Annotated in this window: 60 protein-coding genes (1 of these 60 only partly in view); 39 read left to right on the top strand and 21 right to left on the bottom strand. The window is 55.0% G+C overall.

Annotated features, from left to right (window positions below; genetic code table 11):
• The 3 genes from PT964_RS13525 to PT964_RS13515 form a co-directional block, all read left to right on the top strand.
• A protein-coding gene (locus tag PT964_RS13525; RefSeq protein ID WP_274363887.1) for a DMT family transporter crosses the window boundary here: on the top strand, positions 1-133 show its end. It extends 794 nt beyond the left edge of the window; 133 of the gene's 927 nt are visible here — the last part of the coding sequence; its start codon lies beyond the left edge, outside the window; it ends in the stop codon at positions 131-133.
• A 17-nt stretch (positions 134-150) separates the two neighbouring features.
• Entirely contained in the window at positions 151-843 is a 693-nt protein-coding gene (locus PT964_RS13520; protein ID WP_274363886.1) for a Cthe_2314 family HEPN domain-containing protein, read from the top strand.
• 66 nt (positions 844-909) lie between these two features.
• Positions 910-1,716: an SDR family oxidoreductase gene (locus PT964_RS13515; RefSeq protein WP_274363885.1), complete on the top strand. Its 807-nt coding sequence runs from the start codon at positions 910-912 to the stop codon at positions 1,714-1,716.
• A 40-nt stretch (positions 1,717-1,756) separates the two neighbouring features.
• Here PT964_RS13515 and PT964_RS13510 read toward each other — a convergent pair whose 3' ends face one another.
• Complete coding sequence (locus PT964_RS13510) at positions 1,757-2,002, bottom strand: NifU family protein (RefSeq protein WP_199620522.1); 246 nt, start codon at positions 2,000-2,002, stop codon at positions 1,757-1,759.
• A 99-nt stretch (positions 2,003-2,101) separates the two neighbouring features.
• Between PT964_RS13510 and PT964_RS13505 the strand changes: the two genes are divergently transcribed.
• A complete protein-coding gene (locus PT964_RS13505; RefSeq protein WP_274363884.1) occupies positions 2,102-2,359 on the top strand; it encodes a YuzB family protein in 258 nt (85 codons plus the stop codon).
• A gap of 6 nt (positions 2,360-2,365) precedes the next feature.
• Here the strand turns inward: PT964_RS13505 and PT964_RS13500 are convergent, their stop codons facing one another.
• Together PT964_RS13500 and mqnE are read right to left on the bottom strand one after the other, a co-directional pair.
• Complete coding sequence (locus tag PT964_RS13500; protein ID WP_274363883.1) at positions 2,366-3,427, bottom strand: NAD(P)/FAD-dependent oxidoreductase; 1,062 nt, start codon at positions 3,425-3,427, stop codon at positions 2,366-2,368.
• 135 nt (positions 3,428-3,562) lie between these two features.
• Positions 3,563-4,666 (bottom strand): aminofutalosine synthase MqnE, encoded by a 1,104-nt coding sequence (mqnE, locus tag PT964_RS13495; RefSeq protein WP_274363882.1) that lies wholly within the window; start codon positions 4,664-4,666, stop codon positions 3,563-3,565.
• 239 nt (positions 4,667-4,905) lie between these two features.
• Here mqnE and PT964_RS13490 point away from each other — a divergent pair, with 239 nt between their 5' ends.
• Complete coding sequence (locus PT964_RS13490; RefSeq protein ID WP_274363881.1) at positions 4,906-5,265, top strand: HesB/IscA family protein; 360 nt, start codon at positions 4,906-4,908, stop codon at positions 5,263-5,265.
• Between the two features lie 68 nt (positions 5,266-5,333).
• Here PT964_RS13490 and PT964_RS13485 read toward each other — a convergent pair whose 3' ends face one another.
• Positions 5,334-5,750: an HXXEE domain-containing protein gene (locus tag PT964_RS13485; protein ID WP_274363880.1), complete on the bottom strand. Its 417-nt coding sequence runs from the start codon at positions 5,748-5,750 to the stop codon at positions 5,334-5,336.
• Between the two features lie 309 nt (positions 5,751-6,059).
• Here PT964_RS13485 and PT964_RS13480 point away from each other — a divergent pair, with 309 nt between their 5' ends.
• Complete coding sequence (locus PT964_RS13480; RefSeq protein WP_274363879.1) at positions 6,060-6,815, top strand: N-acetylmuramoyl-L-alanine amidase; 756 nt, start codon at positions 6,060-6,062, stop codon at positions 6,813-6,815.
• Between the two features lie 50 nt (positions 6,816-6,865).
• Here the strand turns inward: PT964_RS13480 and PT964_RS13475 are convergent, their stop codons facing one another.
• Positions 6,866-7,126 (bottom strand): hypothetical protein, encoded by a 261-nt coding sequence (locus tag PT964_RS13475; protein ID WP_274363878.1) that lies wholly within the window; start codon positions 7,124-7,126, stop codon positions 6,866-6,868.
• A gap of 358 nt (positions 7,127-7,484) precedes the next feature.
• Between PT964_RS13475 and sda the strand changes: the two genes are divergently transcribed.
• Positions 7,485-7,643: a sporulation histidine kinase inhibitor Sda gene (gene sda / locus PT964_RS13470; RefSeq protein ID WP_274363877.1), complete on the top strand. Its 159-nt coding sequence runs from the start codon at positions 7,485-7,487 to the stop codon at positions 7,641-7,643.
• Here the strand turns inward: sda and PT964_RS13465 are convergent.
• Together PT964_RS13465 and PT964_RS13460 are read right to left on the bottom strand one after the other, a co-directional pair.
• Entirely contained in the window at positions 7,630-7,878 is a 249-nt protein-coding gene (locus tag PT964_RS13465) for a hypothetical protein (protein ID WP_274363876.1), read from the bottom strand. The two genes, sda and PT964_RS13465, sit on opposite strands and share 14 nt — an antisense overlap.
• 59 nt (positions 7,879-7,937) lie before the next feature.
• A complete protein-coding gene (locus tag PT964_RS13460; RefSeq protein WP_274363936.1) occupies positions 7,938-8,912 on the bottom strand; it encodes an NAD(P)/FAD-dependent oxidoreductase in 975 nt (324 codons plus the stop codon).
• A gap of 308 nt (positions 8,913-9,220) precedes the next feature.
• Here PT964_RS13460 and PT964_RS13455 point away from each other — a divergent pair, with 308 nt between their 5' ends.
• Together PT964_RS13455 and PT964_RS13450 are read left to right on the top strand one after the other, a co-directional pair.
• Positions 9,221-10,411: an NAD(P)/FAD-dependent oxidoreductase gene (locus PT964_RS13455; protein ID WP_274363875.1), complete on the top strand. Its 1,191-nt coding sequence runs from the start codon at positions 9,221-9,223 to the stop codon at positions 10,409-10,411.
• Positions 10,412-10,417: 6 nt separating this feature from the next.
• Positions 10,418-10,675, top strand: a complete 258-nt coding sequence (locus PT964_RS13450) for a hypothetical protein (protein ID WP_274363874.1) — start codon at positions 10,418-10,420, stop codon at positions 10,673-10,675.
• A gap of 339 nt (positions 10,676-11,014) precedes the next feature.
• Here PT964_RS13450 and hemQ read toward each other — a convergent pair whose 3' ends face one another.
• Positions 11,015-11,764: a hydrogen peroxide-dependent heme synthase gene (gene hemQ / locus PT964_RS13445; protein WP_274363873.1), complete on the bottom strand. Its 750-nt coding sequence runs from the start codon at positions 11,762-11,764 to the stop codon at positions 11,015-11,017.
• A gap of 154 nt (positions 11,765-11,918) precedes the next feature.
• Between hemQ and PT964_RS13440 the strand changes: the two genes are divergently transcribed.
• The 4 genes from PT964_RS13440 (at position 11,919) to zapE (ending at position 15,817) form a co-directional block, all read left to right on the top strand.
• Positions 11,919-12,215 carry a YuiB family protein gene (locus PT964_RS13440; RefSeq protein ID WP_274363872.1) on the top strand — a complete coding sequence of 99 codons (297 nt, stop codon included), beginning with the start codon at positions 11,919-11,921 and terminating at the stop codon, positions 12,213-12,215.
• A 102-nt stretch (positions 12,216-12,317) separates the two neighbouring features.
• Positions 12,318-13,202: an alpha/beta fold hydrolase gene (locus PT964_RS13435; RefSeq protein WP_274363871.1), complete on the top strand. Its 885-nt coding sequence runs from the start codon at positions 12,318-12,320 to the stop codon at positions 13,200-13,202.
• Between the two features lie 106 nt (positions 13,203-13,308).
• Positions 13,309-14,841, top strand: a complete 1,533-nt coding sequence (locus PT964_RS13430) for a replication initiation and membrane attachment family protein (protein ID WP_274363870.1) — start codon at positions 13,309-13,311, stop codon at positions 14,839-14,841.
• 28 nt (positions 14,842-14,869) lie between these two features.
• Entirely contained in the window at positions 14,870-15,817 is a 948-nt protein-coding gene (zapE, locus tag PT964_RS13425) for an AFG1/ZapE family ATPase (RefSeq protein ID WP_274363869.1), read from the top strand.
• 64 nt (positions 15,818-15,881) lie between these two features.
• Here zapE and PT964_RS13420 read toward each other — a convergent pair whose 3' ends face one another.
• Positions 15,882-16,019, bottom strand: coding sequence for a YqzM family protein (locus PT964_RS13420; protein ID WP_274363868.1), 138 nt, complete (start codon positions 16,017-16,019; stop codon positions 15,882-15,884).
• A gap of 182 nt (positions 16,020-16,201) precedes the next feature.
• On the opposite strand from PT964_RS13420, the gene trxA reads away from it, so the two are divergent.
• Positions 16,202-16,519 (top strand): thioredoxin, encoded by a 318-nt coding sequence (gene trxA / locus PT964_RS13415; RefSeq protein WP_274363867.1) that lies wholly within the window; start codon positions 16,202-16,204, stop codon positions 16,517-16,519.
• Positions 16,520-16,671: 152 nt separating this feature from the next.
• Positions 16,672-18,702: an excinuclease ABC subunit UvrC gene (gene uvrC, locus PT964_RS13410; protein ID WP_425262721.1), complete on the top strand. Its 2,031-nt coding sequence runs from the start codon at positions 16,672-16,674 to the stop codon at positions 18,700-18,702.
• Between the two features lie 418 nt (positions 18,703-19,120).
• On the opposite strand, the gene PT964_RS13405 is transcribed toward uvrC, so the two are convergent.
• On the bottom strand, positions 19,121-19,789 hold the full coding sequence (locus PT964_RS13405) for a DNA-binding response regulator (RefSeq protein ID WP_274363865.1): 669 nt from the start codon (positions 19,787-19,789) through the stop codon (positions 19,121-19,123).
• 221 nt (positions 19,790-20,010) lie between these two features.
• On the opposite strand from PT964_RS13405, the gene PT964_RS13400 reads away from it, so the two are divergent.
• Complete coding sequence (locus PT964_RS13400; RefSeq protein ID WP_274363864.1) at positions 20,011-20,685, top strand: HAD family hydrolase; 675 nt, start codon at positions 20,011-20,013, stop codon at positions 20,683-20,685.
• Between the two features lie 24 nt (positions 20,686-20,709).
• Entirely contained in the window at positions 20,710-21,498 is a 789-nt protein-coding gene (locus PT964_RS13395) for an endonuclease/exonuclease/phosphatase family protein (RefSeq protein ID WP_274363863.1), read from the top strand.
• Here PT964_RS13395 and PT964_RS13390 read toward each other — a convergent pair.
• Positions 21,490-23,154, bottom strand: coding sequence for a CPBP family intramembrane glutamic endopeptidase (locus PT964_RS13390; protein ID WP_274363862.1), 1,665 nt, complete (start codon positions 23,152-23,154; stop codon positions 21,490-21,492). The genes PT964_RS13395 and PT964_RS13390 overlap by 9 nt on opposite strands.
• Before the next feature lie 62 nt (positions 23,155-23,216).
• A complete protein-coding gene (locus tag PT964_RS13385; protein WP_337995030.1) occupies positions 23,217-24,107 on the bottom strand; it encodes a LysR family transcriptional regulator in 891 nt (296 codons plus the stop codon).
• 198 nt (positions 24,108-24,305) lie between these two features.
• On the opposite strand from PT964_RS13385, the gene PT964_RS13380 reads away from it, so the two are divergent.
• From PT964_RS13380 to sdhB, 3 genes are read left to right on the top strand one after another with little or no spacing between them, the layout of a single operon-like run.
• On the top strand, positions 24,306-24,986 hold the full coding sequence (locus PT964_RS13380) for a succinate dehydrogenase cytochrome b558 subunit (RefSeq protein ID WP_274363861.1): 681 nt from the start codon (positions 24,306-24,308) through the stop codon (positions 24,984-24,986).
• Between the two features lie 25 nt (positions 24,987-25,011).
• Entirely contained in the window at positions 25,012-26,763 is a 1,752-nt protein-coding gene (gene sdhA, locus PT964_RS13375; protein ID WP_274363860.1) for a succinate dehydrogenase flavoprotein subunit, read from the top strand.
• A 14-nt stretch (positions 26,764-26,777) separates the two neighbouring features.
• Entirely contained in the window at positions 26,778-27,545 is a 768-nt protein-coding gene (sdhB, locus tag PT964_RS13370; protein ID WP_274363859.1) for a succinate dehydrogenase iron-sulfur subunit, read from the top strand.
• Between the two features lie 105 nt (positions 27,546-27,650).
• Here sdhB and PT964_RS13365 read toward each other — a convergent pair whose 3' ends face one another.
• A complete protein-coding gene (locus PT964_RS13365; protein ID WP_274363858.1) occupies positions 27,651-28,604 on the bottom strand; it encodes a cation diffusion facilitator family transporter in 954 nt (317 codons plus the stop codon).
• Between the two features lie 121 nt (positions 28,605-28,725).
• Between PT964_RS13365 and PT964_RS13360 the strand changes: the two genes are divergently transcribed.
• Positions 28,726-29,832 carry a GGDEF domain-containing protein gene (locus PT964_RS13360; RefSeq protein WP_274363857.1) on the top strand — a complete coding sequence of 369 codons (1,107 nt, stop codon included), beginning with the start codon at positions 28,726-28,728 and terminating at the stop codon, positions 29,830-29,832.
• Between the two features lie 245 nt (positions 29,833-30,077).
• On the opposite strand, the gene PT964_RS13355 is transcribed toward PT964_RS13360, so the two are convergent.
• Entirely contained in the window at positions 30,078-30,884 is an 807-nt protein-coding gene (locus PT964_RS13355) for a histidinol-phosphatase (RefSeq protein WP_274363856.1), read from the bottom strand.
• A 127-nt stretch (positions 30,885-31,011) separates the two neighbouring features.
• A complete protein-coding gene (locus tag PT964_RS13350; protein ID WP_274363855.1) occupies positions 31,012-31,914 on the bottom strand; it encodes a LysR family transcriptional regulator in 903 nt (300 codons plus the stop codon).
• Positions 31,915-32,055: 141 nt separating this feature from the next.
• Between PT964_RS13350 and PT964_RS13345 the strand changes: the two genes are divergently transcribed.
• Entirely contained in the window at positions 32,056-33,357 is a 1,302-nt protein-coding gene (locus tag PT964_RS13345; protein ID WP_274363854.1) for an MFS transporter, read from the top strand.
• Here PT964_RS13345 and PT964_RS13340 read toward each other — a convergent pair.
• On the bottom strand, positions 33,354-34,280 hold the full coding sequence (locus PT964_RS13340) for a zinc dependent phospholipase C family protein (RefSeq protein WP_274363853.1): 927 nt from the start codon (positions 34,278-34,280) through the stop codon (positions 33,354-33,356). The two genes, PT964_RS13345 and PT964_RS13340, sit on opposite strands and share 4 nt — an antisense overlap.
• Before the next feature lie 111 nt (positions 34,281-34,391).
• Here PT964_RS13340 and PT964_RS13335 point away from each other — a divergent pair, with 111 nt between their 5' ends.
• Together PT964_RS13335 and PT964_RS13330 are read left to right on the top strand one after the other, a co-directional pair.
• A complete protein-coding gene (locus PT964_RS13335) occupies positions 34,392-34,850 on the top strand; it encodes a chemotaxis protein CheX (RefSeq protein WP_274363852.1) in 459 nt (152 codons plus the stop codon).
• 91 nt (positions 34,851-34,941) lie between these two features.
• Entirely contained in the window at positions 34,942-35,724 is a 783-nt protein-coding gene (locus PT964_RS13330; RefSeq protein ID WP_274363851.1) for an SDR family NAD(P)-dependent oxidoreductase, read from the top strand.
• Here the strand turns inward: PT964_RS13330 and PT964_RS13325 are convergent.
• A complete protein-coding gene (locus tag PT964_RS13325) occupies positions 35,687-35,986 on the bottom strand; it encodes a DUF2573 family protein (protein WP_274363850.1) in 300 nt (99 codons plus the stop codon). The genes PT964_RS13330 and PT964_RS13325 overlap by 38 nt on opposite strands.
• A gap of 130 nt (positions 35,987-36,116) precedes the next feature.
• Between PT964_RS13325 and PT964_RS13320 the strand changes: the two genes are divergently transcribed.
• The 6 genes from PT964_RS13320 (at position 36,117) to PT964_RS13295 (ending at position 42,583) form a co-directional block, all read left to right on the top strand.
• Positions 36,117-37,529 carry a DEAD/DEAH box helicase gene (locus tag PT964_RS13320; RefSeq protein ID WP_274363849.1) on the top strand — a complete coding sequence of 471 codons (1,413 nt, stop codon included), beginning with the start codon at positions 36,117-36,119 and terminating at the stop codon, positions 37,527-37,529.
• On the top strand, positions 37,495-38,094 hold the full coding sequence (locus tag PT964_RS13315) for a hypothetical protein (RefSeq protein ID WP_274363848.1): 600 nt from the start codon (positions 37,495-37,497) through the stop codon (positions 38,092-38,094). The genes PT964_RS13320 and PT964_RS13315 overlap by 35 nt, the downstream gene beginning before the upstream one ends.
• Before the next feature lie 128 nt (positions 38,095-38,222).
• A complete protein-coding gene (locus tag PT964_RS13310) occupies positions 38,223-39,428 on the top strand; it encodes an S-layer homology domain-containing protein (RefSeq protein ID WP_274363847.1) in 1,206 nt (401 codons plus the stop codon).
• A gap of 98 nt (positions 39,429-39,526) precedes the next feature.
• Entirely contained in the window at positions 39,527-40,273 is a 747-nt protein-coding gene (locus PT964_RS13305; protein ID WP_425262720.1) for an ABC transporter ATP-binding protein, read from the top strand.
• Positions 40,270-41,466 (top strand): ABC transporter permease, encoded by a 1,197-nt coding sequence (locus PT964_RS13300; protein WP_274363845.1) that lies wholly within the window; start codon positions 40,270-40,272, stop codon positions 41,464-41,466. The genes PT964_RS13305 and PT964_RS13300 overlap by 4 nt, the downstream gene beginning before the upstream one ends.
• Positions 41,467-41,509: 43 nt before the next feature.
• Positions 41,510-42,583, top strand: a complete 1,074-nt coding sequence (locus tag PT964_RS13295; protein WP_274363844.1) for an aminopeptidase — start codon at positions 41,510-41,512, stop codon at positions 42,581-42,583.
• A 677-nt stretch (positions 42,584-43,260) separates the two neighbouring features.
• Here the strand turns inward: PT964_RS13295 and PT964_RS13290 are convergent.
• The 3 genes from PT964_RS13290 to PT964_RS13280 all read right to left on the bottom strand — a co-directional run bounded on the left by PT964_RS13290 (position 43,261) and on the right by PT964_RS13280 (position 46,960).
• Positions 43,261-44,568: an aminotransferase class I/II-fold pyridoxal phosphate-dependent enzyme gene (locus PT964_RS13290; RefSeq protein ID WP_274363843.1), complete on the bottom strand. Its 1,308-nt coding sequence runs from the start codon at positions 44,566-44,568 to the stop codon at positions 43,261-43,263.
• A 66-nt stretch (positions 44,569-44,634) separates the two neighbouring features.
• Positions 44,635-45,435, bottom strand: a complete 801-nt coding sequence (asd, locus tag PT964_RS13285) for an archaetidylserine decarboxylase (protein WP_274363842.1) — start codon at positions 45,433-45,435, stop codon at positions 44,635-44,637.
• Positions 45,436-45,805: 370 nt separating this feature from the next.
• On the bottom strand, positions 45,806-46,960 hold the full coding sequence (locus tag PT964_RS13280; RefSeq protein ID WP_274363841.1) for a YheC/YheD family endospore coat-associated protein: 1,155 nt from the start codon (positions 46,958-46,960) through the stop codon (positions 45,806-45,808).
• A gap of 175 nt (positions 46,961-47,135) precedes the next feature.
• On the opposite strand from PT964_RS13280, the gene PT964_RS13275 reads away from it, so the two are divergent.
• The 6 genes from PT964_RS13275 to PT964_RS13250 all read left to right on the top strand — a co-directional run bounded on the left by PT964_RS13275 (position 47,136) and on the right by PT964_RS13250 (position 53,442).
• Positions 47,136-48,317, top strand: coding sequence for a glycosyltransferase family 4 protein (locus tag PT964_RS13275; protein ID WP_274363840.1), 1,182 nt, complete (start codon positions 47,136-47,138; stop codon positions 48,315-48,317).
• Positions 48,318-48,332: 15 nt separating this feature from the next.
• Positions 48,333-49,883, top strand: coding sequence for a glycosyltransferase family 2 protein (locus PT964_RS13270; RefSeq protein ID WP_274363934.1), 1,551 nt, complete (start codon positions 48,333-48,335; stop codon positions 49,881-49,883).
• A gap of 117 nt (positions 49,884-50,000) precedes the next feature.
• Positions 50,001-50,774 carry a CAP domain-containing protein gene (locus tag PT964_RS13265; RefSeq protein WP_274363839.1) on the top strand — a complete coding sequence of 258 codons (774 nt, stop codon included), beginning with the start codon at positions 50,001-50,003 and terminating at the stop codon, positions 50,772-50,774.
• A gap of 124 nt (positions 50,775-50,898) precedes the next feature.
• A complete protein-coding gene (locus tag PT964_RS13260) occupies positions 50,899-51,978 on the top strand; it encodes a YhcN/YlaJ family sporulation lipoprotein (protein WP_274363838.1) in 1,080 nt (359 codons plus the stop codon).
• A 157-nt stretch (positions 51,979-52,135) separates the two neighbouring features.
• Positions 52,136-52,360 carry a helix-turn-helix domain-containing protein gene (locus PT964_RS13255; RefSeq protein WP_138192801.1) on the top strand — a complete coding sequence of 75 codons (225 nt, stop codon included), beginning with the start codon at positions 52,136-52,138 and terminating at the stop codon, positions 52,358-52,360.
• A 158-nt stretch (positions 52,361-52,518) separates the two neighbouring features.
• Positions 52,519-53,442 (top strand): MBL fold metallo-hydrolase, encoded by a 924-nt coding sequence (locus tag PT964_RS13250; protein ID WP_274363837.1) that lies wholly within the window; start codon positions 52,519-52,521, stop codon positions 53,440-53,442.
• A 3-nt stretch (positions 53,443-53,445) separates the two neighbouring features.
• Here PT964_RS13250 and PT964_RS13245 read toward each other — a convergent pair whose 3' ends face one another.
• On the bottom strand, positions 53,446-53,976 hold the full coding sequence (locus PT964_RS13245) for a phosphatidylglycerophosphatase A family protein (RefSeq protein WP_274363836.1): 531 nt from the start codon (positions 53,974-53,976) through the stop codon (positions 53,446-53,448).
• Between the two features lie 132 nt (positions 53,977-54,108).
• Between PT964_RS13245 and PT964_RS13240 the strand changes: the two genes are divergently transcribed.
• From PT964_RS13240 to rdgB, 3 genes are all read left to right on the top strand, one after another.
• Positions 54,109-55,140: a GerMN domain-containing protein gene (locus tag PT964_RS13240; RefSeq protein ID WP_274363835.1), complete on the top strand. Its 1,032-nt coding sequence runs from the start codon at positions 54,109-54,111 to the stop codon at positions 55,138-55,140.
• Positions 55,141-55,311: 171 nt separating this feature from the next.
• Positions 55,312-56,082, top strand: coding sequence for a ribonuclease PH (gene rph, locus PT964_RS13235; protein WP_274363834.1), 771 nt, complete (start codon positions 55,312-55,314; stop codon positions 56,080-56,082).
• Complete coding sequence (gene rdgB, locus PT964_RS13230) at positions 56,072-56,752, top strand: RdgB/HAM1 family non-canonical purine NTP pyrophosphatase (protein ID WP_274363833.1); 681 nt, start codon at positions 56,072-56,074, stop codon at positions 56,750-56,752. Before rph ends, rdgB begins: the two co-directional genes overlap by 11 nt.
• Positions 56,753-56,835: the final 83 nt, after the last annotated feature.

Raw genomic sequence — 56,835 nt, 5'->3', positions numbered from 1 at the left:
GTCCGCCGCGCTCGCCGGGTACGTTACGTTCGGCGAGCAGCTGAGATGGTATCAGCTTGCGGGCGGCGCGGCCGTTTTAATCGCCATGTATTTGATCCAAAGCGATCGTATGAAGGAAGCGAAACCGGGTTAGAAGGGGGTATCGCGCGTTTGCTGCGTTTTATGTTCGGCGAGCAGGAGAGGCGGGACGACCGGGCTTTCCGGCAAGTCATGGAACTTATTCATCGTTATCGCAACGCGTTATTACATAAGAACGGTCCGGGGAGCGAGCGGCGGCTGCGTCTGTCCATGTGGCTCAGCAGCATCGCCGGCACGTTGGACGAGCTGGAGGAAAGCGTTTACTGCTCGGAACGATTCGCGGCATTGATCGCCCAACCGTTCGTCAGCCAAATGACGCCGGAAGAAACGCTCGATTACCGCAGGCACTTGTATTTTTTCGAGAACGGCTGCGTGCGCGTCTTCTCTGTGCTGGACAAGCTCGGTTCGTTCTTGAACGAGCTGTATGAATTGCGTACCGAGGAAATCAAAAGCCGATTTTCCTACTTCACGGTCATTCGCCGGATGCGGGAGCGGGGCGTTCATGCGGAGCTTCAGCGCGAGCTGCATAAGATTAAGGATAAGTACAAGCATCCGATGAGCGATTTGCGCTTGATCCGAAATCACGAAATCCACGGTATGAATGCGGAATTGCTCGACGAGAACGGCCGCATTCGCCGGTTCGCAGGCGAAAAGCACGAGAGAATCGAGGATTTGGCCGAAAACAACCGCAAGCTTCGGGAAGGGTATGCGATGGTTTGCGAATCGCTGCAGCAAGTGTTTCGCTTCGGCAGTCGCGCAATATGACGATTTGCGGTTATATGGACAAATGGGCACATAAACCGGTAAACCGGTCTACGGAGGGATGCAACGGTGCTGCGAAGGCAGGAGCTTCCCGGTCGGACCGCTCTCATTACGGGCAGTGCGAAGGGGCTTGGAAAAATTACGGCGCTCACCTTGGCGGAAATGGGATGCAATATTGCCGTTAATTATGTAAACAGCAAGACGGAAGCCGATCAGCTGGTCGAAGAAATTCGCCGGGCGAATGTGAATGCGACGGCTGTGCGCGGAGACGTATCTTCCAGCGGCGACGTTCGGCGGATGATCGAAGAGGTTCGGGAACGGTTAGGCGAAATCGATATTTTGATAAACAATGCAGGGCCGTTCGTCAGGGAGCGGAGAGAGTTCGCGGAATATGATGAGGACGAGATCGAATCGCTCATTCAAGGAAACTTGACCGGAGTGCTGCGGCTGGACCGCCATGTCATCCCCGGAATGAGAAGCCGCGGCTGGGGGCGCATCATTCACTTCGGCTTCGGCAGAGCGGCAGAGGCGCGCGGTTGGCCGCATCGGGCCGTTTACGCGGCGGCGAAGGTCGGGCTCGTTTCCTTCACGAAGTCGCTTGCCGTGGAGGAAGCCTCCTTCGGCATCACGGTCAATATGGTTTGCCCCGGCGATATTCGAGGGAGCCATAAAGAGCGGAAAATCAGCGAGGTCGAGGGTCTGCGCGACGAAGAATCGCCGCGCGGCCGGCCGGGGACGGGCGAAGATGTGGCGCGGGTCATATCGTTCCTTTGCCTGCCCGAATCGGATTATGTAACGGGCAATATCATTGAAATATCGGGCGGGCTTGATCCGATCCGGAACTATGTAGTCCGTGGAACGCAAGAAAAAACCTGACAGACTTGTCGTCTGTCAGGCTTCTTTCTAAAGAAGTACATTAAAATACCTGCATAACCTCTTGAACGCCCTCGATTTCCTCCATCAGCGCGCGCTCGATGCCGGCTTTCAGCGTAATCGTCGAGCTCGGGCAGCTGCCGCATGCGCCGACCAGCTTCAGCTTAACGATACCGTCTTCCACATCGACAAGCTCGACGTCGCCTCCGTCGCGCTGGAGGAAAGGACGCAATTTATCCAACACCTCAAGCACTTCGTCGTACATTTTGTTATCGGTGTTCGTTGTCATTAGAAATCAACTCCCTTCCTCAACTATTATAGTACAAATTTGCGGAAAGTTAAACGCACGATATGAAGACATTTGGTGCATAAAAAGGAGGCGGCGCGGATGAGGTCGATCGTGGAGTTTTGCGCGGGCAATATGCACAACGGGACGGACCGGGTCATGAAGCGGATGAAGCAAACCCCCGGCGTCGACGTCATTGAATACGGCTGCCTCGGAAATTGCGGGCAATGCTATTTGGATCCGTACGCGCTGGTAAACGGGGAAATCGTATCCGCCGAGACGGCGGATGAGCTGTACGAGGCCATTATGGCGAAAATAAAAGAAGCGGAGACCGGTCCGTCCGGCCTTCCGCTTGAGTAACGCGTTTTATCCCAAGTGATACTTCGACATCCAAAGCACGCCGCTCTTCAGCAGCCGCGGTACGCGTCCCATCAGCGTCGTCTTGCCCATAATGCCGAAGCCGGCTTTCTTGCCGAGCGAGCCGAGCGTCCCCTTCAGCTTGATCTGCTTCAGGTGAGGAGTTTCCCCTTTGAACATCGCATGGATGACTTCCGCAATTTGGGCGCCTTGCGCTTCCGCAGCTTGTCCGCTCGGCGCGAACGGGATGCTGGCGCAGTCCCCGACAACGAACACTTCCGGATGCGAGGGCAATTGGTGGTACGGATTGAGCAGCAGCCGTCCGATGTTGTCCTTCGGAACGTCCAGCGCTTGCACGATCGGGCTCGGCTGGATTCCGGCGGTCCAAACCGTGACGTCGGTTTCGATGGTCGGACCGTTGTGATACAGCAAGCCGCCTTCCAACCGCGTCAACGAAATATGTCCGCACATCTCCACATCGTGTTCCAAAAACCAGGACCGGACATAATCCTGTGCCTTTCCCGGGAACGCCGACAAGATGCTCGGTCCTCGGTCAAGGATGCGGATATTGAGGTCCGGACGGCTTTCCCGAAGCTCCGCAGCCATCTCTACGCCGCTCAAACCGCCGCCGACGATGGTAACCTGCCCGTACGGCTTCACGTCGTTTACTTGCTGGTACGCTTTGCGGCTGGAGGAGAACGTCTGGATCGACGCGGCAAATTCCTCTGCGCCGGGAATGCCGTGATACCGGTCCACACAGCCTAAGCCGATGACGAGCAGGTCGTAAGGCAACGGGTCGCTGCCGGCCATCAGCACCAGCTTACGCTCCAAGTCGATGCCGCCCACTTCGCCGTATTTCAGGATCAGTCTCGGATCGACCGGAAATTTGACGCGAATATCGACATCGGACACGGTCCCTGCCGCGAGCGCGTAATACTCTGTTTTGAGCCCTTGAAACGGCATACGGTCCACCAACGTGATGGAGCAGTCGTCGGGGAAACGTTCCTCGAGCAGCTTGGTCGCGACGGTCAAACCGCCGTATCCGCCGCCGAGAATCACTATTTTGCGCATGATGATAATCCTTTCCGTGATGCGGTTAATTTCCCGGTTTTTAACGATTCAGAAAGTATATCCTGCGGAATATAACACCTGAAGTCGCTTCGGTAAACGGGTTTCGTCCTGAAAGGACGGCAAAGCCGCTTATCCTTACTCGTACACTTTGATTTCGTTATAGAAAGTGTCTCGTTCGATGGCCGTTCTTCCGGCTCCCTTAATGAGCCAAACGAGCTCGTCGCGCGTCAGACCTTCCTCGGTGGTCGCGCCGGCGGCATGCGAAATGCGTTCCTTCACGAGCGTGCCGTGAACGTCGGAAGCTCCGAACGTCAGCGCCATCTGAGTCAGTTGCGTTCCTATATTAATGAAATATGCCTTGATATGAGGGAAGTTATCCAGCATTAAGCGAGAAATGGCAATCGTCCGCATATCCTCGAATGCGGAGGTGCGCCGTTTGATGCTCGCGGATTTGACCAATGGTTGAACGGCGAGCGGGATAAACACCATAAATCCGTTCGTTTCATCCTGCAGCTCGCGCAATTGGATCATATGCTCCAAACGTTCCTCCAACGTCTCAATCGAGCCGTATAGCATCGTCGCGTGCGTTTTCATGCCGAGCTGATGCGCCGTGCGGTGCACTTGCAGCCACTGCTCGCTGGTCGCTTTGTCGACGGACATCTTTTTGCGGTAGCGCTCGGACAATATTTCGGCGCCTCCGCCGGTGAGCGAGCCGAGCCCTGCATCCTTGAGCGCGGCAAGCACTTCCCGAATGCTCAAGCCGCTCAGCCGCGAGAAAAATTCGATTTCCGCACCGGTATACGCTTTGATCGTTACGTCCGGGAACCGCTGCTTCAGTGCGCGAATCGAGTTGACATAATATTCGAACGGTACGGTATTGTTATGGCCCCCCGTAATATGGAACTCTCTTACGCCGGGATGGTAATGCTTTTCCGCGAATGCGATCACCTCGTCCGGAGTGTACGTGAACGCTCCTTCCTGGCCGGGGTCGCGGCGGTAGCCGCAGAAGGCGCAGTGCGCTTCGCAAACATTGGTAAAATATAGCGTCATGTTTTCGATAAAATACACTTTGCCGGCATTTTTTTTCCGGTTTACTTCATCCGCCAGCTGCCCGACGGTCAGCAAATCGTTCGTCCGGTATAAGTATAAGCCGTCCTCGAGCGTCAGCCGCTCGCCGCTTCTCACTTTATCGGCTATTTCAGCCAACTGCCTGTCCTGACTCGTCACAATCGTCGCCAAAATATTTCCTCCTTCAACGCTTTCGTCGGTTCGACCCCAAGAAAGCACATGTGGGAATAATAAGTGCAAAAAAAAAGAAAGCCGATATTCTGCGTCTCGCTTCAATATTGTATTATAAACTTGTTAGTTAGGGCGGGCAATGGGGAAAGCAAGGCGAAATGTTGTCGCTTTTGGCCGTTTCCCTTCTTGAGTCGCAGGGAGAAGCGGATGTATAATGAAAAGTAAGGAGGTGCTTTTTCATGATCGAAATTTCCGATGTAGCCGCGGAGAAAATTAAGGAATTGATGTCCGCGGATGAAGACACGTCGAACGCATACCTCCGCCTAGGAGTAAAAACCGGCGGTTGCAGCGGGTTTACGTATGGAATGGGGCTGGACGACGAGGTGACCGAGGCGGACGACTTGCTCGAGACCAAAGGTCTGAAGGTCGTCATGGAAAGAGACAGCTTGAAATATTTGCGCGGTTTGCAAATCGATTATAAAGAATCCGCCATGGGCGGCGGGTTTACGATCAACAATCCGAACGCCATCGCTACGTGCGGCTGCGGCTCTTCGTTCCGTACGCGGGAAGAAGCGGGCGTGCCGGATAAAGAGTGCTGAGACGAAATCCTTATACAATACAAACTCCCGAGTTTCCAACGGAAACAAGGGAGTTTCGTCTTTTATGTTCACGCTAATCGATAGAACAAATAAATGGAGTACGGTGTAACTGTCAAAATCGCTGTGTATAATCCAGGAGTATATTTTCGCAAGATGAGTGTTTGAACCATATGAACGGCATTATGGATCAAAACGAATGCTAAAAAACAAATAAACAAGATGGCGCTCCAGTTACTCTCTACAAATTGTACTTTGAGAAAGATGATTGCCGACATGATCGAAAAGATCATGACATCCCTTTTCGCGAAAGTATTAGAATTAACATTCCAAAAATTCCATATCTTCTTTGCCAGTTTGCCGCCGTCCGATTTTATTGAACTCTCAGTTTTCTTGGCCCAATGTTCAACGGAAATAATCTCCTCAAAGTCATGAAGCATAAAAATGACGACAAATAGCCAGATTGCATTATGTATTTCCAGCATCATTTGGTTTTCTCCACCTTTCCATTTCCTAACCGCATACGAATCACTACCCTATGATCTTATCCTGCGATGGGAGCGCCCAACGCGCAAAAAATGAGCAGGATCACGCAAAAATGTTCGACAAGCGCCGCCATGGAACTATTCCCTTGCGGCGTTTGCTTTTTCAAAAGACCCACTAGACCCGACGAAACCTTTTCATCGAATGCTCCCGGTTGCTTGCGCGCACCATAGGCTCCGCGTTCGAATAAAAATGTAAGGGATAACGCTGCAAAATAAAGAGTGAAAACTCACGATGTTAGGACGGTGCTAACAATGCCTGGCTTGAAAATTGCGATTGACGCGGGCCACGGGCCGAATACGACCGGGAAACGAAGTCCGGACGGCACGCTGCGCGAATTTCAATTTAACTCCGCGGCCGCTCGGTATGTCGCGGATATGCTGTCCGCATACGAAGGGGTGGAAACGACCTTTACGTTCGAGGAAACGCGCGACGTCCCGTTATCCGAGCGTACGCAAAAAGCGAATGCTTTCGGGGCTGACATCTTCATCTCGATTCATGCGAATGCCTATGGCACAGGCTGGAACGATGCGCAAGGCATCGAAACGTATACGCACACGACGCGCGGAGCGGGCTCCGTCAAGCTGGCGGAGGCGGTGCAGGAAAGCTTGATCCGAGCAAGCGGCTTGCGGGACCGAGGGGTGAAGACGGCGAACTTCCAAGTACTGCGTCAGACGACTTCGGTGCCCGCCTCCATCTTGGTCGAGGCCGGTTTTATGACGAACCGGGCGGAAGCGGAGCTGTTAAAGTCGGACGCATACCGGCGAACCGTCGCGCGGGCGATCGCCGATGCCGTGGCGGACTTGTACAATTTGCGGCTTAAGCAACAGTCGGTTAACGCGCAAGAAAGCGCCGGAGCAACCGTCTATATCGGGGAGCGGCGGGTCGAAGGGGCAATCATTATCGAAGGCAGGACGTATGTACCGGTGCGGGAGCTCGCACAGGCGCTCGGCGGCACGCTGTCATGGGAGCAACAGACGAGAACCGCGAGAGTGACGCTGCCAACCTAATGGCGCCCGGGGCGCCGGCTCGGCAAAACAGGCCGGCGCCCTATATTACTTCAGTAACAGACGCGCACAATGATGACGAGCAAAATAAAGAGTACAAGAATGGCGTCGGGACCCCAGACGGGACGAGGGCAGCAGACGGGTGCGGCCGCAATCGGCGCTACCGGCGCCATATTTACCATCGGGCCTACATTGACAGGTGCGACATTGGCAAGCGGCGCCACGTTCGCCATCGGGGATACGTTCGCCATCGGGGATACGTTGGAAGCCGGCGATACATAGCCCGGGTTCGGGTTGACGAAATATTCCGCCAAGATGATCATCTCCCTTAAATAGGTTTCCGTTTATATTATGAAGATAAGGCATTCGCGCACTGTGCGTTTGACCTAAGGAAACAAGTTTGGGCGGATTCACATGCCGATTCATACCTCGAGCTAAAAAAGGAATCTATCAAATCGAATAAAACTATTAAATTTTCCTATTAATCTCTTGTCCACATATCCACGGGATAACTTTATGCACATTAACCACAAGGCAAAATGGGAGCGAATCCGGGTTAATCACATGTTATTAACAGGCTATCCACAACAATCTGTGGATAAACGAACGCTTGTTCTATAGAAACGGGTGGTGATACAATATAATCATCATGAAATGGGAGAGGGATGCCACGTGAGATTGTTAAGCGATGAGAGTTTGCTGGAAACGTACTATAAGGCAATCGATCTGGATCTCGAAGAGGAATTTATCCGGCTGCTGCTTGAAGAAATACAGAGGCGTAATATCGAGTTTACGCCGAAACAGGAGCAGTGGCAGACTACACTTCATTGACGGATCGAATCGCCGTTTCGCCGCAGACGGGACAATAAACCGCATGCATGCATTGACGGTGCGCCAAGTCATCATAGCCGTTCGTCAATTTCAGATCGTCGATCGGGCGATACGGGGAATACGGCCCGTATAAATCGCTAAGCTTTCCTTGATCCTCGGCCTTCGCGCCGCATTGCGGACAAGCGGCGACGAGCTGCTCGAAACCGTTGCATACAGGACATATGGAACCGAACAAATAAGGCATCCCCCTTCGGCAAACGCGTTCATTCGCTAAAGGGTAGGATGCCCTGTTTTTTAGAACTTCATGTTGCTGCTGTGGCCCGGGGACAGCTTGGCCGTCGGATCGATGTACACCTTCGCATTGTTGATAGCGGTAGGCGCTTCTCCGAATCCGACAATGATAAGCTTGAGCTTTCCGGGGTACGTTGCGATATCGCCGGCTGCGAATATGCCCGGAATCGACGTTTCCATCCGCGTATCGACGACGATAGAGTTGTCCTTGATTTCGAGACCCCATTCGGCGATCGGGCCGAGAGAGGAAACGAAGCCGAAATTGACGATGACGTCGTCCACTTCCAGCTCGAAGGCTTCTCCGGATTTCACGTCGCCGATCGTCACCGACTCGATGCGATCGTCTCCTCGAAGCCCGGTAATTTCCTTCGGTGTCAGTACGTTCACTTTGGATTTCATCAACAATTCGACGCTGTGCTCGTGGGCGCGGAATTTATCTCTCCGGTGAATAAGCGTCACTTGCTCCGCAATCGGCTCAAGCATGAGCGACCAGTCTACCGCGGAATCCCCGCCGCCGCTGATCAACACTTTCCTTCCGCGGAATTGCTCCAGATTGCTTACGAAATAGTGTAAATTTTTTTTCTCGAAACGCCCGGCTTCCGGCAGCTCCAGCTTGCGGGGTTCGAAGGCGCCGACGCCCGCCGTAATGATTACCGCTTTGGCGGAATGCGTTCCTTTGTTCGTTGCAATCTCGAAGTGCCTTTCGCCGATTTTCGTCAGCTTGAGCACCTTTTCCTCCAGGCATTCCGTTACCGGGAATTGTCTCATCTGTTGAACGAGGCCGTCGATGAGGTCCTGGGCGAGCACTTTCGGAAAGCCCGCTACGTCGTAAATGTATTTCTCGGGATATAACGCGGAAAGCTGTCCGCCGAGCTGCGGCATGCTTTCAATAATTTTGCATGATGCCTGTCTCATTCCGGCATAAAATGCAGCGAACAATCCTGCAGGCCCGCCGCCTATGACGGCAATATCCACCATTCCCTCTTGCGCAACCGTTTGAGACACCGCTGTGCACCTCCGAACCTAATAATTCCATACGTTAAATATTATAGCGGCAAGTTTTGTAGAATGAAACCCTGTTTCGTGTCAGAAGACACAAATTTTTTTGTGAGTTCTGTGAAGTTACTTGAAATACGCTTGAAATTATGGCAAGATATCGACAGTTCATCTCAGATAGTATTTACCCAAGACGATAACCAGAGATACACTCCTTCTTTTTTGGAACACTTTGTGTATTTTTTCACAAACGCACATATATACTTACGGAAGGAATGGAATGAAAAACCATGACTAAAATTCCACGTATTGTCATTTTGGGAGCCGGATACGGCGGGATTGTAACTGCCATTCGTTTGCAGAAGGAGCTTAACTATAACGAAGCGGACGTTACCCTTGTAAATAAGCACGAATACCATTATTTCACGACCCATCTTCATATGCCGGCTGCGGGTACGGACGACCCGAAGAACGCGCGGGTCAATATTTTGAAGCTGATCGACGAATTTAAGATCGACTTCGTGAAATCGACCGTCACCCAAATTCGTCCGCAGGAAAAGAAGGTCATTCTGGAGGACGGCACGCTTTCATACGATTACTTAGTGATCAGCCTCGGGGGAGAACCGGAAACGTTCGGCATTCCGGGGCTTAAGGAGAACGCTCATTTCATCCGGAGCTTGAACAGCGTCCGCCTCATCCGCGAACATATCGAATACCAATTCGCGCGGTTTAAGAAAGAGCCGCACCGGAAGGATTACTTGACGTTCGTTGTCGGCGGCGCGGGCTTCACGGGCATCGAGTTCGTCGGCGAGCTGGCCGATCGGATTCCGAAGCTTTGCAGGGAGTTCGACGTCGACCCGAGTCTCGTTAAAATATATAATGTGGAAGCGGCACCGACCGCCCTTCCAGGCTTTGATCCCGAGCTTGTGCAATATGCGATGGAGGTGCTCCAAAACAAAGGAGTTACTTTCAAAATCGGCATGGCTATTAAGGAATGCACTCCGGGGGGCATTACGCTTGCCGACGGGGAGCAGATCAAGACGCAAACCGTCGTTTGGACCGGCGGCGTCCGCGGCAACCGGCTGGTGGAGGAAGCGGGCTTCGAGGCGATGCGCGGCCGCGTGAAGGTGGACGCAAATCTTCGCGTACCGGGCTACGAAGACGTGTTTATTATCGGCGACTCCTCCATTGTCTTTAACGAAGAAGGACGCCCGTATCCGCCTACCGCGCAAATGGCGATGCAGCAAGGAGACGTTCTCGCCTCGAATTTGGTCGCGTCGATTCGCGGCTCGGCTTTGAAGGAATTTAAATATGAAAGCAAAGGGACAGTGGCGTCTTTGGGCAAGGGCGAAGCGATCGGCATCGCCTTCGGCCGGAAGTACAAAGGCGGCACGGCAGCCATGCTCAAGAAGCTTATCGATTTGCGTTACCTGTATTTGATCGGCGGCATCCCGCTGGTCCTTAAGAAAGGTCATTTCTAAACCGCCATGCGCCACTGCAGCGTACAAGTCCGGGGCTTGCTGACCCGGGAGGAGCTGGATCGGTACAACGCGTTGATCGAAGTGGGCCAATATTTGGAGTCGCAAAGCCGCCACGATTTGGCTTATCACGTCCAGAAGGAAGTGGACCGTCTCATACAGCCGGCGATCGAACGGCTCAAGGAGAAGGGCAGGCAGCGGGATCGGATGACGGAGGAGTATTTGAAGCAACAGCTGCAGGCTCTCGATGATGACGAAGACGACTAAAAATTGCATGGTGTTTTTTTGACGAGATCAATTTTATAAATTTTCGGGGTTGGAAGCCGGCTTCCAACCCGTTTTTTGTTTATAAACGAAAACTCAAGCTCAAAACCTGATCTTATCAAATCCGATAAGTTCACATTGTGAGCCTATGCCATGCTGAGAGGGCTTCGTCCGTACCAATAATGTCACTTTTTGATATTATCCGGGTGGGAATTTTTCGCAAAAACAATCTAAGCTGCCGGATAAGCTCCATTTTTGAGACTAGCAGGGTAAATAAGGTCAACATTTGAGCATAAAAAAGACCAATCGTAAATCGATTGGTCTTTCGATGCGAGCATTAGGTTATAACGGCTTTATCATTTGAAGGAAAGCGTCGGCATCCGTCAAGTTTCCTACGTAAAAATCGCCGAATTCGCCGAACCGCGCGCTCACTTCGTCGAACCGCATCTCGTACACCAGCTTCTTAAACTGCAGCGCCTCGTCCGCAAACAGCGTCACGCCCCATTCCCAGTCGTCGAAGCCGACGGACCCGGTAATGATTTGCTTGACTTTCCCGGCATAAGAGCGGCCGATCAAGCCGTGGCTGCGCATCATTTCGCGGCGCCGGTCCATGGAGAGCATGTACCAGTTGTCGTCGCCAAAGCGGCGCTTGTTCATCGGGTAGAAGCAAATATGCTTCGCCTTCGGCAGCGAAGGCTTCAGGCGCGCGGCAATTTCCGGATTTTCCATCGGATCCGTTCCCGGCTTCGCCATATAGTTGCTTAGCTCCACTACCGAGACATAGGAGTATGCGGGAATCGTCACGTCGGCAAACAGCGTCTTGTTGAATTCCGTTTCAATTGCGTTCAGTTCTTCCAGCGTCTCACGCAAATGTACGAACACGAAGTCGGCCTTCTGGCCTACGATCGAATAAAAGGCGAAGCTGCCCGTCTTATTTGCGTCCGCTTCGCCGCATTTCGCGACAAACCGGCGCAGCTCTTCCTCCGCTTCCCGGCGCTCTTCCTCCGAGAGAGATTTCCATGCGTTCCAATCCATATGTCGAAAATCGTGCAAGGCATACCAGCCGTCTAATGTTTGTGCCGCTTCGCTCATCTTGCTCCACTCCTGTTTCCTATGTACTTTTGCCCACATTCCATTGTACTCTTTATCGAAAATCGGGGCAAACGCGCGCGTTTGACGGAGCACGGTCCGCCGCGCTACACTTATTTGTGCCGAACGTAACAGGTGAAGAGAGGATGTTCAAGCTTTGGTAACCAATATTTTTCAGGTCATCGTCATTACGCTATTGGCTTTCGTGCTCATTTTCGGAGTCGGCTTTATTCTTAACATGCTGCTTAAGACGACATGGTTTCCGATTTATGCTTATTTGGCTCTCATTGTAGGGCTGTATGTGTATTACAATTGGAATTCCGGTCACATGCTGACGGCGGTCACGGAATACGGGCTGATCGACTTGCTGGCCATCGCGGGCGGGCTGCTCGGCGGATATGTCAGCGGGCTTACGATTCGGGCGCTTCGGGTGAAGGGCTTTAAGATGTTTTAAACCGCTTCAGCCAAAATGTGTCGCGAATGCGCGGGAATCCGCGGGGAAACGTAACGATAATAAGGAACTTTAAGTTACGGTTACCCAGAGGAGGAACGCAATATGCCGAAATTGCACATTAACGGAACGCTCCTGCATTACCATACCGACGGTGCGGGGACGCCGATACTATTTATTCACCCGCCCCTTATTAATCGTGCAATATTTCGCTATCAGGAAGTGCAGCTGGCCGACCGGTTTCAGGTCGTTACGTTCGATATTCGGGGCCATGGCTTCAGCCCGCGTTCGGAGACGCCGATTACGTATCCGCTGATCGTTGAGGACACGATCCGCTTGATGGACGAGCTGGGGCTGGAGTCGGCCTACTTGTGCGGGTACTCGACAGGCGGCAGCATCGTGCTTGAGGCGCTGCTCACCCATCCGGAACGGTTCCGCGGTGGAATTTGCCTCGGAGCGATGTCGGAGGTCAGCGATTGGAACGTGAAGGCCCAAATTTCTGCGGCCGCGCTCCTGACCAAGCTCAACATGAAGACGACCGCCGCGCTGCTCATCTCCAAAGCAAACGCGGACATGCGGGATACGTTTCATAACTTATACTATGTGGCGATTCGCGGCGATGTCGAAAATTGGCGCCAATATTTCGAAGCAAGCAAACATTATTACTGCACCGACCGGCTCATGGCGATCAGGCAGCCCGTTCTTCTCATTTACGGGGATCGCGATTGGCGGTTTAAGGGCTACGGACATCAGCTTCACCGGATGCTGCCGAACGCGGCGCTGGCGTTCATCCCGGGGGCAAAGCATTATATCCCGACGAAAAACAGCGCCGAGTTTCATGATTTGCTGACGAAGTGGGTCATGGAACAAGAAATTAAGGCTGCGTCCGAGGGAGACGGCAAGGTCGATTGGGCGCTGGCGGAAAAGGCGGAGCAGTACGGCGTTCCGATTCCGGAAGAGGCGGCCGTCGAGATGCATGAAAACCCATAGGCTGACAGGGACTTCTCCTTCGGAGCGGTCCCTTTTTCATACCCACGAAAGCGCATTTGTATGGTACAATGAAGTTTATCGATTGTTGTCGAAATGAGGGAGAAACTTGAAGCTGACCAGCTTGCTTCAATTGACGGAACAGCATCATTTTTCGGTCGTCCGTCACTTCGGGTTGTCCTCTTTGGATGTTCGGATGATTACGCAGGTGTACCAGCCGATGGTCGGCGCGTTTGCCGCCGCATTATACCATACGTTAAGCTCGCGCGTTCCTCCGGATACGGTCGGACGCAGCGGGGAGCTGCCGTTGTCGTCCTTGTTTTTGTCCTGCGGGCTTGAGCCCAACGAGCAAGGCCGAAAAAGATTAGCCGACGAAACGTCCAAGCTCGAGGCCGTGGGGCTGCTTCGCTCCAGCCGGCGGGTGGAGGAGGACGGCGAGGTCGGCCTCTACGAATTCCGATTGGAAAAGCCGCTGACGCCGCAGGAGTTTTTTGACGTTCATCATTTATGGATTTTGCTGAAGGAAAAGCTTGGCACGGGGCTCGCAGAATCGATTAAGCGATCGTTTTTCTCGGAAGAGCCGCACCTTGAGGATCCGGAAGACGGCGTATGGGAGGACCTGACAGCCCCGTTCTTCGAGGTGTTTCGGCCCTCCGTTCCGCCGGGAACCGATCTCGCGATGCGGGAAGCCGCCCCGGCGAGAGCGCCGGCGAGGCCCGTTTCCGAATTCGGCAGAGACGGATTTCGCTGCAGCGAGCTCCTTCGCAGGTTTCCGCGCTCCTCGCCGAATCGGGCGCATGTGGAGCGGTTGGAACGCCAGCCGGAGCTGCTGGCGGAAATTAACTTTATAGCCGGCAAATTCGAGCTGACTTTGAAAGAAACCGTGTCGCTGCTCGATGAGGACGGCATGTTTTTGCCTGACGGGCGGCTGGACGGCTCGCGGTTTGAAGCGAAGGCGAGCGAGCTGTTTCTCCGTTCGAAAGGCCGGGAGCACGGCCGCGGCGTGCTTCGCGGCAAGCGGCAGCAGCTGGAGGCCGATCCCGAAGGGAGCTTCGGCGGCGGCGAGGCCGCTGATTCGTCTCCGTCTCCGGAGATCAAACGAGAGGCTCCGCAGCTTTATTGGCTGGAAGTGCCGGAGCAGTTTGCCGGAGCATACGATGTCCGGCAGTACAACGCATTGCTCGTTAACAGTCCTTATACCCGCGTGCTGAAATCGTTTTTCCATCCTTCGAAGGTGCCTCCCGGCGTGATGGAAGCGTTCCTTGCGATGAACGTCAATTATCAGCTGCCGGATGAAGTCATTAATGTAATGATCCATTACATACGCATGAACAATTTGGACTGGACGCGCGCTTTTCTGGAAGCGATCGGAGGCAATGTGGCGGGGAAGCGGATCAGCACCTTCGAGCACGCGGTTACTTATTTCCGCAAAGCGGAGAAGGTTCGCGGCGGCAGCGGAGCCGGCTCGGCGCCGGAGGAAAGAGGAAGCGCCCCGGCTCGCAGGCAGCCGTCCGATTACCGCAAGGGAAGGCCTGCCAAGCCGGTAATACCGATCGCCAAGCAGCCGGAAGCGAAAGCCGCGAGCGAAGCCGATATACGCCGTTTATTGGATAAGGCGAAGCAATTGAAGGACGATCGGTAAGGAGCTGTAAAGAGAGGGAGAATGCCGAATGGATTCCATGGGGAAATGGATCGGCGCCGCGACGGGAGTGTCCGCCAGCGACTGGAGGCGCCAAATGATAAAGGTCGTTAACGACCCCGTTGTGTCCGGGTGGATTGCGGAGCATCCGGAGGTGGACGAACAGCTCATCCATAAAAATATAACCCGTCTGTACCAGTTCGCGAAGGAAGCGAAGGCTTGCTCCCGTTGTCCCGGATTGGAGCAATGCCCGAACGATATGGAAGGGCATTATACGAAGCTCGAGGTCGTTCCTTTTAACGGAGAGAGCGGGATATCCGATTATAAAGTGCCGTGCCGGCTGTGGCAGAGCAAGGCGTCACAGGACGCGGTGCGGTCGCGCATTCGCAGCTTTTATGTAGACGAGAAGGCGCTGCGCAGCGAATACTCGCTGGATGAAATCATCAGCCGGGAGCCGGCCCGCGCCGCAGCGGTCGAAGCGGTCATCGACTATGTGCTGGCGACGAAAGCGAACGGATTGCAGCCCAAGGGGCTGTACCTGATGGGGGATTTCGGCACCGGCAAAACGTTCCTCGCCAGCTATTTGCTGTACGAGCTGGCCAAGTCGGGGTTTACCGGCGTCATTGTATATATGCCCGATTTCGTCGAGGATTTGAAAGCGATGTTCGGCGATGCGCAGCGGCTCAAGGATACGATCGAGCTGTTAAAGGAAACGGACCTGCTCGTGTTTGACGATATGGGCGCGGAGCACCTGAACGCCTGGACAAGAGACCACGTGCTGGGGGCCATTCTCAATTACCGGATGAACCGCAAGCCGACGTTCTATACGTCGAATCACGATTTGGACGGGCTGCAGCGTCATCTCAGCTTCACCTCCCGCGAGGGCGAAGACATTTACCGCGGGCAGCGGCTGATGGACCGGATTCGGCCCTTCGTCGACGTCGTGGCGGTCGGAGGCAGCAACCAGAGAGGCTCGTAACTTTTGGGCAATAAGCGCAAAAAACGCCTGACCGCATGTGCGGTCAGGCGTTTCGTCGCATGTGTTATCGCGTAGCGATCTCGATTACAGTCGCTACAATAGCAATGAGCAACAGCAAGCCGAACATGCCGGCAAAGCCGATTCCGACATCGAGAAAATCGTTGCTCGGTTCTTCGTTAACGTGCTGTCTTGGGTCGTTCACGAAATAGTCCCCCCCTGCGTTCATAACGATAGTATATCCAAATCGTCAAACGATTGTAAAGTCGGGACTTTTGAGAGAATGTGACAAATCTGTTGCGGTCCTTGCCTGTTATGAATAAGCGGTGCTTTGTGGTATACTTTACTTGTTGATTTTTTTATTTCGCCTTCAAGGAGGAATGCATTGTGGCAATCGTCAATGTATCGGACAGTTCTTTCAAAGCTGATGTGGAAGCAAGCGGAACGGTGCTTGTGGACTTTTGGGCGCCGTGGTGCGGCCCTTGCAAGATGATCGCTCCGGTTCTAGAGGAATTGGATACAGAAATTGGCGATCAAGTGAAGATCGCGAAGCTGAACGTCGACGACAATCCGGAGACGGCTTCCCGCTTCGGCGTAATGAGCATTCCGACGTTGATCGTGTTCAAGGACGGACAGCCGGTGGACAAAATCGTCGGATTCCAATCGAAGGACGCGCTGAAAAACGTCGTCGGCCGCCATATGTAACAATCTTACGAAGAAGAGCCGAGAGCGATGACAACTCGCTGCGGCTCTTTTTGCTTTTGTTTCCACCGCTTCTCCCCGTTCCAGGCGAACGTTTTTTCGTGTACAATCACTTTAAATGTCATTTGTTTAGTTTAGGTTCGGCGGAAGGGGGCATGGACATGTCGGACAACGAACGGGAGAAGGCGATGGAGGCGATTCGCAGAAAGCTTGCGCTGCTTCCCGACAAGCCCGGTTGTTATTTAATGAAAAATAAAGAAGGCACGATCATTTATATAGGCAAGGCGAAGGTGCTGAAAAACCGGGTGCGCTCCTATTTTACCGGGAGCCACACGGCAAAGACGCAGCGTCTTGTCATGGACATATACGATTTCGAATATATCGTTACGACCAGCAACATGGAGGCGCTGCTGCTCGAATGCAACCTGATCAAGCAGCACAGTCCGAAGTATAACGTGCTGCTGAAGGACGATAAGACGTTCCCTTACATTAAAATCACGAACGAGGAGCATCCCCGGCTTGAAGTGACGCGCCGCGTTCTGCGCGACAAGGCGAAATATTTCGGGCCGTACCCGAACGCCTTTGCCGCCCAGCAGACGAAGAAGCTGCTCGACCGGCTGTATCCGCTGCGCAAGTGCCGTACGCTCCCGGATAAGGTATGCTTGTACTACCATATCGGACAGTGTCTTGCGCCATGCGAATATCCGGTGGAGAAGGCCGAGTACGAGCGGATGATCGGCGAAATCACGCGTTTCTTGAGCGGCGGTCAAGAGGAGATAAAGGCCGAGCTGCAGGAAAAAATGACCGCGGCAGCCGAGGAGCTCAACTTCGAACGGGCCAAGGAGTACCGCGATATGATTGCGGCCATCGACGATATGATGGTGAAGCAAACGGTATCCTCGGCCGGAAGCGTCGACCGGGATGTTTTCGGGTACGCTACGGACAAGGGCTGGATGTGCGTGCAAATTATGTACATCCGCCAAGGCAAGCTGATCGAGCGGCGCGCGTCGGCGTTTCCTTATTACGGGGACGAGTACGATGATTTTCTTTCGTACGTGACGCAGTATTACAGCGACAATCCGGCGCTGCCGAAAGAAATATTGCTTCCCGCCCATCCGGCGGAAAGCGGCGCCGAGGCGGCTTCTTCAGTGACGGGGGGACCGGCCGGCGCGGAGGATGCGGGGGCGGCGGATACGGTGGATGCTACCGCGGCGGCGGACACGGTGCAAGCTGAATCGGTTCATGGCGAGAACGAATCCGCCGGCGTAAAGACGATGCTAGAAACGTGGCTTAAGACGAAGGTGCATATTCCGCAGCGAGGCGACAAGCGGAAGATGGTCGCGATGGCGTGCGACAACGCGCGGGTATCGCTGGAGGAAAAATTCCGGTTGATCGAGCGGGACGAGGAGCGTTCGGTGAAAGCGGTCGAAGGGCTCGCACAGTGGCTCGGCGTCGACGCGATTCATCGGATCGAAGCGTTCGATAACTCGAACATTCAAGGAACGAATCCGGTGTCGGCAATGGTCGTCTTTATTGACGGCAAGCCGGAGCGGAAAGAATACCGGAAGTATAAAATCAAGACGGTGGAAGGGCCGGACGACTACGCGACGATGCGGGAGGTCATTCGCCGTCGGTACGAGCGCGTGCTTCGGGAAGGGCTGCCGCTGCCGGATCTTATTGTGGTGGACGGCGGCAAGGGGCAAATTTCCGTTGCGGTGGACGTACTTGAGAACGAGCTTGGCTTGTTCGTTCCCGTGTGCGGGCTCGTGAAGGACGCCAAGCACAAAACGGCGCAGCTGATGGTCGGCGATCCGCCCGAGCCGGTGCCGATGCGACGGGACAGCCAGGAGTTTTATTTGCTGCAGCGCATCCAGGAGGAGGTGCACCGGTTTGCGATCACGTTCCACCGGGAGCGCCGCTCCAAGTCGTCGCTGGAATCGGTGCTGGATGGCATTCCGGGCATCGGCGAGAAGCGGAAAAAGGCGCTGCTGAAGCATTTCGGCAGCGTGAAGCGGATGCGCGAGGCGACCGTTGAGGACTTCCGGCCGCTCGGGCTGGGCGAAAAAATCGTCAAGCAGCTGCTGGAGGCGCTCGGCGGACCCGGCGATGCGGATGAAGCCGCGGCGGCCGGTTCGGCCGAGGATGCGGATGAAGCTGCGGCGGTCGAAGATGCAACCACGGTGTGACGGAATACATGCGGATTTAGACCGGAAGCTCAGCTGACGGCCGGGCTCAAGAGCCCGGCCGATTTTTATCCTCACCGTTAGCCCCGAAAGCTAACGGAACCAAATGTCCGCTAAAACCGGCTAGTTTACATAATTCGGCACTTTAGCGGAACACCTTGTCCGCTAACCGGCCGCATTCACTCGATTTTCCCACTTTCTCGCCGATTAGCGGACATCTCGTTCCGTTAAATCGCGGAAATTCCTCGATTACCTCAAATTAGCGGACATCCCGTTCCGTTAACCCGCGGAAAATCCTCATGACCGCAAGTTGGCGGAAGTCCCGTGCTGCTAATTCGGTGAGATTGCCCATTCGCCGCGACTAACGGACATCTCGTTCCGCTGAAACCGCCGAACTCGCCAGGGCATTCCACATAACTAGCTACATGCCTAAGAAAAGCTCCTGCTTTTCCGCGCAGAGCTCATACGCATGAACTCTCTCCGTACCTCTGGCAGGACGGAATACTCCCCGATCCAGCAGCGCTTTCAGCCATCGCCGTGCCGTTCTGTCGCTAACGCCGGCCATCGCACATACATCACCGGCCGTAATCGGCCTTTGCAGACGTATCGCGAGACGAATTACCGCCTTCTCCTTTTCCGTATAGTTCGCAACCGGACTAATCCCCGCCCACTTGCCGGCTAACTGAAGCAGGATTTGCTGGCAAAGCTTCGGATTATCGTTGACCGTATCATACGAAAGCCTGATTACCTTCCAACCTTCCAGTTGCAGATACGAAGCGCGAAGATGCCCGTCCTCAAATACGCGTCTGTTTTTCGTATGCGGAGTAAACCCTTCGACTTCGAGATTGACCCACAGCGGAGGAATGATCCAGGCATAATCTAAATATCTGTACCCGCCGCGAATATCGATGACCTCGTATTCCGCATGAAGGTGATTAAAGTTGCGAAACGCCGGCCACCAGACGTTCTGAAGCAACAGCGTTTCGGCATGTCTGTCCACCTCGGTCAGCCTTCTCCTTCTTTCGCCCGTACTGCCTGCAATCTGCTCCTTCATAAACTTCTCGTAAGCGATATCAAATTCGGACTTCATATCGGCCATCCTCCCGAAAAAATAATAAACGCCGCCCGATCCGCTGCTTGGCAGCGGTCGAACGGCGTGTGCTTCACGCGTATCGTATAAAGCTTTCAATATTTCAAGTATATAGGAAGAGCTATCGTTTGGCTAGATATGGTATAAATAAAAGGGAGCAGGTGAGCTGCGAAGGAGAGAATGACAAAAAGAAAATGAACGACCAAAGGAGAGAGGGCCATATGATTAAAGCGCTGCTGTTCGATTTCGACGGCATTATTTTGGACACGGAAACGATAGAATATAAGGCGTTTCAGGAAGTGAGCCGAGACTATCAAATAGAGATGACGCTGGAGCAATGGGGACAATGGGCCGGAATGGTCGGCGTCCGCCGGAAGGCGGCCGACTATGTGGCGGAGCGGGCGAAAGACGCGTTCGACGCAGAAAGCTTCCAGCGACGATTCATAGAATGCTACGACAAGCTCGCGTCTCAGCTGACCGTCTTTCCCGGCATCATTGAAATTATTGAGGAGGCAAGACAATCCGGGCTGAAAATCGCGCTCGCGACAAGCTCAAACTTCGAATGGTCCGGCGGCTTTCTGAAAAAGTACGGTCTGCTTCCTTATTTCGACCTGATCCAGACAAGGGACAACGTTACGCATGTGAAGCCGCATCCGGAAATTTATCAGGCGGCGCTGCGCGGGCTAGGCATTGAGCCGCATGAGGCGATCGCGTTCGAAGATTCGCCGGTCGGCTCCAAAGCGGCAAAGGCCGCAGGGGTTTACTGCATCGTCGTTCCCAGCACGGTCACGAAGCATTACTCGTTCGAGCATGCCGATGCGGTCGTTCCTACGCTAGGGGGCAGAACGCTGCAAGAGCTGATCCGGATGGTCGATAAAGGGGCGGCAGCTGTTTAATCTACAATTGGAGGAGGAACAACAATGAATTTTTCAGTCATGACGTTTAATTTGCGGTTCAACAATCCGAATGACGGGGCAAACGCTTGGCCGAACCGCAGCCATCAAGTCATTTCGCTCATCCAACGGTATAATCCGTACGTACTTGGAACCCAGGAAGGACTGCTTCCCATGCTGCTGGAGCTGGAAGCCGGTTTGCCGGACTATGCCTGGATCGGCGAAGGTAGAGACGGCGGCGATAAGGGCGAGTACAACGCCCTATTTTATAAGTCAAGCGAGCTGAAGCTGCTTGAGCACGGCCAGTTTTGGCTGTCGGAGCAGCCGGACCGGCCGGGCATCCTCAGCTGGGGCAGCGCTTGCCCGAGAATATGCGTTTGGGCGCATTTCGAAAGCAAGACCGATCCGAATAAGCGGTTCAAGGCGTTTAACACTCACCTCGATCATATCAGCGGTCAGGCGCAGGAGGAAGGCATGAAGGTCGTGCTTCGAGCAATGGAAGAGCATTACCGCGCGGAGCCGATCCCTATGTTTCTGATGGGAGACTTCAACTCGAATCCGGACGATCCGGCATTGCGGTTGCTGCGCAAGCAAGGCGCAAGCGCGAAGCCGGAGCTGATCGACGGCTTCGAAGCCGCACAAACGCCCCCGGGACGGACGTGGCATGATTTCCGCGGGGGCGAGCAGGGCGAGCCGATCGATTATATTTTTGTATCGAAAGAAGTGAATCTTCACGCAACAACCGTGATCCGCGATTCCGAAGAGGGCCGTTATCCGTCCGACCATTACCCGATCGCCGCTTCGGTCTCACTGTAAAGGAACGGCTATCGGCCTGCGCCGTTTATGAAAGGCGTTCACCGCATAGGCGATGACGATCGGCAGCGCGAAATAAGCGGCAAACAGTCCCCAAGCGGCGGCGGACGGCTGATTCGCGGTAATCGAAATGCCCATCCAGATCGTATCGGCGACGGCGTGGGCGAAAATGGCGGCCATTATGCCGTGCTTTAAAAATACGTAGCTGAACAGCAGCCCGATCAACGTAACCTCTACAAAGCGCGTGTAGTAAGGGTAGATCGGATACTGCACATGCATCAGCGCCCAAATCATGCTGCTGACGAGGACGGCGGGCGCCGTAAACCGGAATATGGCCTTCAGCGCCGGAATGCCGAACAATCGGTACACGCCTTCCTCGGATATCGCAGCGCACCAGGCAAGCAGCGGCATCAAGAGCGGATAAAGCAAATTTAAAGGAGAAGTCGACGAATCGATCGTATACCATGTGCCGAAGCTTTTTTCCGCACCTAAATAGATGAGCGACTGCAAGCCGAGAAAGCCGAATGCGAAAGCGTAGCCCTTCCACATGGAGCCGACGATATGCCCGCCGTAGCCCGAATCCGAATCCGCGGGCCAAACGTGCAAGCCGCGCCGTCTGCACATCGCCTCTCCGGCAATAAAGCAGAAATATAAACCGGCCGCGGACAGCAGAATGAATCCGTTGACTACAATGAGCCCCGACAAAATGCCGATTTGATTGATCAACGATTGATTTTCCGCATCTTCCGCTCCCGCCCCCGCGCCTACGCCTGCGCCTGGCAAAAAATCGCCCCCGTCGCCGATCCCCAGCACCATAGCCTTGATTCCGGGGTACATATTGATATTGTTGAGGCAATACAGCAAAGCGAACAGTACGGACATAACGATCCCGCGTCTCCACGAGACGGACTTATTGAGCCGGATCGCGTAGATAAAGGCGGCGATTTGCAGCGCGATGCTAAGCCCTTGGCCGATCAGTCCGAGAACGGCGGAGATCCGGTCCTGCCGAATGATTAGCCGGTCGTAGCTTTCCGGCGTTTCCCACCGGCTTTGCACCGAGCGTACGCCGCGCGAATCGGCCTGAACCGTCACTTGAACGGCGGCGTCCTTTAGCTCCGGAATGTGCAAATCGTACACGGCTTCGCCTGTTTCCTCGTCTGCGGAAACGAGCTCGGCAGCCGCCGACAGCCCTTCTGCGGCAAGCAGCTTATTCGATGCTTCAATGAGCTCCCGCTCCGAGACCGGTTCTCCCTCCGCGCTCAAGCTCCATTCAACGGCTTTGCCCGTGTACGGATTAACGTCTACGGTATGCCGAACTTCCGTGCTCGGCTCCGCGACCTCAACGCGGTACAATTCCAAAGGAAGTCCGGACTTATAATTTTCCGATACCGGATCGACCGCCTTTTCCCGATACAAATAGCCGAAAGCGTCTCTTTCGACCGCATACACGCCGAACGCTCTCAGCTCGCCGCTTTCCGGGAGCCGTTCTTTGACGAATTGCAAAGCGGCTTGCTCTGCGCCGCGCCGGTCGACGCGGTGCGACACCGCCTCAGGATCTTCGCCCTTCAGCATCGGACTGTAGCTATAAATGAAGAAAAGTATCAGTCCCGCAGCCGCAAACAATAGGAGTGGAATATGACGTCGTAGTGGATTGGGCACTGCATTCGCTCCTTTTTCGTTAATCGCTTTTCTTCGGTATGTATCTTTGTACCTTTTTTAACCTACCATAATTTTAAGGATTGAGCGAGCGACACGAATTCGCTCACCGCAGGCGCCAGAGGGCCGTGTTTGGAATAAATGAGCGACGTCGTTCGGGTCGTATTGGTCAGCTCCGGCACGTTGACGGCGCGAACCGCGTTGTTTTGCAGCAGGTTGTTCCGCAAATACGATTTAGGCAGCAGCGTCGTAAGATTGCAGGTGGACACAAGCCGGACGATGACCTCGAACGAATCGATCTCCATCTTGACGTCGGGAACGATCCGATACTGGTGAAGCAGCTCGTCGGTCAACACTCGGTACCAGGAGCCTTGCGAAAACAAAATCATCGGCAGACCGTCCAGGTCGCTGATCGAAACGTCGGGCTTCTCCGCCAGCGGATGGTATTCGGGAAGGAGCAGCGTCAAATGGTCGTCAAACAACGGGACGCAGACGGTATCGGGATGATCGACGTTCGACGCCACCAAGCCGACGTCGCACCGTTTTTCTTTGACCAGCGTTACAATTTCGTGCGTTTTCCCCGTAAAAGCTTGAATATCGACGTTCGGCGCATGCCGGGTAAAGGCGGCGAGCAGCTCGGGGAGCGTCGATTGCAGCGTCGTCAAGGAGGCGCCGACGGTCAGCCTCCCGCGATTGGCGGAATTGAATTCCGCGATCGTCTGCAAAAACCGTCCCTGCAGCTTTCGCATCTGAACGGCGAACTCATAGCTGATCTGCCCTACGCGGGTAAGCTCCAGCCGCTTCCCCCGCCGATGGAACAGCTGCACGCCGAGCTGCTCCTCCAGCAGCGAAATTTTTCGCGACAACGCTGGCTGGCTTATATTTAACGTCCGGGAAGCCCGGTTCAAGCTTTCTTGCTCGACGACGGTCGCAAAAACGGTCAGCAAATCCAGCATACAATCATCCCCTAATAACAATCTGTTATTATACATTATAATAAAACGGCACTTCCATTATAAGGCCAACGAGAGTATTATGAAATGTGGATAAAAAGTGTCCAATTATTGACGGGCATGCCACGGGGGAGTAGAATTTAGAACGTTAAAAGGTTAACGGGGCAAAGGTTATTATTTCTCAGGGAGGAACGCAAAGTCATGAAAGGAAATTCGTATTTGCACCGGAAGCTTCACTCTTTACTGGGGGTACTTCCGTTGGGCGGTTTCTTTGTCGAGCATTTGCTGACAAACTATTCCGCTTATCAAGGCGGGCCGGAACGGTTCCTGGAGCATGTGCACTGGATTCACAGCCTTCCGCTCGTATTTTTCCTGGAGCTGTTTCTAATTTGGCTGCCGCTGCTGTACCACGGCGTATACGGCCTGTACGTAGCGTACCAGTCGCGTAACAATGTGAGCAATCACGGCTATTTCCGCAACTGGATGTTCATGCTTCAGCGCGTGACGGGCGTCATTACGTTCGTATTCGTCGTATGGCACGTCTGGAACACGCGTGTCCAAATCGCGCTCGGCTCCGTAGAGCAGGACGCGATCGGAACGCAAATGCACTCGATCGTAACGAATCCGGTCATTTTCGGAATTTATATCGTTTGCATCATCGCGGCCGTATTCCATTTTTCCAACGGACTTTGGTCGTTCCTGGTTTCCTGGGGCATTGTCGTCGGTCCGCGCGCACAGCGCGTCACTACTTATGTAACAATGGGTCTTTTCGTCGTCATGAGCATTATGTTTATTTTGTCCTTGACCGCGTTCTTGGACGATTCCTTCGCTGCGGCTGCTTCGGAGACGGCTTCCGCCGTAATCGGGGCCGCTTCGGTCTAATAACGGATTTAGGAGTGAACGAAAGTTGGCTAACAACAAAATTATCATTGTCGGCGGCGGTTTGGCCGGCCTAATGGCAACGATTAAAGCCGCGGAAGCGGGTATGCACGTTGACTTGTTCTCGTTGGTGCCTGTAAAGCGTTCCCACTCCGTGTGCGCGCAAGGCGGCATTAACGGCGCCGTCAACACGAAGGGCGAGGGCGATTCGCCTTGGGAGCATTTCGACGATACGATTTACGGCGGGGACTTCCTTGCGAACCAGCCGCCTGTTAAAGCGATGTGCGAAGCGGCTCCGGGCATTATTCACCTGATGGACCGGATGGGCGTTATGTTCAGCCGTACTTCGGAAGGCTTGCTCGATTTCCGCCGGTTCGGCGGGACGCAATACCACCGTACCGCTTTCGCGGGCGCAACGACCGGCCAGCAGCTGCTGTACGCGCTTGACGAGCAAGTGCGCCGCTGGGAAGTGGCGGGCCTGGTGCAGAAGTACGAGCATTGGGAATTCCTCGGCGTCGTGCTTGACGACGAAGGCGTTTGCCGCGGCGTTTCCGCACAAAACCTCCGCTCCATGGAAATCCAAACGTTCAAAGGGGATGCCGTTATTTTGGCTTCCGGCGGCCCCGGCATTATTTTCGGAAAAACGACGAACTCCGTTATCAACACAGGCACCGCGGCGAGCGCCGTATATCAGCAAGGCGTTCATTACGCGAACGGCGAGTTTATTCAAATTCACCCGACGGCGATTCCGGGCGACGACAAGCTGCGCCTCATGTCCGAATCGGCCCGCGGCGAAGGCGGCCGTATCTGGACGTATAAGGACGGCAAGCCGTGGTACTTCCTTGAAGAGAAATACCCGGCGTATGGAAACCTCGTTCCCCGCGACATCGCGACACGGGAAATTTTTTCCGTTTGCGTCGATCAGAAGCTCGGCATCAACGGCGAAAACATGGTATACCTCGATTTGTCGCATAAAGATCCTAAAGAGCTTGACGTGAAGCTCGGCGGCATCATCGAAATTTATGAAAAGTTTATGGGCGACGACCCGCGGAAAATTCCGATGAAAATTTTCCCGGCGGTTCACTACTCGATGGGCGGCATGTGGGTCGACTACAACCAAATGACGAACATTCCGGGTCTGTTTGCGGCCGGCGAGTGCGAATACCAATACCACGGCGCGAACCGCCTCGGCGCGAATTCGCTTCTTTCCGCGATTTTCGGCGGCATGATGGCCGGTCCGAAGGCGGTCGAATATATTAAGGGCTTGAAGAAATCCGCGAACGACGTGGACGAGAAGCACTTCAACGCAGAACAGAAGCGTCAGCAGGAGAAATACGATTCGATTCTGAAGATGGACGGCACCGAAAACGCATATGTTCTGCATAAAGAGCTCGGCGAGCTTATGGTCGATAATATGACGGTCGTCCGCTTCAACAAGAAGCTGCAAGAGACGGACAACAAAATTCAAGAGCTTATGCAGCGTTACAAAAACATCAACATTAACGATACGGCAAAGTGGAGCAACCAAGGCGTAGCTTTCACGCGTCAATTGTGGAACATGTTCGAGCTTGCCCGCGTCATGACGATCGGCGCGCTGATGCGCAACGAGAGCCGCGGTGCGCATTACAAGCCGGAGTTCCCGGAGCGGGACGACGAAAACTACCTAAAGACGACGATCGCGAAGTATACGAACAACGGTCCAGAAATCTCATACGAGGACGTAGATATTTCGCTGATTAAGCCTCGGAAGCGCGACTATACGACGGATAAGAAGAAATAAGGAGGTGCGTGAACATGACAACAACCGTTTCGGAAGGCAAAAAAACAGTCAAGTTTATCGTCACCCGGCAGGACACGCCGGATTCCAAACCGTACACCGAAGAGTTTGAGATTCCGTACCGACCGAACATGAACGTGATCAGCGCGCTCATGGAAGTGCAGCGTAATCCGGTGAATGCGAAGGGCGAAAAGACGTCCCCGGTGTGCTGGGAATCGAACTGTCTGGAGGAAGTGTGCGGCGCTTGCTCCATGGTCATTAACGGGAAGCCGCGGCAAGCATGCTCGGCGCTCGTAGACAAGCTGGAGCAGCCGGTACGCCTCGCTCCGATGAAGACGTTCCCGGTGGAGCGCGACTTGATCGTCGACCGCAGCCGGATGTTCAACGCGCTCAAGCGCGTGAAGGCATGGATTCCGATCGACGGAACGTACGATCTCGGACCGGGACCGCGCATGGCGGAGACGAAGCGTCAATGGGCGTACGAGCTTTCGAAGTGCATGACGTGCGGCGTCTGCCTGGAGGCTTGCCCGAACGTGAACGACCGTTCTGACTTCATCGGTCCTCAGCCGATCTCTCAAGTGCGCTTGTTCAACGCTCACCCGACGGGCGAGATGAACAAGGACGAGCGTCTGGAGGCGTTGATGGGACCTGGCGGCATCGAAGGCTGCGGCAACTCGCAAAACTGCGTGCAGTCGTGTCCGAAGGGCATCCCGCTAACGACGTCCATCGCTGCGATCAACCGAGACACGACGAAGCTGCTGTTCAAACAATGGCTCGGGCAATAATAACATGACGAAGGCCTTAGTCCTCTTATGGACTAAGGCCTTTATTTTTGTAAGGAAGCGATCATTTTACCCAAAATCATGAGTACATTATAGCATGCCGGTTTTTCACCTGGGCGCTTCGGGCCGCTCCTCCTGCTGGCTTCGCAAAAATTCCCGTCCGTATTCGCCGTGCGGGTGTACGATCGCATTTTCCATCTGGATCGTCGAATGGGTGATGCCGTAATTTTTGTCGAGCGTTTCGGTAATCGCCAATATGATGCAGTGCGGCTGAATCGAATCGTTCACGAAAACGTGAGCCGTAAGCGAGTAATGGTCCGTAGAGATCGCCCAAAGATGCAGCTCGTGTACGTCCTCTACCCCTTCGACGTTGCCGATATCCGCGCGGATTTGCTCCAGATCGAATTTCTTGGGCACGGATTCCATAAGAATGTAATAGGACTCGCGAATAATGCGGGCCCCTCCGACGAAAATAATGCCCCCGATCACGAGCGAGATCAGCGGGTCGAACCAAGTTTGCCCCGACCACCATATAAGAAGCGACGACAGGATGACGCCGATCGAGCTGATCAGGTCGCCGATAAAATGCCACAGGGCGCTTTGCACGTTCAAGTTTTCTTCCTCGTGCATGCTGCGTGAGAGAACGAACGTCAACACGATGTTAACGATTAAGCCCATGACCGCTACGGTCAGCATGATGGGCAGGTCTATCGGCTCGGGATTTAGGAACCGCCTGACGCTCTCCCAAAAAATGCCGATGGAGATGGCGCATAGCGCAAGCCCGTTAATGAATGAGGCGATGATTTCAAACCGCAGGTAGCCGAAGGTATACCGTTCGTTCGGCTGGCGCGTGGCCAAATAGATGGCGGTCATGCTCAGACCGAGTGCGAAGACGTCCGAAATCATGTGGGCGGAATCGGACAATAAAGCGAGCGAGCCGGATACGATCCCCCCGATAATTTCCGCGATGGTAAAAAAACCGGTCAAAATGAGCGTAATCCACAACGATTTTTTGGACGCGTTTTGTTCTTTAACATGACGCAAATGATGATAATCGTACAAGTCGGCACCTTCTTCATCGGATTGTTCATTCCAATTATTATAACGCACTTTATAATTTGTAACAATTATTAAATTATAATAATAATAAATAATGTCATGAAGAGAAAGAGGTAGAACAAGCATGGAGCCGCAGCAGCTGCTCGGCATCTTGAAAGCCATGACAGGCGGGACCGGCGTATTGATTGCGCTCGCTTATATGGCAAGCTTGGCCCATACGAACCGATTTGCCTCCGCGCCCTCCGGAATGAAGCAGCGTCTGTTTGCCGCTATATCGGTTTGTGCCGGATGGCTCGGCATGTGGCTCACGGGAAGCGGCCCGCTCTCAACCGATTTGCGCTTCGCTCCGCTCGCCCTTGTTCCGCTGCTGTTTTCGAATCCTCATCTCGGCATCCGGATCGGCTTCGGCATCGGGCTCGGGGCTCTAGTCTACGGTTGGAACGCGGAAACGGCCGCCGCCGTTATCCGGATGACCTTGCTGGGCGCCGCCGCTTCCGCGCTGACGTTGTGGCTGAGGCGGAAACGATGGAGCTACGGTAAGAAGGCATCGATCGCCGGCGGCGTATTATTGTCCGTATTCGCGGCAGTGCCTGTCGTCATACAAGAGGTGACCGTGTACGATCTGCTGGTGTCGCTGCCGCTTTGCGCGGCGGGTTCGATGGCGCTGTCGCTTGCGATTTACATAATGAAAGGCGAATACGTCCGCCGTATTGCGCTGCTGGAGGAAGCGAACACCGACCATCTGACGAAGCTGTACAATGTTCGTTATTTTCGGCAATATTTCGAAGCTTTACTGCAAAATCCGCAAGTCGCGAAGGCGTCGGTGGTGTTCGTCGACATCGATCGTTTCAAGAGCATTAACGACACGTACGGCCACGCTTTCGGCGACGAGGTGCTCAAAGCGGTTGCCGCCGTCTTAAAGCAGGAGCTCCGAAGCAAAGATTTCGTCGCCAGGTACGGCGGCGAGGAGTTTGTTCTTGTATTGCCGGGTACAGGGCAGCATGAAGCGGCCGGCGCAGCCGACCGGCTCCGAAGAAAGATTGAGGCGTCGAACATTGCCGCAGAGGGGCGGACGGTCGCTGTGACGGTGTCGGCAGGGGTTGCGAGCTTTCCGGAGGTTTCGAAGGAAGCGCTGCTCCCATGCGCGGATCAGGCGCTCTATGCGGCGAAACGGAACGGGAGAAACCGGGTGGAGGTGTGGATGGAGGAGACGGAAGAGAAAAAAGTATAAGGCACCGCGATTTTGATCGAAGAATCGTATAATGCGGTGAAAGCAACGCAGGATCGTTTGAAGCATTCTGTAGGTAATGAGTCTGTCGTAGAAAAAAGCATTCATTTGTCATCAAATTGAAATGTTCGTGTTATGAGAGGCTAATATAGATCAGGTAATATAATTGGCAAGACCCCCTTTTTGAATATAGATACGATTTGGACCTGACGCCGAGGCGTTCAGGTCCGCTTTTTTTACCCATATGGCTATAAATCCACAAACACCCGGTCGCGCTTGCGGAAGAAGCACCAGCGCGTAAAGCCGATCTCCTTCAGACGCTTGCGGACCAGCTCCCACTCGTCCCCGACGCGGTCGAGCGTGTGCGCGTCAGAGCCGAACGTAACCGATACGTTATAATGGAGGGCAAGCTCCAAAATCGAGTCCGAAGGATACCAGCCGCCGACCTCTTTCGTTTTGCCCGACGTGTTGATTTCGATCGCCATATCGCATTCGCCGATCACTTTGAGCGTGTCCTCGACCGCATCGGTTTGAAGATCGGAGAAGGCCGGATAATTCGCCTTCATGGCGTCGATATGTCCGAGAATATCGAACATTCCGCTCTTCGCGGATTCGGCGATTTGTTCGAAGTACGTCTCCTTGGCGGCGATCTGCTCCCGCTCGTCCAGGTTGTTCCAGCGCCGCTTGTTGAAGATGGAGACGCCCCCGCTTTGGTGAACGGAGCCGATTATATAATCGAACGGATACTTGGCGTAAATACGCTTGTAACGGTCCAGATGCTCCGGGAAAAAGTCGGACTCTACACCGAGCAGCACCTCGATGCGATCCTTGTATTTTTCCTTCAGCCTGAGCACTTCTTCGATATAGAACGGAAACTCTCCCGCAGCCATCGCGATGTTCGGAAACGGATGATCGTCCGGATGGCCGAAAAATGGGGAGTGGTCGGAAATGCCGATGACGGACAGCCCCTTGTCGATCGCAGAGAGAATGTAATCTTCAATGCTGCCCTTGGCGTGCCCGCACCGCTCGTGATGCGTATGCAAATCGAATTTCATCGGACGAAAGCTCCTCCCCTGACAATTTTTATGCCGAATAAATTTTTAGAAATCGGGCTGAATGTGCTTCATAGATGACTCTTCCCGATTTCGGAACGGGCTCTTCCTCTAAACGCGGTCTGGCTACTTATTCTGTCCCCAAAAACTGCGTTTCAGGCATGCCCTTCAAATCGCTCAGGAACTGCTTCATCGCCGAGTTCAAGTAGCGGCCGGATTTCACCATAACGCCGACGGGATGGGTCGTACCGAGCTCGTCGACCTGAATCATCTTGAGCGTTCCGAGTCTCAGCTCGTTCGCCATTGACATCTTAGACACGATGGCAGCGCCTAAATTCAGCTCGGCCATCCGCTTCACTTCCTCGCTGCTGGACAGCTCCATAACGACTTGAGGCACGATGCGGTGCTTCTCCAGCACGGAATCGACGTACCGCCTGCCGGCCGTTTCCCTGGAAAGCATGATGATCGGCAAGTCCTGCAAAGCGGCGATAGGAAGCCGTTTTTTCCCGGAAAGCTCGTGATCGGGCGCGACAACCAGCTCGAAGGAGTCGTAGTAAAGCACCGAGGTTACCAAGTTAGGCGTCTTATCGTTCAAATAGCCGATGCCGATATCGATCGTGCCGTTCTCTACACTGGCCATAATTTGCGAGGAGGTCATCGAATGAATCGTCGTCTTAATAAGCGGAAATTGGTTGTTGAAATAGGAGAGCACCCGCGGAAGAATTTGCATGGCGATGGAGGTCGTCGTGCCTAGGCGGATGTGGCCTTGCGGCGTCGCGGTCATATCCGCGAGCTTCAGCTTCAGCTCCTCGACAATAGCCAGGATGCGTTCGGCGTGCTCCAAAAACAGTTCGCCTTGATCCGTCAAGGTAACCGGTTGATTACGATCGACGAGAAGGGTCCCGAATTCGTCCTCCAGGCTTTTAATTTGCGCCGAGACAGCCGGCTGCGTCAAATTCAGAAGCTCGCCCGCCTTCCGGAAGCTCATCGTCTTCGAGATGGTAAGCAGCGTTTCCAATTGGTTTAAGTTCATAGCATCTTCCCCTTCCGTACGAACTCATTATAGGATAAAAAAAACTTAATAAAAAGTGGAAGCCCAAATGAAGCGGTTTCATGTACAATGGTGATAGCAATCAATCCGAGAAAAATGCGATCGAACGACGGAGGAGAACCAATGGACCGAAAACAAGTGCGTGCTTGGATTATGTATGACTGGGCGAATTCCGCCTATATGACGACTATGATGGCCGCGGTGCTGCCGATTTTTTTCGTAAGCGTGCCCGGTGCGGCGGTTGGGGAGGACATGGCGCTGTCGTACTGGGCGTACACACAATCCGCGGCAATGCTAATACTGGTGCTGATCTCCCCGATTCTCGGGGCGGTAGCCGACGTCTCTCGCTCGAAGGTGAAGCTGCTGGGCTTATTTATGGGCGCCGGCGTGCTGTCGACGCTGCTTTATGCATTGGTGGGCGAAGGCGACCTGACGTTGGCCGTTATTCTTACGCTGGTCGGCGTCGTCGGCGTCAGCGGGTCGCTGACGTTCTATGACGCGCTGCTCGGCGATATCGTCCCGAGCGACAAGCGGGACCGCGTGTCGGCCCAAGGCTACGCGTACGGCTACTTGGGGGGAGGCTTGCTGCTGGCGATCAATCTGCTCATGATTCAAAAGCCGGCGCTGTTCGGTTTATCCAACACGACCGACGGAACCCGTCTCGCGTTCGTTTCGGTCGGTTTATGGTGGCTGCTGTTTTCGATTCCGCTCCTGCGCACGGTTAAAGAGAAAGGGGCGGAGAAGGCGGCGAGCACGGGCAAAGCGGTGCGCGAAGCGTTCGCCAGGCTGCAGGATACGTTCCGCAATGTCCGACATTACCCGGAGCTTCTGAAATATTTGGCCGCCTTCTGGTTTTTCAGCGACGGGATCGGCACCATTATCAAAATGGCCACCGTTTACGGAGCCGCCATCGGAATCGGCACGTCGGATTTAATATTGGCGCTGCTGATCACCCAGTTCGTCGGCTTGCCGTTCTCGCTGCTTTTCGGCAAGCTTGCGGAAAAGTTCGGCGCGAAATCGTCGCTGTACGGGGCGCTCGCCGTGTACGTAGTTATTACGGTTCTAGGCTATTTCATGACGACCGCTTGGCAGTTTTATGCGCTGGCCTGCTTGGTCGGCGTCGTGCAGGGCGGAAGCCAGTCGCTGGCTCGATCGATCTACATCCGCTTGATTCCGGCCGGAAGGTCCGCCGAATATTTCGGCTTTATGAGCATTTGGAGCAAGTTCGCGGGCATCGTCGGACCGGCCGTATTCGGATTCGTAAACCAGCTGACCGGGGAAGGGCGGTTCGGGATTCTCGCGCTGATCGTGTTTTTCGTGGCGGGCATCGCGCTGCTGAAGACGGTCAATATTCCCAAAGGGGAGCGGGAGGCGGCAGGAGCCGCCATTCCGGGCGGGCCTGGCTCAGGCACCGTTTCGCTTTAAGCCTCGCACGCCAGGCCGGTTTCATAAGACAGATCGCCGAGCGCGAGGCGAAATTCGTCCCAGGCCGCCGACATGCGGTCCGGATGCTCGTTTGCGGCGCGAAGCCAATCGACCGCCGCCTTGAGCACGCGCTCGCCGTCGTCGAACGAGCGGTTCCACACGTCCCAGAACGATTCGCGGGACGTGTTTTCTTTTGCGGCGGGAGGCCGCCATTCGTCCCGGCGTTCGTTCGCGGCGTCGGCAGGATTCGTCCGCCGTCCCGGCACGAACGGCTCGATCGCCCCGCCGGTCAGGATGCGCTTCACGCCGTACGGGTCGTGAAATATGCGGTTTGCGGCCAGCATATCGCGATAGCTTTCGTTCCACAAGTCGTCGGAAACACGGCCGGCGTACTCGGGATACGTCTTAAGCAGCGCTTTTGTCAGCGCCGATGCGACCTCCGGATCAAGCGCGGCACCGCTGTAAAGATAAGGAGCTACGGGCGTAAACCGGGTTTGAATTCCTCTTTCCCGCTCCGCAACCAGCGTGTCGAGCGCGACCTCGAGCCGTTGATGGTCGCGGGAACGGGAGCCCTCCCGCGCAAAGACGAACGGATGGGCTTGCCGGTCGAGAACATGATGCGCCAGAAAACCGAGCGTGTATACGGTTTTCGGGTGGTGAAGCGGCAAACCCGCGCAATCCTCAAGCAAACTGCCGAGAAATAAGCCGCACCGTTTCTTGTGCATGACGGAGCCGAGCTTGCCGGCGAAAGCCGCTTGTTGTTTCATCCACGGATAGAAGCGATGGTAGAACAGCAGGTCCGGTCCTTGGCAGCCGAAGCGGAACAACGCCGCCTCGCGGGGGGACTTCAGCACCGGCTCCGCAATTTGCAGCCGCTTAAGAACTTCTTCGCCCCAAATAAAATGCGTCCATATATTCGGCAAATCTATCAACTCCTATACTGAAAACCTATACTGAAATCCAAAAGTCGGTTATAATACGATAAAGAATTATGAAATCTATGTCTTTTTGCCTACATCGGAGGTATTATACGAATGAACACCGAATACATCAACCCTTTTCTGGAGTCAGCAAGAATCGTCATAGAACAGGTGGCGGGCGTAAAGCCGTCGGCCGGGGAACTTGGGGTTAAAGAAATTATTCAGCATGACGGATATATATGGATCCATGTCGGCATGACGGGCCAAATGGCCGGAGACGTCATGTTCGGGCTTCATGAACACGTCGCGATCAAAATGGTTTCGGCCATGATGGGCGGATACGTGCTCGAAGAGCTGGGAGAAATGGGACACAGCGCGATCTCCGAGCTCGGCAATATGATCAGCGGCAATGCCAGCACGATGCTTTACGACCAAGGAGTCAAGGTCGACATTACGCCGCCGAAAATTATTCAAGCGTCCGAATCGTTCGCTTTAAAGGCGAAGAAGGCGCTGTCCATCCCGCTTTCGATGGACGGCATCGGCGATTTAGACATTCAAGTGCTTATCGCGTAAAATACATATAAGTTGAAGCGATTGCCTCTTATGCGGCCGATTCGATCGGACGCGTCGGAGGTTTTCTTGTACATAAGAGGAGATAACGAGCATGAACGCATTGCACGGCAAAATCGTCGCGATCACGGGCGCCTCCAGCGGCATCGGCGCCGCTGCGGCGCGGCGCTTCGCAGAAGAAGGCGCGACGGTCATCGTTACGGCCCGCACGCTGGAAAAGCTGGAGCGGCTGGCCGAGCCGTATTCTGGCACCATGTTTGCATACCGGCTCGATGTAACGGACGAAAGCGATGTGCGCAGCGTCTTCGAGAACATCGTCCGAGCGCACGGCCCGATCGACGTTCTCGTCAATAATGCAGGCTTCGGACTGTTTGAGACGGCTGAGCGCACGGATCTGGCCGAATTTACGGACATGATGAACGTAAACTATTTCGGCACCGTCCGCTGCACGAAGGCGGTTCTGCCGGGAATGCTCGCCAGAGGCTCCGGGCACATTGTAAATGTAGCGTCGGTGGCCGGCTTCATCAGTACGGCAAAGTCGTCCGGGTATTCGGCCACGAAGCATGCCGTCATCGGCTTTACCGACGCGCTTCGCCAAGAGCTTCACGGGAGCGGCATACTTGTGACGAGCGTGAACCCGGGTCCGGTGGACACGCCGTTCTTCGACCGGGCCGACCCTCAGGGAGGGTACAAGGGCAGCATCGGAAAGCTGATGGTTTCCCCAGAGAAAATCGCCGAAGCCGTCGTCGCCGCGGTCGTCCGCAAGCGGCCGCAAATGTTCGTGCCCGCGTATATGGGATGGGGAGCGGCGCTTGCCAGACTCATTCCCGCCGGTTTGTTTACTCGGTTGGCGGTTCGTTTTTTAAATCGGAAGTAGACGCAGGCCCCGAGACGGATTGTCTGTGTTGTCTTCCTTTGTCCCGAATTTCTTCGAAGAGCTCTCGGACGGCGGTTTTTTCCGCCGGATGGGCGGCGTTCCAATGGTTCGTGAGGGCGGGCATCGTTTTGTGAATATGGTTGAACAGCGCCCAATACCGAACCTTCTCTACTGTTTCCTCAGAGGCGTCGCCGAGCAGCAGCTCGGCGTATTTCTCGGCCAGAGCGTTGAAGGCTTTACGAAAATCGTCATTGATGTTCATACGAATGAACCTGCCTTTCGTTGTCTGGGCGGAAGCGGCTCTCTGCCGCTTCCTGCCGATTTAAGTCTATCGCACCGCCGTCTCGGGTGTCAAAGCGGACGGAGGCGGCAAATAAGGAGTGGAAATAACAATGGAAAATACGTTCGTGTCGCTCGGATTGCGCGGCATATGGAGCGATGCGCTGGCCGCCAAGGGGATCCTTTCCCCCGCCCCGATTCAGTCGGCGGCAATTCCCAGCCTGCTGGAAGGCAGCGATGCGGTGATCCGCTCCGGGACCGGAACGGGAAAGACGCTCGCCTATCTTCTGCCGGTAGCGGAGAGGCTGAATCCGGAAGGCGGAGAGCAGGCGATCGTTCTCGCGCCGACGGCGGAGCTGGCGATGCAGATCGTGAAGGTAGCGAACGATTTGTTCGCAGGCACATCGCTGCGTGCGCTCGGATTGATCGGAGGCGCGGCCATCAAGCGGCAAATCGAGAAACTAAAGGAGCATCCGGAGCTGATTGTCGGTACGCCGGGCCGGATCGTCGAATTATTAAAGCTCAATAAGCTGAAGACGCATGGAATACGCATCGTTGTAGTTGACGAAGCGGACCAAACGTTCAGTCTTGGCGCCGGCGGGGAAGCGGATTTTATTATGTCGGCCTTGCCGAAGCCGAAGCAGATCGTGTTCTGCTCGGCGACGATGCCGGAGGAAGCGAGGGCGCTCGCGGACCGCTGGATGAACGAGCCGCACTGGATCGAAATCAACGGGGTGGAGGAGCAAAACGATTCCCGCATCCCTTCCACATTGGAGCACTTGATGATCGTCGTCGAGGAGCGGGACAAAATTGACGCTGTCCGGCGGCTTCTTCGGACGGTAAACCCTGCCGCTTCGATTGTCTTCGTGAACGATACCGAACGGGTGGCGGAAACGGAAGCGAAGCTGAAATTTCTCGGCTTGCCGGTAACGGCGGTGTACGGAGATCAACCCAAGCTGGAACGGGCGGCGGCCATGCGCAGCTTCCGGGACGGGCGCATGCCGCATTTGATCGCGACCGACGTGGCCGCGCGCGGCATTGACGCCCCGAACGTAACGCACGTCATTCATTTCGATCCGCCGACCGATGCCAAGGCGTATTTGCATCGCGCGGGAAGAACGGGGCGGATGGGGAAGCAAGGGACGTCGATCGTCATTTTGACGCCGAAGCAGCGCTTTATCGCCGCCAAGATGGCGAAGGAGCTCAACATCCGCATCAACGAGAGGGTGCTGCGCGGCGGAGCGTTGACTGACTCCGGAAGCGACGGCGGCGGACCGGAGGCGGCGGTGAAGTCGGCAAAGCCGGCCCCCAAACCGCCGGCGAAACTGCCGGCGAAACCGGAGGCGAAGTCCGTGGCGCGAAACACCGCCAAGAAGACGGCCGCTTCGAGCGGCAAGCAGGCGGAGCGGCCGTCGAACCGCCACCGCGACAAGAAAAACAAAGGCGCCCCCCGTTGGCTGAAGGAGAAGCGGGCGCAGGACGGCAAGGAAGGTGAGAGCGGAAATGCCGCTCCGCGTAAGCCGTAAAAGGAGCGGCGCCGCTTTCTTTTTCATCGTTTTCCTGATCCTCTTTGCGGCGCTGCTGTCGGTCGCTTTCGGAGTTTTACGTTACGCGGCGCCTGAGGAACGGCTGGACTGGTCCTCGGGGCCTTTGCCCTCGTTGGAGGAGAAGGCGCTCGCGATGCTGGACGAGCGCAGCTTAACGATCCGTCTTACCGAAGCGGAGATCGACGCGCTTATTAAAGACCGTCTGCGCAGCCAATCGAAGCTGTCTTCTTATGCCGAGGTGACGGGGGCGCGGTTCGACTTGTCCGGCGACGAGCTGGTCGCTCACACCATCGTACGGCTGGCGAATACCGCCGACATAGCCGTCACTCACCGGTTTCGGCTGGAATGGTCGCCTCCGCGGCTGGTCGTGACGCATGTATCCTCGCGGATTAAAGATGTGGAGCTTCCCGAGTCGTGGGTGAGCTTCGAACCGGTGCAAATTTCGCTTGAGCTGGACGACCGGCTGCCGATCGCCGTCAAAGACGTCGAATGGAACGGCGATTCGGTCATCATACGCTTGCGGCTAAAAATGCCGGATTTATAAGAAGCAATCATGTAACGCCTAATATTTTTCGGAACACCCCCCAAAACTTGGACGGCCTCCCGAATGTTATTGGCATCAAGGAGTTTAAGAGGCTCCTTACGATAACATTCATGGGAGAGTGGAACTTGATGAAACAGACGAAGTTGCTGAAAAACGTATTGGTTGGAGCGCTGGCGGTATCGATGGTGGCCGGGGGAGCCGCTTCCGCTTTCGCGGATGGCGACAAGCGGGAAGACAAAGATTACAAAAAAGGCGAAATACATATTAAAGCCAAGGGCGATTCGAAACTCGAAATTAAGCTGCATTTCCGCGACGTGGAGGATCAAGCGGCTTGGGCGATGAAATATATCGCGGAGCTTGCGGCTATGGGCGTATTTAACGGCTACGAGGACGGCTCGTTCCGCCCGAATCAGCACATCCCGCGCATCGAAGCGCTGACGGCGGCCGTGCGTTTGATGGGGCTCGAGGCACAAGCGAAATCCGAAGCGGAAATGAGCACGGAGCTGAACTTCAGAGATGCGAATAAAATCCCGGCTTGGTCCGTAGGTTACGTAGCGGTCGCTGCGGAAAACGATCTGTTTGCGGAATACGACACGGAAGTTCGTCCGGATCAAAAGGCTACCCGCCTTTGGGCAACGATGCTGCTCGTGAAGGCATTGAAGCTGGAGGATGAGGCGAAGGCGAACATGAACGCCAAGCTTTCGTTCAAAGATGCGAAGGCGATTCCTGCCGGCGCGGTCGGTTTCGTCAAGGTTGCGCTCGACAAAGGCTTAATCACGGGCTACAACGATAACACGTTCCAGCCGAATAAGCCGGTGACCCGCGCGGAGATGGCGGCGCTGCTGGGCCGCACGGAAAACCAGCTGCCGCAAGCTCCGGGCCAAACGAACGCGCAATTTACAGGTAAGGTTGCACAGGTGGCGACGAATGCGATTTCCATCACGGCGGACGGCGTTACGACCGCTTATCCGGTCGACGCGAACGCGTTCGTATTCCGCAACAACGTCAAATCGTCGCTTTCCGCCGTGCTTGCCGGAGACCAAGTGACCGTTCACATGTATAACGGAATCGTCAACTTTATCGAAGTGAAGCAGCCGGTGAACGTTACTACGGTTGCGGGCACCTATAAGTCGCATCGCGTCAACGCGGAAGGCAAGCTGGACTTGATTTCCATAGCGCAAGAAGTGAACGGCCAAAACCCGCAAACCGTCATTTTGAACGTAGCTCCGGACGCAGCGATTACGAACGGAACGGTTTCCTCCTTCGTCCAAGACCAAACGAGGCTGGAGCTTACGCTTACTAACCAAACGGTTACATCGATTGCGATTAAATAAATAAAAGCTTCGTCAAGCGGAAAACCCTCGTCTGTTGCAGTTGCAGGCGGGGGTTTTTCCATGCGCAATATTATATAATGGTAGACGAGGTGAAACTATTGGCGGACCAAGTGTTATCGATCGAGCAGCTCGTCGGAGGCTACAGCCGAAAAAAACCGGTGCTTCGCGACATTACGCTGCATATTGAGCCCGGCGAGCTGATCGGATTGATCGGCTTGAACGGCGCAGGCAAAAGCACGCTCATGAAGCATATTATCGGCTTGCTCCATCCGCATCAAGGGGCAGTGACAGTATGCGGCCGGGAGCTGGCCAAGGATGCGGAAGCTTATCGAAGCTCATACGCTTTCGTTCCGGAAAGTCCGCTCTTGTACGACGAGCTTACGGTGTGGGAGCACCTTGAATTTACGGCGAGGGTTTACGGGCTCGAGAAGGATCACTTCGAGCAGCGTGCCGTGCGGCTGCTGGAGCGGTTCCGCATGACGCAGGAGCGAAGCAAGTTCGCAAGGCACTTGTCGAAGGGCATGCGGCAGAAGGTGATGATTATGTGCGCCTTTCTCATCCGTCCCCCATTATATTTAATCGACGAGCCGTTTCTCGGACTCGATCCGCTTGCCGTCCGGGCATTGCTTCAGCAGATGGACGAAGAGAAGAAGGCGGGAGCGGCCTTAATGGTCAGCTCGCACATTATCCCGATGATGGAGACGTATTGCGACCGGTACGCGGTGCTCCATCAAGGGCGAATCGTCGCGCTCGGAACGAAGGACGAAGTGATCGCGAAAGCCGGGGGAAGAGAGGGGCTGCCGCTGGAGGAAGCTTTTTTCACTTTGGTGGGTGACGCCTTATGAACGACTTGGAGCAGCTTTGGCTTCGCCGCCGTCAGGAGGAACGCAAGGAAACGCTGCCCCACTGGAAGTATGTGTTCGGCAGCGGCTTCGGGCTGGTGTCCGCGGGCGTCATTTTCGGCGGATTTCATGCTTACGTTACGGCATTGCGCTATGTGGAGCGCGCGGGCAGCATCGAGGTTTCGTTAGCCCTCATAGCGGCCGCCTTATTGCTTCCGGTCTTGCTCTGGAATCCCGTGCGAACGTATATAATCGAACCGGACATTGTGTTTTTGAGTCCCGCGGAATCAAGAATGGATGCTTATTTTCGTGCGCCGAAACGCGCAGGCGCCGTCCGCAGCGGCTTGTTGACGGTTGCGGTTCTCGCCGCGGTATGGCCGTTTTATTCCGCGTTGGGGGGGAGTACGGCTTCTTACCTGCTCGTCGCGGCCGGAGTTTTGCTCATGAAGGCCATTTTGTTTTACGGCGCATGGGCGGAAAAGCAATTCGAGTCGAACCGGATTCGCGTTCTGTTTGTGATTGTTAAGGCGGTTGCCGCATTCGCCGCCGTAAGCGTCCTGTTCCGGCATCCGCCGTCCGCAGCTTTACCGGCTGCCGCCGCGGTCTGGGGCGCATATGTGCTGGCGCTAAGAGCCCCGAGACGCTTCGCCGTCCACTGGGAGCGGCTCATCCGGGCGGAGCGCAGAACGGTTGCGGCCTGGGAGGCTTGGTTCAACCAGTTCGTCGATTTGCCCAGGCGTGAAGAGACGTACCGCAGACGGCCGGTCATCGAAGCGATGCTTGCCGGTGTCCCTTGGGGCAAGGCGGGCGCTTATACATACCTTTACTGGAGGACGCTGCTGCGGTCGTCGATTTATTCGATCGCGGCGCGTCTGATCGCGCTTGCCTATTTGTTTTTCTTTTTATTTCCCGGCTTGTGGACCGGACCGCTCATTTATTTTTTGTTTTTATTTCTTGTCGGAGTACAATTGAGAAGCGTGCGGCGCATCCGAAGGGACCTGCTGCACTTGGCGGTTTCGCCGATTCCCGAGAACGACCGGCAGCGGGCGGCTCGCGCCGTCGTCAGGAAGGCGCAGCTGCTATGCGCTTTGCTGCTTGCCGTGCCGCTGTTCTGGGCAGCAGCCGGAACGGCCGGCATCGGCGCCGCGCTTTCCTTGATTATTGCCGGTGCCGGGAAGGGCGGCGGACAACCGTAACGAATTTTATTTGGCTCAAGCTTGAGCGTGGGAGGTACTGGCTTTGACCGATGCGCGAATTGTAAAGCTGGCGGACATTCTTGTAAACTACTCGCTTCGTGTGGCGCCGGGGGAAAAAATTTTAATTTCCGGTTCAACGGAAGCGGCGCCGCTGATAAAAGAGGTGTATAAGGCCGTTCTTAAGGCGGGCGGCCACCCGATGACGGACGTTCACCTGCCCGGTACGCTGGGGTTATTGTTAAAGGAAGGCACGGAGGAGCAGGTCGGCTTCGCGGGCTGGACGGAGCTGATGTATTACTATTTGGACGGGTATGTGAACATATTATCCGATACGAATACGAAGGAATTGACGAACGTTCCTTCGAGCCGCATGCGAATCCGGAGCAAGTCGAGACGGCCTGCGCTGGACCGGCTGATGCGGGGCGAAGCGAAATGGGTGCTGACGAAGTTCCCTACGGCGGCCTTCGCTCAGGATGCGGAGATGTCGCTCAAAGAGTTCGAGGACTTCGTATACGGGGCGGCGATCGCCGATTATGCCGAGATGGAGCGGTCCATGCTGGCGGCGGCCGAGAAATTCGACGCGGCAAGCAAGGTGCGCATCGTCGGAACGAACGGGACGGACATCACCGTCGATATCGAGGGACGCAAAGCGATCATCGCCGCCGGGAAAAACAACGTGCCGGACGGTGAGTTTTACTACACGCCGAATTTCAGAAAGACGGAGGGCACGATTTATTTCGAATGGCCGACCGTCTTTAGAGGCCGAGAAATATCGGGCATCCGCCTTACGTTCCGGGCAGGGAAAGTGATCGAAGCAAGCGCGGAGAAGGGGCAAGCTTTCTTAGAGGAAGCGCTGGATACTGACGAAGGAGCCCGGTATTTGGGCGAACTCGGCATTGGCGCCAACTTTGGCATTACGCAGCCGACGAAGGATATTTTGTTTGACGAGAAAATCGGCGGCTCGGTGCATTTGGCGCTGGGACAAGCGTATGAGCAAGGCGGACCGGACGGCAACAAATCGGCGCTGCATTGGGATATTGTCAAGGGGCTCGTCGACGGCGGGGAACTATACCTGGACGGCGTGCTCGTCCAAAAGAACGGCAAATGGGTGTTTTAACAAGGAAGCGGTCCTTCGCGCGAGGGGCCGCTTTTGTTTGCTTGGCAGCTCATCGACTACGGAGTAAAAATCTCTTTAGCCCGCCGCAATGCCAAAATATTGGTGCTAATTCCGGCTGGGCCGGCTGCCCACGGGACGTTAGCACCAACTTTTGGTTCTAACGCCGGAGCGTCCCCGTCATTCGGATTGCGCCGGTGGAGTTAACGGAACGAAATGTCCGCTAAAAACCGCCTCACCCCTAAAAACTGCGAATTAACGGAACAAGTTGTCCGCTAATCGCCCGAAAACCGCCAATGACCGGCGACTCAAGCGAATTAACGGACATTCGGTTCCGCGAATGAGCCCTTTTGCCCGGTTTCGACAAAATTAGCGGACATCCGGTTCCGTTAACACCTTTCATACGTGGTGGTGTCCGCATGGACATGAGAGTTTTTGGTGCTAATTCGGTCATGCGGCGGGAAAGGAGCAGAGTTAGTAACAAATATTGGTATTAACTCGGCGGCACGGCGGGAAAGTCGGTGCGATCGTACCAAGCTTCGGTGCTAAGTATATTTAAGGAAATACGGTGTCCATTTTGTACTGCGCTGAGGACCGGTAATTTACCATAATGGGCCGCGGCAGCGCACAACAAAAAAGCCGCCTTACCGCAAAATAATTGCGGCAGGCGGCGCGTACGCTTATATTACGGCGGCTTGCTCCAAATCTTTCACGCCTTGATGAATAATGTCGAACAATTCCTCGATGTCGCTTTCTTCGATGCAGGAGAAGGCGACCCGTAAATCGGTTTCGCCGAGCGCGATCGTTCCGACGCCGTATTCGTTCAAGATATGATTGCGAAGCGTCTCCGCGTGAACGGTCTTCAGCTTCAAGCACATGAAGTATCCCGAGTTAAACGGATAGTACTCCCATGCATCCCCGTATTTGCCGCTGTCGAGCACTTCCTTCGTGCGGACCGCCCGCGCTTTGAGAATGCCGACCTTCTCGGCCTGCTGCTTCGCAAAGTCGGGATGCTGCAGCGCCCGCAGGACGATCGTTTGGGACGGGTGAGCCGTACTCGACAATGCGCCGCGAATGATCCCGAGCGTCTTCTGCTCCAACGCGTCGCTCATGACGGACGATTCAACGCCGTATGTGATGAAGCCTACCCGGAACCCCCATACGAATTCTTCCTTCGTGGCTCCGTCCACCTTAATCGGGAGGATGCGCGGATGAAGTCCGATCAGCTTTCCAAACAGCGATTCTCTGACCGAATCCTCGAAGAACAATCCGAAATAAGCGTCATCGGTAACGACGACTTGCGAAACGCCGGCTTCCGCGCCGGCAAGCACCGCCTGAAGGATGGAGTCCGCTTCCGCTTCGGTCGGCGTATACCCGGTCGGATTATTCGGGAAGTTCAAGACGACGATCGCTTTGCCCCGTTCCTTCTGCGATAAAATCGCTTGCTTCAGCCCTTCGGAGTTGAACAAGCCTTGCTCGTTATACAACGGGAAGGTCGCGAGATGCGCGCCGCGGCGGACGCCGAACGTCAGCTCGTAATTTTCCCAGTTTTTGTCCGGCATGATGACGGCGTCGCCTTCGTCCGCGAACAAATCGGCTGCGATGCTCAGCCCGTGCGTAAGCGCGTTCGTCACGATCGGCATGCCGAAGCTTTTGCCGCGAAGCGACGGGTTTTCGTCGAGCATCTTTTCCCTCCACGCTTTGCGCAGCTCCGGTTTTCCTTGCGGCGGAGCGTACGGATACAGGTCGTTAGGCGCATAGTCGGATAACGTATCCTGTATCAAGGCAAGGTGCATCGGCTGATTGTTCTCGATCGCGATTCCGATCGTGGCGTTAAATTTTTTCGCCTTCGCCTTAGCTTCGCCGGATTGGTTCAAGATACCGACCTTCGGGAAATAGACAGCTTGCCCGAGACCTGAGAGCATGTCGTGCACGAACCTGCTCTCTTGTCGAATCGCTTCATTCAACTGGACGGCTTGAGTATTCATAGCGTATTGGTCCATCCTCTCCGATAAATATGTGTGAGATATTATACCACCAATATCGTCTGCAAGTCACTCGAGGTTCTTCAGCGTTCCGATCCGCTGCCCCATTCGAACGGGAGCGCCTGCTCGCAGCCAAGCATCCGGAGTGAACATATGTTTTTCCAAAAGCAGAACGACCGTTGATCCGAATTCAAAGAAGGCTAGCTCCTCGCCTTTGCGCACGGATTCGGGAGGCCCTTCTTGGCGGGCATATTGGATCGAGCTGACGTTCATCGCTCCGACCTTCACCAAGCCGACGACACCGGAAGGGTGACGGATATAGGTGACGAGACGGGCGTTGCTCGACAATACTTGCGGCATCAGACGCATTCCGCGGTCGTTCACCGGATAGACGGTGCCTGGTATTCGATCCCATTCGAGCACGGTGCCGTCTACGGGGGAATGAATTCTATGATAGTTGGACGGGCTCAAGTAGATGACCACAAAAGTTCCGCGCTCATACCGCGAAGCGTGCGGCGACCCTCCGAGCAGCTGCTCCGCCGTATAATCCTGACCTTTGACCGGAAGCAGCTTGCCTGCTTGGATTTCGCCGGTTTCCACAACCAAGCCGTCAACCGGACTGACGAGCGAAGCTTCATCGGGGTCAATGGGGCGGGCATCCGGGCGAAGCCGCCGGGTAAAAAAATCGTTCAGCGATTCGTATTCGGTAAGCGGCTTTTCGGCTTCAGCGATGTCGATTCGATAGAAGGAAGCGAATTTAGCCAGCAACATGCGGCTCATTCGGGATTTGGCCGCGGCGCCGGTCATTCGCGCCAGTAAGGGACGAGAGGTTAATTGGGTCAGCAAACGAAAAGCGGCATCCCACGTCATAACGGATTATCACCTATGTATGGATTTTGGAGCGGCGGTACTCACCGCAGGAAAGACATGTCGCAGCGTTCACGCTGATCGGATGCGTGGACCCCGACCATTTGGTGCAGCAAACCGGAGTCTTGGACTGTTGATCGTCTGAAATGGAAGCACAAAACGGACAACCGGAAACGAGTTCTTCGGTCAATCGGTGAAGCCTTGTTTTTAACGTCTCAAGCTCTTCCATACATCCCTTACCTTTCCCATCAACACTTGCAAGTATTATACTACTCCCGGCGCTATTTTCCTATCATCTTTACAGAAGGGTCTCGGATATGTACGAATCGGCCGCCGTTCATCTCGGAAGCCGGCGGCCGATCTTCTTTCCTTATTATAAGCTGTAAGCGAGCTTAGCGGCTTTTAACCGCCGCCCTTCCGTGTCTTTGCGAATCAAGCTTTGCGAATCAAGCAAATATTTGGCGTATGCGAGCGGATTGGCGTACGTTTTTTTCCATTGCTCCATCATTCCGCCTTCGCAAAAAGCGTAGCGCTGGTCGCGAAGGTTCATCTCGATAAAGACGGGGAAGCCTTCCGGCGTAACGCCGATGTCGAATCCGACGTCGGAAAGGAACGGGATATAGCCGCTCAAATGCTCGGCGGCCGCAAGCGCAAACTTCTCGATCGACTGCTGCACGGCGGCCGGATTCAGGTGAGGGTGGTCGCGCAGCGCCTCCGCCAGGCGCAGCACGGTGCCGCCTTGCGCGACGTTCGTGACGAATACGTTTTTCCCAGCCACCTTAGCCGCTATTCCCGTCACTTGCCAAGTTCCTTTCATACCGCGCTGGACGGAGACCCTCATATCGAACGGTCTGCCGCCGTACGTGGCTAAATTCAACCTTTGCTGCGCCAAGTAAGGCTTTTTTTTGATGCTTCGAAGAAGGGCGGCGGGAAGCTTTCCCTTATACCGGACGGTTTTCCATTGCAAGACGCTTTTCCTCGAGGAAGAGGGATACGTGAACGTGTTGTGGTCTTCCTCGCGCTCAATTTTCATGATCCCTCTGCCGATGGAGCTGCTGTTCGGCTTTACGATGATTGCGCCGTGCTTGCGGAACAGCTTGTTTATCGAATGCTCGCTCGCTTGTTTCGTCTCGGGCAGGTGAGGACGAAGCAAGCGGTTTTTTTTGAGCAGCTGATGCACATGCCATTTTCCGTATCGGTTCCAACGGTTAAATACGATCGTTCCCTTCAAGGCGCATAATGCTTCAAGCTTGCGGTCGGCTTTCATATAGTTCCGAAACATCGCACGATTGTGTATCACTTTAGGCAGCGGGAGCGATCTGAACCGGTATTCGGCGCCTTCCTTCACCAGCGCGCGAACCTGTTCGCGCCGCATCGATATATCGCTCAAGCGGAAATATGCGGGTTTAAGACCGTACTCCGCCGCACATTCTTCGTAGAAAGATATGTTCTCATGTCCGGTGCGGCCACGCGGTATTCCTTTCAACATCTCGTCATTCACCAATATGCCGACGATTCTCTCAGACACGCGCACCTCCCCTTTCAACAAACGTCACGCCTTTTACTACTATATTCGCAACCGTGGCGCCGGCGTTTGGACGTATGCCTTACGAGCTCCTTTTGTCGTACAATCGACTATTTTTCTCAACAAACAACTGCAGATGTATACAATGTTATAAATCAAAAGGACGGTGAATCGACCGATGGGTGATAAACCGCGGGTAGCCATCGTGACGCCCGGATCGTATCCGATACCGTCTGAAAGAAGCAGCTCCGTAGAAAATGTGGTTAGGCATGTTGGAGCATTGATCAGCCGCAGTGTTTCCTTGTGGGTGCTCGGGAAAAAGATGAGGGGGTTTCCTTCGTCGCAGACGATCGGGGAAGTACGCTATCTTCGTCCGCCGCAGACGAAATCCAGCCGCACTTACGTTAGGGCGGCATCCCGGGAAATTAGCCGGCTCCGTCCCGATATTATACAAATCGAGAACCGGCCTTTGTTCATCCCGGGGTTTAAACGGCGTCACCCGGGCTGCAAGGTCTGGCTTTCGCTCCATTCGACCACCTTTTTGTCCGATAAAAAGTTTTCGAAGGAAGCGCTTCGAGCGGCGATGTCCGGCGCCGATTGCATTATCGTAAATTCCAAGTTTTTAAAAGCGTACGTTGCCGAAAAGTTTCCGTCGGCGGCGATGAAAATTCGAGTCAACTATTTGGGGGTCGATTCGAAGCGCTTCGTGTCCCGATGGACTTCGGAAGGCGATAAGCTGCGGACAAAATTGCTCGGCTCGCTCGGTCTCGAAGGACGTAAAATATTGCTTTTCGTAGGAAGATTAATAGAGAAAAAGGGAGTTCATCATATTTTGAAAGCAATGCCGGCTATTATCGAGCGGCATCCGGAAGTGATACTGCTCGTTGTCGGCAGCGCCGATTACGGCGATAACTCGAGCACTCCTTATGTGCGTTCGCTTTATGCGGCAGCAAAAAAAATAAAGGATCATGTCCGATTTGTCCGTTATGTTCCGTACGATCAGATCCACCAGTGGTATTGCATGGCCGACCTAGCCGTCCTTCCTTCCTTTAAAAATGAAGCGTTCGGGCTGGTCAACGTGGAAGCTATGGCTTCAGGAGTGCCTGTCATCGCCACCAATGCGGGGGGGATGAAGGAGCTGATCGTTGACGGGGAAACCGGCTTCCTCATTCCGCCTCGCAGCATGCATGAACATATTGCCGAAAAAGCGATCCTGCTGCTCGAGAGGCCCGAGCTCATCCGGCAAATGGGCGAATCCAGCGTTCAGCGAGTGAAAGAGCGCTTTTTGTGGGAGCATACCGCCAAAAGAATGGAAACATGGTACTACAAAGCCTATAGGAGCCCTAGGAAGCGGAGGTGAGCGGCGTTGAAGCGGATGAAAACGAAGGTCTCCTTCAAGCGAGGGGGAGGAAGAACGTCCGCGTCCCGGCCGATTGTGTCCGTTATCGTCCCGGCGAAGGACGAATCCAGAACGATCGGAAGCGTCGTCCGGTCGGCGAAATCGATTTTGCCCGGCACAGAAGTCATAGCGGTTGTCAACGGCAAGTCCGAGGAGACGGCAATGAAGGCGCTGCTTGCCGGGGCGAAGGTGATCCGCTATAAGGATGCATTGGGCCACGACGTCGGGCGTTCGATCGGGGCGAAGATGGCCAAAGGCAAGGTGCTGCTGTTTCTGGACGCCGATTTCGTCATTCCAGCGGCAAAGCTTCGCAGCTACGTCGCCGCGGTTCGAAAGGGACATGATGTAGTACTTAACGGGTATTCCGGATTTTCGGATTCGAAGCGCATTCATTCGACTTCGGTGGCGAAGCGCTTTTTGAATCATCTGCTCGGCAGGGGCAATTTGCTGGGCAGCTCCATGACGGCCGTTCCTCACGCGTTATCAAAGCGCGCAGCGAAAATCGTCGGCTTTAAGGAGCTCGCCGTCCCCCCGAAGGCTCAAGCAAAAGCCGTTATCAAGGGGCTGTCGATCGCGCGCGCAGCGGAAATACGAGTTTCCAGGCTAAATCGGAAAAGAACGGGCCGAGTCGGAAAATTGAGCGTCGAACGGTTGATATTGGGCGATCATGCGGAAGCGCTTCAAGTATTAAGCGAGGCGAAGGGGCACCGCGCGGGACTGACCGATCTCGATCGAAATCGGGCGCTGCTCGAACATTATTCGGCTGCGCCTCCCCTGCCGGAGGCGGCCGATCGAAGCGGAACGCTGTCTGTAATTATTGCCGCCAGGAACGAAGAGCATACGATCCGCGAAGTGCTGGATGAAGCGGGAGAGCTGGATCCGGATGAAATCATCGTAGTCGTCAACGGTTCGACAGACCGTACGGCGCATATCGCGGAAAAGTACGGCGCGAAGGTGGTGAGATTTGCCAAGCCGCTCGGTTATGACGTCGGGCGCGCCGTGGGCGCAATGGAATCAGGCGGCGAAGTGCTGCTGTTTCTTGACGGAGATATCGCGATTGAAGCGCGGAAGCTCCGGCCGTTCGTGAGAGCATGCCAAGGAGGGGCGGACATTGCGCTGAACGATGTAAACCGGTTCTATAAATCCGTCAAAATGATCGACTCGGTTTCGATGGCGAAGGAATTTTTGAACCGGATGCTCGGCGCCGACCGCCTCGGCTTTGCGTCGATGACCGCCGTGCCGCACGCCGTTCGCCGGGAAGCGGTACAACGGATCGGATACCGGCATTTGGCCGTCCCTCCTTTGTTCCATTCGATGGCGGTCGTAGAAGGTTTAAAAGTCGAACTGGCCGACGGGGTCAACGTACTCCGCACCAACCGAAGGCGCGCAACGAATGTGAAGCGGAACAATGCAGTGGCGCAGCTTATTTTGGGCGATCATGCCGAGGCGCTGCAATGGCTTCAGAAGACGATCGGGCCGCGCGTTTATTTTAAAGATGAGATCCGCAGACGGGAATTAATTACTTGAAAGCCCCTGTATTGTGAACGGGGGCTTTTTTGCTTCTTCGTGTGACACGGCATATTATCCGCATCGTTTCGGGAATTATAACCTTTGCTAACGTCTCATAAAGGAGGAGCAACTGAAGTGAAACGCAATAAACGATGGAAAATATGGATTTCCGCAATAGTCTTTTCCGTTATGTTCGCCGCGTCGGCTTATGCGTTCGGGCCCGGGTCGAGCGGTCCTGACGTTTACGCCGTGCAGTCCATGCTGAAGTCGATCGGCTATTACCAAGGTCCGATCGACGGCTTATACGGAGAAGGGACGAGCGCAGGCGTCCGAGGATATCAACAGGCTGCCGGGTTGACCGTTTCGGGAATCGTCGATACGGCCACGCTGCGCTCGATACTCGGAACGTATGCGCGGGCCAAGCTTGACGGAGCCGTGAACGGGTCGGCAGGCGCCGGCAACGGTGGAAAGGGGAACGGGACCGGGGCCGCGGCCGGCAACAATACGGGAGCGGGGACGTATACGCTGTCGGCGGATGAACAGCAAATGGTGGCGCTGGTGAATCAGGCCAGGCAAGAAGCGGGGCTGCCCGCGCTTTCCGTACATGCCTCCTTGTCTCGGGTAGCCCGAATAAAAAGCGGAGACATGGCGCAAAACAATTATTTCTCGCACGATTCGCCGACGTACGGCTCCCCGTTCAACATGATGAACAATTTCGGAATCGGGTACAGTGCAGCCGGTGAAAATATCGCGTGCAATCAGACGACTGAAAACGCACATACGGCGCTGATGAACTCTCCGGGCCACCGCGCCAATATTTTGAGCAGCGATTACACGCATATCGGCATCGGCATTCAATCGGGCGGCAAGTGCGGAGCGATGTACACGCAAATGTTTTTGAAACCGTAAGTTATTATAATCATTGGCTTTCCATGCAACCTTTGTGCCCGTTCCAAGCGAATGTTTGCCGCTCGTCCTCCGCATCCTAATTGATGTTTCCACCACAAACTTAGGATTGGAGAGATGTGTGAAGATGTTCAAGAAATTGGCCCGCTTCACCGTGATCGGCGCAACCGTGGCACTTATTTCCGCATGCGGCAACTACCAAGGCGCCGGTGACAACATGCAAAGCAACGGTCTCCGAACGTACTCCATGGACAATCGCGTGGATCGGCTCGGGACGGACCGTGACGGCTTGCATAACAACCGGAACCTGAGAGTGAACCGGGAGGTAGCAAGGGCGATTGAAGGTATTGACGGCGTCTCCCGAGCGCATGTCGTAGTGGGTGAAACAAACGCTTATGTTGCGGTGGAGCTGGAAGATCGTCAAGGACGGACTGGTGGAAATGTGACGGGGATGAACGCCCCGGGTACCCGCGGAACGGGCAACGGGATGACCGGAAGCCTCTCGACCCGCGGAACGACGACCGGAACCGGAAGGACGGGCGGGCTGTCCAGCTCGATCACGGATCACGGAGCGGGACGGACCAACATGAACACTTACGGTAACGGCGCCGGAGGCTTGCTCGGCGGCTTGTTCAACGGAGGCACGACAGCTCCGGGAACAGGTTACGGTACCGGTACGGCCGCTCCCGGAACCGGGTTTGGAACGACGGGGACGACAGGAACGACAGGAACGACCGGCGGTCTTGGCGGGCTGTTCGGCACACCTGGACCTGCAGGCACGTACGGCGGCGGAACGACCGGCCCGTTCGGCATGTACAGCGGACAGTCGGGCAGAGTCGGGTTGAACAGCACGGGCATGATGGGGGGAAGATCGAATGCGGTCGGCACGGCTGACAGCGATTTGGCTCCGACGATGAGAACGATGATCGACCGTACCGTTCGCAACATCGTTCCGGATGTCCGCAACGTGTATATCAGCTCCGACCCGGCGTTCGTGCAGCAAATGACCACGTATGCGGACCGTTTGGGCGACCAAACGCGTCGCGGCATGCGCGGGCTGGTCAACGGCTTTAACCAGTTCGTGCGCACGATTTTCGTTGAGCCGTTTACGGACAACTACAACGACAATTACCGCAACCGCAGTGCAGTAAACAATACGATGGATAACAGCTTTACGCGGATGAACCCCAGAAACACAGCTCGATAAAAATCAATCAAGCCGGAGGAGGGAAGTCTCCTTCGGCCGTTACATATTCGCCTATTTTTCCGGCGCTCGGCACCAACAGTTTTTACCCTTCATAATATATGTTGACTGTATCCCTTAACCTTGTAAAACAAATCCCGAGCAAGGAGGGGTGACGCACTTGAAGGGTAACGACCATAGGAATAAATTCCTGCTTACCAACCGTGAACGGGAAGTATTCGAACTGCTCGTACAAGACAAAACAACTCGCGACATAGCCCAGCAGCTTTTCATCAGCGAAAAAACCGTTCGAAACCACATCTCGAACGTAATGCAGAAATTAAACGTGAAGGGCCGTTCTCAAGCGGTTGTGGAGCTGATCAGGCTCGGGGAGCTAAATATTTAACCTTCCATAATCTTGATACGGACCTCTTATGGACCTTCTTTTTACGCTTGCCGCAAGGTAAGCGAGAGAAAGAAGGTTTTTGAGTTTTCTCCTTTCGATGAGTACAATGATAGGCATGCACTAACCGATCGTCGTAAAAGGCGGAGGAGGAAATGAAAATGAAAACGGTAATTGACTTGGGAGAAGGAATCGTACAAATCAAGGTCCCTCTCCCATTTCCTTTATTATGGGTGAACGCATACGCTGTGAGAGGGACAGACGGGTGGACGGTCATCGATCCCGGACTCCGTACGCCTCAGGCGGAAGAGCGATGGGAGGAGGCGGCCTCCTCCATCGGCTTGGAATGGAAGGACGTTACGTGCATTGTTCTGACGCATCATCACCCGGATCATTACGGTATGACGGGATGGATGCAGGAGCGCTCGAAAGCGCCGGTCTATTGCACCGGGGAAGCCCGGAGACAGGCGGAAAGCTTATGGGGGGAAAAAGCGGAGGAGACCGCTTCGGCAATACTCGATTTATTTACGGCACACGGCCTTCCCGGCGAATTGGCCGGGCCGATGCGGGATCACCTTCACGGTTTTATCGCCTGGGTTTCTCCGCAGCCTGCGGACTTCCGTACGATCCGCCCGGGCGATACGTTCCGTATCGGAGATGCGAATTACGAAGCGTTGCTTACCGAAGGTCATGCCGCGGGTCATCTCAGCTTCTTGAATCGGGAAAACGGCCGCATCTTTTGCGGGGATCATGTGCTTCCCGGCATTACGCCCAATGTTTCGTACATACCCGGGGGGGATATGAATCCGCTTCGAACCTTTTTACTTTCGCTTGCCGAAACGGAAAAGCTGCCGGTATCCGAGGCGCTCCCCGGACATCGGGATCCGTTCCGCCATTATGCCGAGCGCTGCGCGGCGATTCGAAAGCATCACGACGAGCGGCTCGAGCGGATGAAGGCGCTTCGGGAGCTCTCGCCGGACGCTTACGCGATCTGCCGTTCGCTATTCGGCGACAAGCTGTCGGTGCACCAGCTTCGCTTCGCGCTGTCCGAAACGATTGCGCATCTCATTTATATGGAAAGCTGATTTTTACCTTGTCGTGGGCGGATCGGGTCGGTTATCGCTCACAGCGCTGTGAGCGATTCGGCTCGACGCCGCCGCAGCGATCGCGCCTATGATGTCATCCAGGAACGTATGAATCTCGCCGTCCGTTTTGTCGTTAAGCTTCTTTAAAATGCCGATTTTCAATTTGTCCACGTACCCGAAATTCGTAAATCCGATGCTCCCGTAAATATTGACGATGGACAGGGCGAGCACCTCGTCGATGCCGTACAAGCTTTCGTCGTGCTTTACCATATCCTGCAGCGGTTCGAACAGCTGCCCCTTTTCCGACAAGATGTCCAGTTGAATCCCCGTCAAAATCGCGTTTTGCACCTCGCGTTTTTCAAGCACCTTCTTCACGTTCCGGATACATTCCTCGACGGTTAACGAAGGGATATAATCCTTCTGCAAAAACATAACCAGCTCCGCAATATCCTCAAGACGAACTCCCCGCTTCTCCAGCCACTCGTATGTAGCTTCCGCAACCTTTTTGCTGTCTAAAAAATAGTCCAATTCCATGAAAAAGCCTCCTCCATAGCGCCGTCGAGCGATTCGTCCAATGTATTATGCGCCGTTTGGACAAAAAGTAGTTATAAAAGCTCGTCAGGCTCGTATACATAATTACAAAACCGTTGGGGAGGCAAATATACCATGATTCGCAATAAGAGAATGCTAGCAATAAGCGCGGTTGCATCGGTTGCGCTGCTGTCCGGTTGTTCGCTGTTCAAATCGCAAGAAGCTTCAAAGCCCATCGATCCGCCGCAGGTCCATACGGACGGCACGAGCGAGGAAACTTCCGCGCAAGTCCGTGCGAACTATAAGCCTACGTTGTATTTCGCGGATGCGGACGGCTACGTCGCGCCGCTGAGCCTCGGATTCTCATACGACGGAGTCGACTACGCAAAGACGGCGCTTGAGTATATGGTGAAGGGCGGCCCTGCGGAAGGCATGCTGCCCGAAGGGTTTACGGCGCTTCTTCCGGAAGGAACTAAGGTGCTTTCGATCGATGTGAATAAGACGGACCGTACGGCAACGGTCGACTTCTCGAAGGAGTTTACGCAATATCCGGCGCAGCAGGAAAGAAAAATTCTCGAAGCGGTCACGTATGCGCTGACGGATTTTCCGACCGTCGATTATGTGGAGCTATGGGTGGAGGGCAAGCGGTTGACGGAAATGCCCGTTGCCGGAACGCCGCTGGATGAGCCTCTTTCCCGGAAGTTCGGCATCAACGTAGAAATGCCTGAAGGCGTACACTTTACGCATGCGACCCCGGTGACGCTGTATTTCTTGAATCAAACCGCCGACAGCTACACGTACTACGTCCCGGTCACCAGGATGATCGGGCTAACCGACGATTTGGCGGGAGCGACGGTAGCCGAGCTTGCGAAAGGGCCGCTCGATCCGAATAAGCTCGATGCGGTGCTCATCGGCGGCACGGCCAGCAAGGTTACGGCGGAAGGCAAAGTCGTGAAGGTCGATTTCGATTCGTCGTTTGTGACGGAGGATCAGAAAATTCCTGCGGAAGCGCTGCAAGCCGTCGTCTTATCGCTCACCGACACGGTTGCGGCGGAGGGCGTGCAAATTACCGTCGGCGGCAAAGCGCAAGCGGTCGGAACGGACAACAAGGACTATGGCGCGAAGCCGGTTACACGCCCGAATCGGGTAAATCTGTACGAAATGTAAACCGATTGAATTGAAGCGCTCCTTTGACGGGGCGCTTCTTTTTCGGTGCGGATGATTTTTTGCCTCGGGAGTGGTAATATGAGGTAGTTCTAGGCAGGATGAACGGATGATGCCTTTAGGAACAATATATTCTAGCGTACGCAGCATGACCGCTATTAGGAGGGGACGCACATGGCACGTTCGGATGGCCGAGAATGGAACGAAATCAGACCGGTGACGATTACGCCGGCAGTTAACAAATATGCGGAAGGCTCCGTATTGATTGAAGTCGGAGCGACAAAAGTCATTTGCACGGCTACGGTGGACGAAAAAGTTCCGCCCTTTATGAAAGGCCAAGGGCGGGGCTGGGTGACGGCGGAATATTCGATGCTGCCGAGAGCTACCCAAGTGAGAAATCAACGGGAGTCCGCCAAAGGAAAGCTAAGCGGCCGCACGATGGAAATTCAGCGATTGATCGGCAGGGCGCTCCGCTCCATAGTGGATTTGCAAGCGCTCGGCGAACGTACGATTACGCTGGATTGCGACGTCATTCAAGCGGACGGCGGCACGCGGACGACGTCGATCACCGGCGCGTTCGTTGCGCTGACTTTGGCCGTAGATAAGCTGAAGAAATCGGGGCTGCTTGCCGCCAATGCTTTTCCGGTCCGCGAGTTTTTGGCTTCTGTGAGCGTCGGTGTCGTTGACGGGGCGATTGCGCTGGATCTGAATTATGTCGAAGACAGCCAGTGCAAGGTCGACATGAACGTAGTGATGGCTGGGAACGGCAAGCTTGTCGAGGTGCAGGGTACCGGGGAAGAGGCGCCGTTTTCGCGAAGCGAGCTGACGGAAATGCTGGACGTGGCGGAGCACGGCATTCGCATGTTTATGGAGGAGCAGCGGAAAGCGCTCGGGCAGGCGGCGGAGCAAATCCGATCGGCGGCGGTGAGTAACGGTGCGGTCTGACCTTGTCTTTGTGTCGAAGCTGGTAGTGGCGACTCGGAATAAGGGCAAAGCGGCGGAATTTCGGACGCTGCTTGCTCCGCTCGGCATTGAGGTGCTGAGCTTGCTTGAGGCCGGGGGGGCCGTGCCTGAGGTGGACGAGGATCGGGAGACGTTCGCCGGCAACGCCGAGAAGAAGGCTCGGGCTGCCGCGGAAGCGCTCGGCCTGCCCGCGCTGGCTGACGATTCGGGCCTGTGCGTGGATGCGCTTGGCGGCGAGCCCGGCGTTCGTTCCGCGAGGTACGCCGGCGAGCCGTCGTCCGACGAGCGGAATAACGCGAAGCTGCTGCGTGAGCTCGCGGCGGCGCGCGAGGCCGGGGGCGCAACTTCGGGAGGGGGCGGTGACGTTGCGTTGAGTCCGGCGAGATTTGTGTGCGCGCTTGCGCTATACGACCCCGCTACGGGCGAAACGGTTCGTGCGGAAGGCTCCTGCGAGGGCGTCATCGTGCCGGAGCCGCGCGGCGAGAGCGGGTTCGGCTACGATCCGCTGTTTTTTGTGCCGGAGCTGGGCAAGACGTTCGCCGAGATGACGGAAGAGGAGAAAAACCGGATCAGCCACCGCGGACGCGCGCTTGCTCAGCTGCGGAGCGAGCTGGAGCGGATGAGCGGCGGCAACGGTGGGGGTGCCTTTTAGGGCGCTAGTATGGGGGAGGCACCCTTGTTTGTTCTTTTGCCATGGCTTTGCTTGTGAGTAAGTGGAGAAACGCCATTACTTGT

It is taken from the genome of Paenibacillus thermotolerans, assembly GCF_028745515.1.
Classification (GTDB): Bacteria; Bacillota; Bacilli; order Paenibacillales; family YIM-B00363; genus Paenibacillus_AE; species Paenibacillus_AE thermotolerans.
This window is presented reverse-complemented; position numbering and strand designations above follow the sequence as displayed.

Bases quoted from the DNA above. Each gene is read 5' to 3' on its own strand.
- PT964_RS13350 (WP_274363855.1), bottom strand. From the start codon at position 31,914: ATGAACTTAAACCAATTGGAAACGCTGCTTACCATCTCGAAGACGATG.
- PT964_RS13345 (WP_274363854.1), top strand. From the start codon at position 32,056: ATGGACCGAAAACAAGTGCGTGCTTGGATTATGTATGACTGGGCGAAT.
- PT964_RS13450 (WP_274363874.1), top strand. From the start codon at position 10,418: ATGCGCCACTGCAGCGTACAAGTCCGGGGCTTGCTGACCCGGGAGGAG.
- PT964_RS13290 (WP_274363843.1), bottom strand. From the start codon at position 44,568: ATGAATACTCAAGCCGTCCAGTTGAATGAAGCGATTCGACAAGAGAGC.
- rph (WP_274363834.1), top strand. From the start codon at position 55,312: ATGGCACGTTCGGATGGCCGAGAATGGAACGAAATCAGACCGGTGACG.
- sdhB (WP_274363859.1), top strand. From the start codon at position 26,778: ATGACAACAACCGTTTCGGAAGGCAAAAAAACAGTCAAGTTTATCGTC.
- asd (WP_274363842.1), bottom strand. From the start codon at position 45,435: ATGACGTGGGATGCCGCTTTTCGTTTGCTGACCCAATTAACCTCTCGT.
- PT964_RS13275 (WP_274363840.1), top strand. From the start codon at position 47,136: ATGGGTGATAAACCGCGGGTAGCCATCGTGACGCCCGGATCGTATCCG.
- PT964_RS13435 (WP_274363871.1), top strand. From the start codon at position 12,318: ATGCCGAAATTGCACATTAACGGAACGCTCCTGCATTACCATACCGAC.
- PT964_RS13500 (WP_274363883.1), bottom strand. From the start codon at position 3,427: ATGCGCAAAATAGTGATTCTCGGCGGCGGATACGGCGGTTTGACCGTC.
- PT964_RS13490 (WP_274363881.1), top strand. From the start codon at position 4,906: ATGATCGAAATTTCCGATGTAGCCGCGGAGAAAATTAAGGAATTGATG.
- PT964_RS13395 (WP_274363863.1), top strand. From the start codon at position 20,710: ATGAATTTTTCAGTCATGACGTTTAATTTGCGGTTCAACAATCCGAAT.
- PT964_RS13400 (WP_274363864.1), top strand. From the start codon at position 20,011: ATGATTAAAGCGCTGCTGTTCGATTTCGACGGCATTATTTTGGACACG.
- PT964_RS13510 (WP_199620522.1), bottom strand. From the start codon at position 2,002: ATGACAACGAACACCGATAACAAAATGTACGACGAAGTGCTTGAGGTG.
- PT964_RS13310 (WP_274363847.1), top strand. From the start codon at position 38,223: ATGAAACAGACGAAGTTGCTGAAAAACGTATTGGTTGGAGCGCTGGCG.
- PT964_RS13330 (WP_274363851.1), top strand. From the start codon at position 34,942: ATGAACGCATTGCACGGCAAAATCGTCGCGATCACGGGCGCCTCCAGC.
- PT964_RS13300 (WP_274363845.1), top strand. From the start codon at position 40,270: ATGAACGACTTGGAGCAGCTTTGGCTTCGCCGCCGTCAGGAGGAACGC.
- PT964_RS13245 (WP_274363836.1), bottom strand. From the start codon at position 53,976: ATGGAATTGGACTATTTTTTAGACAGCAAAAAGGTTGCGGAAGCTACA.
- PT964_RS13405 (WP_274363865.1), bottom strand. From the start codon at position 19,789: ATGAAGTCCGAATTTGATATCGCTTACGAGAAGTTTATGAAGGAGCAG.
- uvrC (WP_425262721.1), top strand. From the start codon at position 16,672: ATGGACATGTCGGACAACGAACGGGAGAAGGCGATGGAGGCGATTCGC.
- PT964_RS13485 (WP_274363880.1), bottom strand. From the start codon at position 5,750: ATGATGCTGGAAATACATAATGCAATCTGGCTATTTGTCGTCATTTTT.
- PT964_RS13455 (WP_274363875.1), top strand. From the start codon at position 9,221: ATGACTAAAATTCCACGTATTGTCATTTTGGGAGCCGGATACGGCGGG.
- PT964_RS13460 (WP_274363936.1), bottom strand. From the start codon at position 8,912: ATGGTGGATATTGCCGTCATAGGCGGCGGGCCTGCAGGATTGTTCGCT.
- PT964_RS13240 (WP_274363835.1), top strand. From the start codon at position 54,109: ATGATTCGCAATAAGAGAATGCTAGCAATAAGCGCGGTTGCATCGGTT.
- PT964_RS13360 (WP_274363857.1), top strand. From the start codon at position 28,726: ATGGAGCCGCAGCAGCTGCTCGGCATCTTGAAAGCCATGACAGGCGGG.
- PT964_RS13480 (WP_274363879.1), top strand. From the start codon at position 6,060: ATGCCTGGCTTGAAAATTGCGATTGACGCGGGCCACGGGCCGAATACG.
- PT964_RS13250 (WP_274363837.1), top strand. From the start codon at position 52,519: ATGAAAACGGTAATTGACTTGGGAGAAGGAATCGTACAAATCAAGGTC.
- PT964_RS13325 (WP_274363850.1), bottom strand. From the start codon at position 35,986: ATGAACATCAATGACGATTTTCGTAAAGCCTTCAACGCTCTGGCCGAG.
- PT964_RS13380 (WP_274363861.1), top strand. From the start codon at position 24,306: ATGAAAGGAAATTCGTATTTGCACCGGAAGCTTCACTCTTTACTGGGG.
- PT964_RS13385 (WP_337995030.1), bottom strand. From the start codon at position 24,107: ATGCTGGATTTGCTGACCGTTTTTGCGACCGTCGTCGAGCAAGAAAGC.
- PT964_RS13505 (WP_274363884.1), top strand. From the start codon at position 2,102: ATGAGGTCGATCGTGGAGTTTTGCGCGGGCAATATGCACAACGGGACG.
- PT964_RS13335 (WP_274363852.1), top strand. From the start codon at position 34,392: ATGAACACCGAATACATCAACCCTTTTCTGGAGTCAGCAAGAATCGTC.
- hemQ (WP_274363873.1), bottom strand. From the start codon at position 11,764: ATGAGCGAAGCGGCACAAACATTAGACGGCTGGTATGCCTTGCACGAT.
- zapE (WP_274363869.1), top strand. From the start codon at position 14,870: ATGGATTCCATGGGGAAATGGATCGGCGCCGCGACGGGAGTGTCCGCC.
- PT964_RS13270 (WP_274363934.1), top strand. From the start codon at position 48,333: ATGAAAACGAAGGTCTCCTTCAAGCGAGGGGGAGGAAGAACGTCCGCG.
- PT964_RS13260 (WP_274363838.1), top strand. From the start codon at position 50,899: ATGTTCAAGAAATTGGCCCGCTTCACCGTGATCGGCGCAACCGTGGCA.
- PT964_RS13320 (WP_274363849.1), top strand. From the start codon at position 36,117: ATGGAAAATACGTTCGTGTCGCTCGGATTGCGCGGCATATGGAGCGAT.
- PT964_RS13355 (WP_274363856.1), bottom strand. From the start codon at position 30,884: ATGAAATTCGATTTGCATACGCATCACGAGCGGTGCGGGCACGCCAAG.